The 57,671-nt window shown below is 68.2% G+C and carries 45 protein-coding genes and 1 pseudogene (2 of these 46 running past the window's edge); 24 read left to right on the top strand and 22 right to left on the bottom strand.

Going from position 1 to position 57,671, the window contains the following annotated elements; translation table 11 throughout:
- From KY572_RS14355 to KY572_RS14345, 3 genes are all read right to left on the bottom strand, one after another.
- Nucleotides 1–338, bottom strand: the 5' end (the start) of a protein-coding gene (locus KY572_RS14355; RefSeq protein ID WP_224243169.1) for a hypothetical protein. Its footprint begins 2,686 nt before the window's first position; only the first 338 of its 3,024 coding nucleotides appear in the window; it begins with the start codon at nucleotides 336–338; its stop codon lies beyond the left edge, outside the window.
- A 208-nt stretch (nucleotides 339–546) separates the two neighbouring features.
- On the bottom strand, nucleotides 547–1,710 hold the full coding sequence (locus tag KY572_RS14350) for a BMP family lipoprotein (protein WP_224243168.1): 1,164 nt from the start codon (nucleotides 1,708–1,710) through the stop codon (nucleotides 547–549).
- Nucleotides 1,711–1,753: 43 nt separating this feature from the next.
- The gene (locus tag KY572_RS14345; protein ID WP_224243167.1) at nucleotides 1,754–2,638 is read right to left on the bottom strand and encodes a Dyp-type peroxidase; all 885 of its coding nucleotides are present in this window, start codon (nucleotides 2,636–2,638) and stop codon (nucleotides 1,754–1,756) included.
- 81 nt (nucleotides 2,639–2,719) lie between these two features.
- On the opposite strand from KY572_RS14345, the gene KY572_RS14340 reads away from it, so the two are divergent.
- Nucleotides 2,720–3,670: a hypothetical protein gene (locus KY572_RS14340; protein WP_224243166.1), complete on the top strand. Its 951-nt coding sequence runs from the start codon at nucleotides 2,720–2,722 to the stop codon at nucleotides 3,668–3,670.
- 308 nt (nucleotides 3,671–3,978) lie between these two features.
- Here KY572_RS14340 and KY572_RS14335 read toward each other — a convergent pair whose 3' ends face one another.
- Both KY572_RS14335 and KY572_RS14330 read right to left on the bottom strand, forming a co-directional pair.
- Entirely contained in the window at nucleotides 3,979–4,812 is an 834-nt protein-coding gene (locus tag KY572_RS14335; protein WP_224243165.1) for a serine/threonine-protein kinase, read from the bottom strand.
- Nucleotides 4,813–4,988: 176 nt separating this feature from the next.
- Nucleotides 4,989–5,354 carry a hypothetical protein gene (locus KY572_RS14330; RefSeq protein WP_224243164.1) on the bottom strand — a complete coding sequence of 122 codons (366 nt, stop codon included), beginning with the start codon at nucleotides 5,352–5,354 and terminating at the stop codon, nucleotides 4,989–4,991.
- Nucleotides 5,355–5,418: 64 nt separating this feature from the next.
- On the opposite strand from KY572_RS14330, the gene KY572_RS14325 reads away from it, so the two are divergent.
- Nucleotides 5,419–9,849, top strand: coding sequence for a zinc-ribbon domain-containing protein (locus tag KY572_RS14325; RefSeq protein WP_224243163.1), 4,431 nt, complete (start codon nucleotides 5,419–5,421; stop codon nucleotides 9,847–9,849).
- 883 nt (nucleotides 9,850–10,732) lie between these two features.
- Here KY572_RS14325 and KY572_RS14320 read toward each other — a convergent pair.
- From KY572_RS14320 to KY572_RS14310, 3 genes are read right to left on the bottom strand one after another with little or no spacing between them, the layout of a single operon-like run.
- Nucleotides 10,733–10,915, bottom strand: a complete 183-nt coding sequence (locus tag KY572_RS14320; RefSeq protein ID WP_224243162.1) for a hypothetical protein — start codon at nucleotides 10,913–10,915, stop codon at nucleotides 10,733–10,735.
- A complete protein-coding gene (locus KY572_RS14315) occupies nucleotides 10,916–11,212 on the bottom strand; it encodes a toxin-antitoxin system YwqK family antitoxin (RefSeq protein WP_224243161.1) in 297 nt (98 codons plus the stop codon).
- Nucleotides 11,209–11,544, bottom strand: coding sequence for a hypothetical protein (locus KY572_RS14310; protein ID WP_224243160.1), 336 nt, complete (start codon nucleotides 11,542–11,544; stop codon nucleotides 11,209–11,211). Before KY572_RS14310 ends, KY572_RS14315 begins: the two co-directional genes overlap by 4 nt.
- A 287-nt stretch (nucleotides 11,545–11,831) precedes the next feature.
- On the opposite strand from KY572_RS14310, the gene KY572_RS14305 reads away from it, so the two are divergent.
- Nucleotides 11,832–12,671, top strand: coding sequence for a hypothetical protein (locus KY572_RS14305; protein WP_224243159.1), 840 nt, complete (start codon nucleotides 11,832–11,834; stop codon nucleotides 12,669–12,671).
- 17 nt (nucleotides 12,672–12,688) lie between these two features.
- Complete coding sequence (locus KY572_RS14300; protein ID WP_224243158.1) at nucleotides 12,689–13,168, top strand: lipocalin-like domain-containing protein; 480 nt, start codon at nucleotides 12,689–12,691, stop codon at nucleotides 13,166–13,168.
- Here KY572_RS14300 and KY572_RS14295 read toward each other — a convergent pair.
- Together KY572_RS14295 and KY572_RS14290 are read right to left on the bottom strand one after the other, a co-directional pair.
- On the bottom strand, nucleotides 13,165–13,458 hold the full coding sequence (locus tag KY572_RS14295) for a hypothetical protein (RefSeq protein ID WP_224243157.1): 294 nt from the start codon (nucleotides 13,456–13,458) through the stop codon (nucleotides 13,165–13,167). The two genes, KY572_RS14300 and KY572_RS14295, sit on opposite strands and share 4 nt — an antisense overlap.
- A 78-nt stretch (nucleotides 13,459–13,536) precedes the next feature.
- Entirely contained in the window at nucleotides 13,537–13,818 is a 282-nt protein-coding gene (locus KY572_RS14290; protein WP_224243156.1) for a hypothetical protein, read from the bottom strand.
- A gap of 193 nt (nucleotides 13,819–14,011) precedes the next feature.
- Between KY572_RS14290 and KY572_RS14285 the strand changes: the two genes are divergently transcribed.
- Nucleotides 14,012–17,278: a serine/threonine-protein kinase gene (locus KY572_RS14285; RefSeq protein ID WP_224243155.1), complete on the top strand. Its 3,267-nt coding sequence runs from the start codon at nucleotides 14,012–14,014 to the stop codon at nucleotides 17,276–17,278.
- A gap of 13 nt (nucleotides 17,279–17,291) precedes the next feature.
- On the opposite strand, the gene KY572_RS47775 is transcribed toward KY572_RS14285, so the two are convergent.
- Nucleotides 17,292–18,446 carry an ADYC domain-containing protein gene (locus KY572_RS47775; RefSeq protein ID WP_224243154.1) on the bottom strand — a complete coding sequence of 385 codons (1,155 nt, stop codon included), beginning with the start codon at nucleotides 18,444–18,446 and terminating at the stop codon, nucleotides 17,292–17,294.
- A 360-nt stretch (nucleotides 18,447–18,806) separates the two neighbouring features.
- Between KY572_RS47775 and KY572_RS14275 the strand changes: the two genes are divergently transcribed.
- On the top strand, nucleotides 18,807–20,006 hold the full coding sequence (locus KY572_RS14275; protein WP_224243153.1) for a trypsin-like serine peptidase: 1,200 nt from the start codon (nucleotides 18,807–18,809) through the stop codon (nucleotides 20,004–20,006).
- On the opposite strand, the gene KY572_RS14270 is transcribed toward KY572_RS14275, so the two are convergent.
- A complete protein-coding gene (locus KY572_RS14270; protein WP_224243152.1) occupies nucleotides 20,000–21,382 on the bottom strand; it encodes a sigma 54-interacting transcriptional regulator in 1,383 nt (460 codons plus the stop codon). The two genes, KY572_RS14275 and KY572_RS14270, sit on opposite strands and share 7 nt — an antisense overlap.
- A gap of 58 nt (nucleotides 21,383–21,440) precedes the next feature.
- Nucleotides 21,441–22,073, bottom strand: a complete 633-nt coding sequence (locus KY572_RS14265; RefSeq protein ID WP_224243151.1) for a class I SAM-dependent methyltransferase — start codon at nucleotides 22,071–22,073, stop codon at nucleotides 21,441–21,443.
- Nucleotides 22,074–22,223: 150 nt separating this feature from the next.
- On the opposite strand from KY572_RS14265, the gene KY572_RS14260 reads away from it, so the two are divergent.
- Nucleotides 22,224–24,335, top strand: coding sequence for a M13 family metallopeptidase (locus KY572_RS14260; RefSeq protein ID WP_224243150.1), 2,112 nt, complete (start codon nucleotides 22,224–22,226; stop codon nucleotides 24,333–24,335).
- 169 nt (nucleotides 24,336–24,504) lie between these two features.
- Here KY572_RS14260 and KY572_RS14255 read toward each other — a convergent pair whose 3' ends face one another.
- The gene (locus KY572_RS14255) at nucleotides 24,505–25,809 is read right to left on the bottom strand and encodes a deoxyribonuclease II family protein (RefSeq protein WP_224243149.1); all 1,305 of its coding nucleotides are present in this window, start codon (nucleotides 25,807–25,809) and stop codon (nucleotides 24,505–24,507) included.
- Nucleotides 25,810–26,192: 383 nt separating this feature from the next.
- Here KY572_RS14255 and KY572_RS14250 point away from each other — a divergent pair, with 383 nt between their 5' ends.
- Nucleotides 26,193–28,049 (top strand): eCIS core domain-containing protein, encoded by a 1,857-nt coding sequence (locus KY572_RS14250; protein WP_224243148.1) that lies wholly within the window; start codon nucleotides 26,193–26,195, stop codon nucleotides 28,047–28,049.
- A 613-nt stretch (nucleotides 28,050–28,662) separates the two neighbouring features.
- Here KY572_RS14250 and KY572_RS47175 read toward each other — a convergent pair.
- Together KY572_RS47175 and KY572_RS47170 are read right to left on the bottom strand one after the other, a co-directional pair.
- Nucleotides 28,663–28,791 (bottom strand): hypothetical protein, encoded by a 129-nt coding sequence (locus KY572_RS47175; RefSeq protein ID WP_263451715.1) that lies wholly within the window; start codon nucleotides 28,789–28,791, stop codon nucleotides 28,663–28,665.
- A 55-nt stretch (nucleotides 28,792–28,846) separates the two neighbouring features.
- Nucleotides 28,847–28,933 (bottom strand): annotated as a pseudogene (locus KY572_RS47170) (TetR family transcriptional regulator); the annotation flags it as partial.
- Between the two features lie 171 nt (nucleotides 28,934–29,104).
- Between KY572_RS47170 and KY572_RS14240 the strand changes: the two are divergent.
- The 5 genes from KY572_RS14240 (at nucleotide 29,105) to KY572_RS47165 (ending at nucleotide 34,158) form a co-directional block, all read left to right on the top strand.
- On the top strand, nucleotides 29,105–29,860 hold the full coding sequence (locus KY572_RS14240; RefSeq protein WP_224243147.1) for a hypothetical protein: 756 nt from the start codon (nucleotides 29,105–29,107) through the stop codon (nucleotides 29,858–29,860).
- Between the two features lie 73 nt (nucleotides 29,861–29,933).
- The gene (locus KY572_RS14235) at nucleotides 29,934–31,181 is read left to right on the top strand and encodes an MFS transporter (protein WP_224243146.1); all 1,248 of its coding nucleotides are present in this window, start codon (nucleotides 29,934–29,936) and stop codon (nucleotides 31,179–31,181) included.
- A gap of 154 nt (nucleotides 31,182–31,335) precedes the next feature.
- Nucleotides 31,336–31,731 carry a YciI family protein gene (locus KY572_RS14230; RefSeq protein WP_224243145.1) on the top strand — a complete coding sequence of 132 codons (396 nt, stop codon included), beginning with the start codon at nucleotides 31,336–31,338 and terminating at the stop codon, nucleotides 31,729–31,731.
- The gene (locus KY572_RS14225; RefSeq protein ID WP_224243144.1) at nucleotides 31,731–32,990 is read left to right on the top strand and encodes an RNA polymerase sigma factor; all 1,260 of its coding nucleotides are present in this window, start codon (nucleotides 31,731–31,733) and stop codon (nucleotides 32,988–32,990) included. Before KY572_RS14230 ends, KY572_RS14225 begins: the two co-directional genes overlap by 1 nt.
- Before the next feature lie 52 nt (nucleotides 32,991–33,042).
- Entirely contained in the window at nucleotides 33,043–34,158 is a 1,116-nt protein-coding gene (locus tag KY572_RS47165) for a GTP pyrophosphokinase (protein WP_263451658.1), read from the top strand.
- A gap of 74 nt (nucleotides 34,159–34,232) precedes the next feature.
- Here the strand turns inward: KY572_RS47165 and cglD are convergent, their stop codons facing one another.
- Complete coding sequence (gene cglD / locus KY572_RS14215; RefSeq protein ID WP_224243143.1) at nucleotides 34,233–36,932, bottom strand: adventurous gliding motility lipoprotein CglD; 2,700 nt, start codon at nucleotides 36,930–36,932, stop codon at nucleotides 34,233–34,235.
- Between the two features lie 365 nt (nucleotides 36,933–37,297).
- Here cglD and KY572_RS14210 point away from each other — a divergent pair, with 365 nt between their 5' ends.
- Together KY572_RS14210 and KY572_RS14205 are read left to right on the top strand one after the other, a co-directional pair.
- Nucleotides 37,298–38,422, top strand: coding sequence for an alpha/beta hydrolase (locus KY572_RS14210; protein WP_224243142.1), 1,125 nt, complete (start codon nucleotides 37,298–37,300; stop codon nucleotides 38,420–38,422).
- Nucleotides 38,423–38,526: 104 nt separating this feature from the next.
- Nucleotides 38,527–40,746 (top strand): M4 family metallopeptidase, encoded by a 2,220-nt coding sequence (locus KY572_RS14205; protein ID WP_224243141.1) that lies wholly within the window; start codon nucleotides 38,527–38,529, stop codon nucleotides 40,744–40,746.
- Between the two features lie 85 nt (nucleotides 40,747–40,831).
- On the opposite strand, the gene KY572_RS14200 is transcribed toward KY572_RS14205, so the two are convergent.
- The gene (locus KY572_RS14200) at nucleotides 40,832–43,216 is read right to left on the bottom strand and encodes a DUF5011 domain-containing protein (protein ID WP_224243140.1); all 2,385 of its coding nucleotides are present in this window, start codon (nucleotides 43,214–43,216) and stop codon (nucleotides 40,832–40,834) included.
- Between the two features lie 69 nt (nucleotides 43,217–43,285).
- Nucleotides 43,286–43,921, bottom strand: a complete 636-nt coding sequence (locus KY572_RS14195) for a double zinc ribbon domain-containing protein (protein ID WP_224243139.1) — start codon at nucleotides 43,919–43,921, stop codon at nucleotides 43,286–43,288.
- Between the two features lie 134 nt (nucleotides 43,922–44,055).
- Between KY572_RS14195 and KY572_RS14190 the strand changes: the two genes are divergently transcribed.
- Nucleotides 44,056–44,946, top strand: a complete 891-nt coding sequence (locus tag KY572_RS14190; RefSeq protein ID WP_224243138.1) for a hypothetical protein — start codon at nucleotides 44,056–44,058, stop codon at nucleotides 44,944–44,946.
- A gap of 10 nt (nucleotides 44,947–44,956) precedes the next feature.
- Here the strand turns inward: KY572_RS14190 and KY572_RS14185 are convergent, their stop codons facing one another.
- Nucleotides 44,957–46,642 (bottom strand): CotH kinase family protein, encoded by a 1,686-nt coding sequence (locus KY572_RS14185; RefSeq protein WP_224243137.1) that lies wholly within the window; start codon nucleotides 46,640–46,642, stop codon nucleotides 44,957–44,959.
- Between the two features lie 209 nt (nucleotides 46,643–46,851).
- On the opposite strand from KY572_RS14185, the gene KY572_RS14180 reads away from it, so the two are divergent.
- From KY572_RS14180 to KY572_RS14150, 7 genes are all read left to right on the top strand, one after another.
- Nucleotides 46,852–47,388: a QcrA and Rieske domain-containing protein gene (locus KY572_RS14180; RefSeq protein WP_224243136.1), complete on the top strand. Its 537-nt coding sequence runs from the start codon at nucleotides 46,852–46,854 to the stop codon at nucleotides 47,386–47,388.
- 8 nt (nucleotides 47,389–47,396) lie between these two features.
- Complete coding sequence (locus KY572_RS14175; protein ID WP_224243135.1) at nucleotides 47,397–49,112, top strand: cytochrome b N-terminal domain-containing protein; 1,716 nt, start codon at nucleotides 47,397–47,399, stop codon at nucleotides 49,110–49,112.
- A 58-nt stretch (nucleotides 49,113–49,170) separates the two neighbouring features.
- The gene (locus KY572_RS14170; protein WP_224243134.1) at nucleotides 49,171–49,509 is read left to right on the top strand and encodes a c-type cytochrome; all 339 of its coding nucleotides are present in this window, start codon (nucleotides 49,171–49,173) and stop codon (nucleotides 49,507–49,509) included.
- Between the two features lie 66 nt (nucleotides 49,510–49,575).
- On the top strand, nucleotides 49,576–49,854 hold the full coding sequence (locus KY572_RS14165) for a hypothetical protein (RefSeq protein ID WP_224243133.1): 279 nt from the start codon (nucleotides 49,576–49,578) through the stop codon (nucleotides 49,852–49,854).
- 112 nt (nucleotides 49,855–49,966) lie between these two features.
- Nucleotides 49,967–51,559 carry an adenylate/guanylate cyclase domain-containing protein gene (locus tag KY572_RS14160; protein ID WP_224243132.1) on the top strand — a complete coding sequence of 531 codons (1,593 nt, stop codon included), beginning with the start codon at nucleotides 49,967–49,969 and terminating at the stop codon, nucleotides 51,557–51,559.
- Between the two features lie 214 nt (nucleotides 51,560–51,773).
- Nucleotides 51,774–53,762: a protein kinase domain-containing protein gene (locus KY572_RS14155; RefSeq protein ID WP_224243131.1), complete on the top strand. Its 1,989-nt coding sequence runs from the start codon at nucleotides 51,774–51,776 to the stop codon at nucleotides 53,760–53,762.
- Between the two features lie 14 nt (nucleotides 53,763–53,776).
- Nucleotides 53,777–55,369: an adenylate/guanylate cyclase domain-containing protein gene (locus KY572_RS14150; protein ID WP_224243130.1), complete on the top strand. Its 1,593-nt coding sequence runs from the start codon at nucleotides 53,777–53,779 to the stop codon at nucleotides 55,367–55,369.
- A 12-nt stretch (nucleotides 55,370–55,381) separates the two neighbouring features.
- Here KY572_RS14150 and KY572_RS14145 read toward each other — a convergent pair whose 3' ends face one another.
- Nucleotides 55,382–56,062 (bottom strand): Crp/Fnr family transcriptional regulator, encoded by a 681-nt coding sequence (locus KY572_RS14145; RefSeq protein WP_224243129.1) that lies wholly within the window; start codon nucleotides 56,060–56,062, stop codon nucleotides 55,382–55,384.
- A gap of 221 nt (nucleotides 56,063–56,283) precedes the next feature.
- Between KY572_RS14145 and KY572_RS14140 the strand changes: the two genes are divergently transcribed.
- Complete coding sequence (locus KY572_RS14140) at nucleotides 56,284–57,657, top strand: cyclic nucleotide-binding domain-containing protein (protein WP_224243128.1); 1,374 nt, start codon at nucleotides 56,284–56,286, stop codon at nucleotides 57,655–57,657.
- Nucleotides 57,658–57,663: 6 nt separating this feature from the next.
- On the opposite strand, the gene KY572_RS14135 is transcribed toward KY572_RS14140, so the two are convergent.
- A protein-coding gene (locus KY572_RS14135) for a PAS domain-containing sensor histidine kinase (protein WP_224243127.1) crosses the window boundary here: on the bottom strand, nucleotides 57,664–57,671 show its 3' portion. It continues 1,516 nt past the right edge of the window; only the last 8 of its 1,524 coding nucleotides appear in the window; its start codon lies beyond the right edge, outside the window — the gene reads right to left on this strand; its stop codon occupies nucleotides 57,664–57,666.

The following is a 57,671-nucleotide window of genomic DNA, read 5'->3' as shown; positions in this document are numbered from 1 at the left end:
TCCAGCAACGCTCCATCCGAGGCCCGGACGCGCACGCCCACGATGTCTGGCGAGGAGCCCGTGGCGGTGGAGCTCACCTCCCAGACGACGAGATAGACGCCCTGGCCCTGGGCGACCGCGGGGCGCTGCTGCGTCTCGCCGGACGCCGGAGAGGGGTTGACCTGGATGGAGGAGGAGACCTCCGAGAGCGACTGGATGACCCGCTCTACCTCGGAGGGCAGCGCGCCCTCGGGGCCTCGCGCCTGCGCGGGTTCAACGGAGGAGGGCGAGCCGCAGCCCGCGGACAGCGTCAGGAGAGCACTCAGTGTCAGGAATGGAAGTCGAAGTCTGCAGGTCATGGGGGTACCTCCCGTCAAACCGAGGAGCTGGCTGCCGCTGAAGCGTGCGGGCCAGCTCCGCGCCTGAGCACGAGGTGTGCCAGTGGTCCCCCCTGGCTCATCCAGCCTTCGCGGACGGCTCTCGGGCCCCCTCCCGGCAAGAAGTTGCCGGGGGCGTTTGCCGGCCGGCAAAAACCTGCCGAGGGCTCTCCGCGTCGGCCGCCTGGAGCTAGCGCGGGTCCTTGGGGATCTGGATCTCCCCCGCGATGATCCGAGCCTTCAGCGCCTCCACCTTGCGCAGCGCCTCCTCCTTGCCGGGGAAGTCCAGCCGGACCGGGGCCAGGGCAATGCCGCCCTCCTTCAGCCCCTGGACATGGAGCCCTGCCTGGAAGCGGCCCTGGAGGTGGTCGCGCACGCCCTCGTAGATCGTCAGGTCCACACGCTTCAGCACGGTGGTCAGCATCGCCTTCGGTGCCAGGTGGAACTGATCCGAGTCCACCCCGATGACGAACACCTCCCGTCCCTCGTCCCGCGCCTCCTTGACGGCCTGGATGGCCCCGAGCCCGTCCACGCCGGCCGCGGCGAAGATGACGTCCGTGCTCTTGGCCAGCAGATCCTGTCCCACCTGCTTGCCGAGCGCGAAGTTGGTGAAGCTGCCGGTGTAGTTGGAGATGACGGTGGCCTTCGGGTTGGTCGCGGCCACTCCCGCCCGGAAGCCCGCCTCGTACTGCTTGACGAGTGGAATCTCCATGCCGCCCACGAAGCCGATCCGTCCTCCCTTCGTCGCCAGGCCCGCCAGCGCTCCGGCCAGGTAGCAGCCCTCCTCGGCGCGATAGATGACCGAGCGCACGTTGGGCAGCGTGTACGGCTCGTTCCGCGCGTTGATCAGCGGGCTGTCCACGAAGAGGAACCGCTTGCCGGGGTGGCGCTGCGCCACCGTCTCCACCGCGTTCTCCAGCATGAAGCCCACGGCGACGATGAGCGACACGTTCTGCTCCACCATCAGCTGCAGGTTGGGCTCGTAGTCCTCCGCCACCCGGCTCTGCACGATGGACGGAGTGATGCCCAGCGGGGTGATGGGCGGCTGGTGCCGCGCCAGCTCCGGCCCGAGCGAGGACTGCAACTCCTCCGGCGACGCATCCTTATAAGCGTTCTGCTCGTACTTCAGGCCCGCGCCCCAGAGCTCCAGCCCGCGCAGCGCCGAGTCGTTGAAGGATTGGTCGCCGCGGCCCCCCAGCCCCAGCACGAGCCCGATCCGGGGCTTCTCCGCGGGGGTGGCCGATGCCGTCGCCGCCGGAGCCGGCTTCGGCGCGGCGGGTGGCTCCTCCTTCTGGCTCTTGCAAGCCGGCAGCATGGAGAGCACGAGCGCGAGGGACAGGTGTCTGGCGGTCATTCGCTCTCTCTAGCACTCCTGGGTCGGATGCCCACCGGGCACGTCAGCCAACGCCGAGCAGCGCGAGGTCCAGGCGACCGTTCTCCACCGGTGGGCACCAGTAGTAGCCGCCGGTGACGGGCCGCGAGAACGTGAAGAGCCCATCCACGATGCCGTCCTCGGAGCCCACCATCCGGCGCATCATGATCTCGAAACGATCGAGGGACTCGACCTGGGCGATGAACTCGAGCCCCTCCTGCGTGGCCGTCGCCCAGGGCATGGAGCGGCGGACCATGAAGGCGGGGGGCTCGAAGCTCTCCTGCGCCGTCCGCTTCACGTGCGCGGACTCTGGCGCCTCTTCGATCTCGTCGTTCGAGTCGGCGCGCCGGCCGATCAGCATCTCGCGCCGCTCCTCGCTGAAGCGGCGGAAGCGCGCGAGGTCATGCACCCACCGCTGGACGACGACGAAGCTCGAGCCACGCAGGTGCTCGCCCTTGGACACGATCGCCGACTGGACCGCGAGCTCGCCCTGGGGGTTCTCGGTCCCGTCCTCGAAGCGCGTCAGGTCGCGGCCCTCCCGGTAGGTGAAGGTGTCGTTCGAGTCGACGAGGAGGAAGGCATCGGCGACGAGCTCGCGGATGTGCTGGGTCAGATCGAACACGGCGCCGCGATCGGGACCGCGCAGCAGGAAGCAGAGCGCCTCCTGTGTCGACGGGACGCTGCAGGCCGGACCGGACATGGCTGGAAACGTCCGCAGCCCGGGAATCGACTTCCCGAGCGCCAGCACCACCGGCTCGCCAATGCCGATGACGCCGCAATCCATGGAGATGCCATCGCGGAGACGGCGCAGTGCCCCGAGCACGTCCGTCTCGGGTGCGATACGGAAGGTGAGGGTACGGCCTACCTGGGGACGGTCGGCAAGGACTGAAGGTTGTGCGTTCTCGAGCATGGGTGCGCGATTATCGTAGATGAAGACCGCAGTGGAGGGGAGCGCTCCATCTCCGGATCGCTCCATGCGCCGAGGGCTGCCATGAAGTGCAAGGTCTGCAACATGCCGTTGAACCACAAGGGGCAGTGCCTCAACGAGAGCTGCTCCGAGTGCCCGAAGTGCGCGAAGCACCAGCTCCCGTTCAAGGTCGGCAGCAGGTGCGCGAAGTGCATCGAGGAGGATCGCAAGGCGAACGAAGAGAATGAGCGCCAGGAGGCCTCCTTCCATGCGAACGCACTCCTGAACTTCGTGACGCATGGCTCGACCTGGCTGAATGGTCAGGCGATCCGCCTCGACATGCCCGGCAACACGGGCGACGCGGGCGACGGCCGGCTCAAGGTCCTCCAGCGCGAGTACCCCTGGACGAAGCTGGAGGGGGAGGATCGCTTCAGGAAGGTGCGCTTCTCCTACGCGCAGCAGCACAAGACGGCGCGCTTCGATCTCGACGCCAACGGCGCCAAGAAGTGCTTCTTCCTGCCATGGCGCTCGGACTGCTTCTTCTCCATGAAGCTGGATCTCCAGTCGGATCTCTTCATCACCGCCGCCATGAACGGGTGCTGCGTGATGATCGCCGGCCCACGGGCGACTCCCACGGTGTTCCACGTGAACTTCAAGGAGGTCATCCCCGACGTGAACTCCTCGGACCTCCGGACGATCAAGCAGCAGCAGAACCCGGAGTACACCCGGCAGTACACCGCCGCGCGCGAGCTGCTCCAGCAGCGCGGGCTGCTCGGCAAGGACGTCACCGTCTTCGATCCGGCGTTCTACATGTCCCTCAACGCCAGCAACCGGGGCGTGGTCTGGGGCCTGCGCGACAGCTCGAACAACTGGACCTTCTACTACCAGATGGACGTGGTGACGGAGCTGCAGGAGGCCTGGAAGTTCCCCCTCATCGGCATCGAGTGGGGCAAGAAGGGGGACTGGACGGGCTCGAGACCCAAGAAGCAGGTCTCGCTCTCCAACGAGCTCTGGCCCGAGCGGAAGGACCCCTGAGCCGGCGGGGGTGGTGGGGCCGGGTGGCTGACTGGAGCCGTAGACGACCGGCGCGGTCCGCACGGCGAAGATGTCCAATGAAGACGTGAGACTCGCGGCGCTTCTATTCGGCGGGCGCCGCGGCCTGCCGCTTCGCCTCCGCCGCGCGGCGTCGCGGATGGGGCTGTGCGACAGGGTGAAGTACACCTCCTCGGCGAAGCCGCGGCGGTTGGGCAGGAAGAGCTGGTTCTCATACCAGGTGGCCTCTCCGGCCAGTACTGCCGCCGCCGCCGCCGCCACGACGAGCCGAACTCGCCTGCTTCCCGTGCTCACGACAGGCGCAGGCACAGCAGGCGCAGAACCCACGTGCGCAGCACCGGCTCGATGCGCCCCTTTCTCCGCAGCGCGGCAGGAAGCATCACGGAGTCCACGTGCCACAGCCCGTGCTCGTCCCTCCGGGGTGCGCTCAGCTCCGGGTACTCGCCGGTGACGAGCCGGCACGCCGTCACGCCCAGCGCGAAGAGGTCATCGGCCGCTCGAGCGCGGTACTGCACCGAGCGGGCACGGTTGAACTCCACGCACCACGCCTCCGGGGAGCGGTAGGCGGGAGTGCCTGGGTGCACGGTAGGTGGCGTGAGCGTGGTGGCACCCGGGTAGTGGCACGTTCCGAAGTCCGTGAGCAGCGCTCGGCCATCCGCGTAGCGCACCAGGATGTTGTCACCCTTGATGTCCCGGTGGACGGCACCGTGGGCGTGAAGCTCATGGAGGGCTCGGGCGAGCTGAGCCAGCATCCGCCGCACTTGCGGAGATGCACGCGGATACAACGCCTGCTCGTAGAGAGGCGCTCCGTCCACCCAATCCATGGCGAGGAACGGATGGAGCGCGCCGCCCGGCACCTGCCACGCTCCGGAGTCCCACAGGCGCGGAATGCTCGGGTGGCGCAGGCGTGACAGCAGCTCCGCCTCGCGCGTGAAGCGGGGATCTTCCGGGAACAGGGCCAGCTTGAGTGCCACGGCGGGTGCCTGCTCCTGGCCCACCTGGACCGCGCGATAGACGGCACCGTGGACGCCGCGACCGGCCCAGGCCACCACGCGCCAGAGCCCCACCACCGTGCCTGCGGGAAGCAGGGCTGGGTGCAGCTCGAAGTCAGGCGCGCGCTCCATGCTGGGGCCTCGTGAGAGGAAGCCGGCTGCGCTCCCGGGGACCCGCGCAGCCTACTCCATGAGTAGGCTCCTCAAAAAGAACGTGGGCCTCGCCGTCCGCATCCGGTGACGGCGCTGCCCGTGTCCCTCTTCCAGTCCTCGCGGCTCAGGCCGCGGACCATGCTCCACCGCCGCCTCTACCCCTGCATCGCCTTCAGCGCCTGGAGCAGCTGGTCCACCTTCTCCATGGGAACGCCCGTGAAGTCGAGCACCGCCGAGCCCTTGTCGTTGCGCGCCAGGACCTTCACGCGCGTGCCCTTGCCCTTGGGGAACTGGACCGCGACCGCCTGCCGGTACTGCTCGGCCCGCGCCTCTGCCTCCGGCGGCAGGAGCTTGCTGGAGGTCGGCTTGCGCTTGAGCTTCAGCGCCTGGCGCATCTGCTCCACGCGGCACTCCTTGAAGGGCCTCGTCGTCACCCGCCCCTTCTCATCCGGCACGTCGATGAGCGCCTCGCCCGGCTGCTCGTGGTTGAGCTGCAGGCCCGCCGCCTGCTTGTACGTCAACCCGCCCTCCATAGGCTACTTCTGCAGTGTCTTGCTATCGTGGGTTCCTCAGTGGGGAGAGCACATGTCAGACGCCGTCCAGAATAAAGCAGTGAATAACGCGCAGTCCCCTGCCGCCCCTCAGGAATCGGCGTCTGCGGCAGCCGTGCTGGACCTTCCATGGCGGGAGGTACTCGGCTCTCTTCCCGCGCGGATCATCAGCACGCTAGAGCAAGCGGGAGTACACACCGTCCGCGACGTGCTGGCATGGGAGCAGGGCAAAACCGAACCTGTCCGCAACTTCGGGAGGACCTCGCGACAAACACTCCGCACCGCGCTCGAGAGTCTCAGGCTGAACGAAATGGAGGGCGAAGCGGCCCATCAGAGGTACGAGCGACACATCAGTCTCGAGCAGCAGTTAGCGGCCAGGGATATCTCGCTGGAGACAGCATGGACGGAGGCTCTGCCAAAGCTTTCCACCCGAATCCGAGGAGCGCTCAAGAACGCAGGAGTAACGACGCTCGGCCAAGTGCTCAACTGGGCCAAGAATGAGAGTCTGAACGGGAAGCTCGCCAACTTCGGCCGCCAGTCGCGGCACGAACTTCTCTCCGCCCTTGAGCGGCTCGCGAGTGAAGGCATGCCCGACATGCTGAGCAAACTCGCGGGGCTGCTCGAGAATCCGGATGCGCTGCTGGAACGGGGATTGGGCACCCTGACGCCGAACCAGCGTCGCGCCACCGTTGCCCACTTCCTCGAAGGCAGGACACTTGAGGACGTGGGAGCCGAGATGGATGTGACTCGCGAGCGCGTCCGCCAGATTGTCACCAAGGGGATGGAAAGCCTGCGCGAGCAGTGGGGGAGCGCCTTCCGCCGGGCCCTTGCCCCCGTGATGGAGGAACTCACGCGGACGGGCGGCCTAGTCCATGCTGATGCATTCGCGTCCTATCCTCATCTCACGCTTCCACGGGCCAGACTCATGGTCTCCGTCGCGGGAGTGGAGAACGTGGAACTCCGGGCAGACGAGTTCCTGGCCCGGGAGACCCTGCCCAAATTCAAGACGCTGCAACGCCTCTTGCACGCGCGGATGCGTACGCGCGCACACAGCGGCGTGAGCACGGCGGAACTGGCCGGATGGATAACCGAGTGCGCTTCGCTGCACGTTTCCGCGGATGTGGCCGCGAAGCTGGCCAACAAACTACTCCCCCTCGAACAACTGCCGGACGGTCATTTCCGGCTGACGAACACTCCCTTCCACGAACGCCTGAGCGAGTTCCTTGCCCTGGCAAAGCGTCCTCTGCACGTGCGGGAGATTGCCCCACGCTTCGCAGCGGAGCTAAGGATTGAAATGACTGCGGACGAAATCGAAGGAGATTGGACGGAAGCGGAGAGTCTCCCGCGAGCCTTCGCGGCGCTGTATCGCTCGCCCGACATCCTGATCTGGGACAAGGGCACTTTCGCACATCGAAGTCTCCTGACGCTGTCCGACAGTGCATGGGAGCACCTCGTGGTATGGTGCACAGAGCGGGCGAAAAACCAGACCGAGCAGTTGTCCACGGTGACACTCCTTGCCGAGATGCGGCAGGCGGGCCTGGAAACCGGGAACCTCAACCCCTATGCGTTGCGTACGCTCCTCGGTCGCACTCCCGGGTTTAAAGGCCTGCGGAAGAACTGGATCGCCTGGGCCGACTCATTCCGGCAGGAGACGCTCTCTCTGGCGCACCGATACCCGGAGATCGCTCGTGAGTGGCACCCGACACACAACGGGAAGCATACCCCCGCAGACGTATACGCCACGGCAATGAGGAAGTACTGGTGGCTTTGCCCGAACGACAGCACTCACGAGTACCAAGCCTTTATCGGCAACCGCACCTTGCAGGGCGTAGGCTGCCCCAGGTGCAATCGCGGCTGGACTGTGGATAACATCCGCCACTTCGTGGCATCGCTCACCGAGCACCTCGACACGTTCTCACCCGCCGAGCTCTACCTCCTCTTCCAGCAAAACGGCTTGTTGCGAGTGCAGGGAAGCGCCAAGGCTTTCGCGAAGGCTCTCACGACGGGGCGCTTCCCACGCGCTGAGTTGGAAAAGTTCATCCGAGGAGAGGCGTCGCTCGCCGACGGATTCCTCAATGGCTCGGTAGAAGCCCTCGACAAGACGCATACTGCAAACGCGTCAGGCACGGAGGATTCCGAGCCAACCGTGGAGGAACTGGGAGAGGTACGGCCGGAGGACATCCCAGGCGAGGTGGAGTTCCCGCTCGTCCACACCAAGGCCGTGCTGAGCTCGCTTGAGAGCAAGCTGCTCTCGAGTGCGGACGAAGAGGCGGTGCAGTTCCTCGTCGCTTCCGGACTCGCCAAGCTGTGGAAGCACGCATTCGTGGATGAAGCGGCCGCCCTCCGGGAAGCGGAGGAGTACACGGGCGGAAGCATCTACGCCACCGAGGTGCGGGAGCACTTTCTTCGTGAGTATCGGGAGGCGCGGAGCCTCAAGATCCCCGATGGCTATGCGTTCACGGTCAACGGAGTGTCCACGCCGCCGAACCTCATGCAGCGCTTCGTCGCAACCCGTGTTCGGGACAAGCGCCGGGTCGGCAACTGGTCGGGAACGGGCGCTGGGAAAACGCTCTCGGCCATCCTCGCCAGCCGCGTTGTTGGCGCACGATTCACCGTCATCTGCTGCCCCAATGCGGTGGTCGCGGGCTGGGAGAACGCGATCCGGCAGAGCTTTCCCGACAGCCTCATAGCCACCGGCGGATTCACGCCCAACTGGAAGTCTCTGGCGGGCGATGAGACGGGAATGACGGGGAATGCGGGGCGCCCACGCTACCTGATACTGAACTACGAGAAGCTGCAGCAGCCTGCGTCAGACAAGCACGTGGCTGCACTGGTCGAACGGGAAGAGATCGACTTCGTCATCATCGACGAGGTCCACTTTGCCAAGCAACGCAACTCCGAGGAGATGTCACTGCGCAAGCAGCGGCTGGCACGGCTACTCGCTCAAGCCTCGGCGCGGAATACCGGACTTCACGTCCTCGGCATGTCGGCAACGCCCGTCATCAACAACCTGCAGGAGGGACGCAGCCTTGTAGAGCTCATCACGGGGCTGGAACATGACGACCTCAGGATCCAGCCCACAGTCTCGAACTGCATGGCGCTGCACCAGCGGCTCGTCACACTAGGGACGCGCTGGCTGCCGGCGTATGACTTGGAGTGCATAGAGGAGGTCGTGAGTGTGGACTGCGCTCCACTGCTGGACGAACTGCGCGCACTGGAACAGACGAAAGGACCGCTCGCTCTGGAACAACTGCTTACGCGTGCACGTCTCGGGGTGATTCTCCAACACGTGAGCCGCGGGACGCTCATCTACACCCACCTAATCGACGGCATCGGCGAGACGCTGCGTGTCGCGTTGGAGAAGGCCCACCTGCGGGTGGGCTTCTACACGGGGGAGGATAAGAGCGGGCTTGAGCAGTTCCTACGGGGAGAGGTGGACGTGCTAATCGGCACCGCCGCTATCGGCACGGGAGTGGATGGGCTTCAGGCGGTGTGCAGCCGGCTGATCATCAACGTGTTGCCGTGGACCCACGCCGAGTACGAGCAGCTCAAGGGCCGCTTGTATCGCCAAGGGCAGCGCGACCGGAAGGTGACCATCGTGCTACCTCTCACCTATGCCGACCTCCCAGGTGGCCGCTGGTCCTGGTGCGAATCGAAGATGGAGCGGCTCCGCTTCAAGAAGTCGATTGCCGATGCAGCGGTGGACGGCGTCGTGCCCGAGGGGCATCTGCGCACCCCGGAGCAGGCCTACCGGGATGTGATGAGCTGGCTTCAGCGGCTTGAGCAGGGAGAGACGGTGGAGGTGGCACGGATGCAGTTGATGGTTCCTCTCCCCCTAGGCGGACCTGTGGACGTTGCCCGGCGAGCCTCTTATGGGGACTTCTCTCAGATGAACAACCGCTGGAATGCCACGCACAGCGCTACGACGCATGCGCGGCTCGCCGAGAATCCGGAGGAGTGGGCGCAGTATCACACGCTCTACCGCGCTGCCCGAGCCGACTGGATGGTGGTGCCCTATCAGGAAATGATCCGCTTCCTCTTGGAGCGGCAGGGGCGCGTCATCGGTGACTTTGGCTGTGGGGAGGCGGAATTGGCGCGGGCACTCCAGGGGCGCCATACCGTGCACAGCTTCGATCACGTGGCTGCGAACCCCGGCGTCGTAGCGGCCGACCTAGCCCATGTTCCGCTTGCCGATGGCGTACTCGACGTGGCGGTCTTCTCGCTATCCCTCATGGGGGCGAACTTTACTGAGTATCTACGAGAGGCCCACCGGGCGCTCCGCGTTGATGGCCAACTCCACATCTGGGAGGCAACCTCGCGCTTTAGAGATCTCCAAGAATTCCAGCGCGGCATTGGGCGGTTAGGGTTCGAGGCAGTGCACGCGGAGAGCCGCTGGAAGTTCACATACATCCGTGCGTCCAAGTCTGCGCGTGCGCCGGACCCGGACTTCCAGATGAGCTTCTAGCCCTGCCTGAACGTACATGTTCACTTTCGAGCCGGAGCCCGAGCAGGTGTAGGGCAACGCTGGGGCGCTCTGTACCTCAACAACCATCCACGGGGGCGGCAAGCTCTCGCCGGGGAGCCAGCGCCCTCCTGCAACCTCTTGCCGTCATGGGCCCCGCGCGCAGCCCACAGCGACCGGGGGGCCTCCGGCACGTCATGTACAGGCGCAGTGCTGGCCCCCACGCTCCAGCGGCGACGAGTTCCTCGGCTTGACGGGAGGTACTTCCAGGAATCGTAGACTCCGACCTCCACTTCTCGCACTGAGTGCTCCCTTGAAGCGCTCCGCAGACTGCGACGCACCGCCCCCGTTGAAGCTCAGAAGGGCGCGGCTCCCAGGGCGCGTTGCCCTCCGGGATTGAGCAGGTCATCCCATTAGCCCACATAGGGACAGATGTCTCTGCTCCCATCTCGGCCAATCCCTCGCCTGTGTTTAGCGAGGCGCAGCAGCGCCCCGCAGTCGCCTAGGGTCCGGGTGTCTATTCCGTTGTGTGATAGGGAAGTTCATCCTCCACAATCCCCTTGCCAGGCATGCTTGGAGTTGGTCGCCCCACTGATTCTCGCTGTAGGGCTCGTGCTGGAGGGGAGCACCGCCTGTGCGCTGCATCCGGTATCGGCACAGCTGATGCGATACCCCTTGAGAAGGATAGAGGCGGGAATCGAACCCGCACCGATGCAAAACCTCTACCAGAATCACGGAAAGCGCTGGACGTCTTTGCTTGCGCCCGCTGTAGTGCTAGGCGCAGCATGCTGGCGTATCCGCACCCACGGGGTGCGAAGGCCGTGCGCACTGAGCCCCCCTTACCACCGGCACGGACGCACGATCCAGGGTGGTGCCTCGGCTTCGGCTACCGCTGCTTCGGGCCGGGATCCGAGGGCACTGGCGAGTCCCCCTGCTTGGGCGGCGTCTCGACGAGCTCTCCATTCTCGTAGGTGCGCTGGACCACCCGGCGATCGCCATCGTATTCCTCGTAGTCCCCGTGTCTCTCACCGTTCTTGATGGTGGTGATGATCACGTAGTGTTCCGACACCTAGCGCTTCCAGACTCCCGTGAAGGGACGCCCGTCCTTCCAATAGGTGGTCTTCTCCTTCCGCACCTCGGGCGAGCGATGCCGCCGCTCCTCGACGCCATCGGGCGTCCAGAAGTAGGACAGGAGGCGCAGCTCGCCATCCACGTACTCGCCGCTTGAGAAGAGCGTGCCATCGCGATGGAAGTGCTCGAACCGGCCCTGTTCCCGGCCGTCCTTGAACAGGGTGCGCTTCTCCAGCTTGCCACTGGCGAAGTACCGGAACTCCTCGCCGTGCTGCTTGCCGGCCTTGCAGCTCACGGGCTTGTAGAGCGTACCCGCGCGATACGTGTCGAAGTCGACGTAGTTCTCGACAGGCTCCAGGGTGTGACACTGTCACGCATCGTGAGGGCACAGAGCCCCGCTCTCTTGTAGTCGAACAAGTTGATCTGCTGGGTGTGGCTCCCCACGGAGACCTCGAACCGAACCGACTTCTCGTACGCATCGTGGTAGTCGAGCATGGACCGATGCCCCGCTTCGAGGCAGCGCTTCAGGTCCTCGCCGCTCAGGACGCTGCAGCTTGCCTCCGCTCGCTCCAGAGGGACCAGCGCCAACAGGAAGGGCAGCAGCGCCAGAGGCAATCGCAGGCTCATGGTGGAGGTCTCCGTAACGCCCGGAGCATATCCGGTCAGCAGCCCGGAGGTCCCCGTCAGAGATGTATCCATGGCTCGCTGACACGTCAGCGCCGTGTCAGCTCCGCGAATTGACACCTGAAGAGCTGTGACTTCGCGTCGATGCCTCGGGGAGCGTGCGCGACTCGAGAGTGGAACCACCCTTGCATCCAGGCATGCGGAGCGGGTCGCGCCGGCTTGTTTCAAGCCTGAGGGCTTCGCCAGGGCTACCAGCGCTTGCCATTCACTGACTGGAAGGGATGAACTCCATGGAGAACCTGTTCGAACTCATTGGCGAGTCTGCTCCTTATGTCGAGGTGTATGACGTTGCCGTGGACAATGGCGTTGTCTACAGCCAGTTCAGGCCGGAGCAGCAGCGCTACGCCGAGACGACGTTGATGAGCTGCTCCGAGGGGCTGCGGACCCTGGCTGTCCACGGCGTCATGACCTGCGCCGCGGCCAATCCGATCAAGTCCAGGCATTACTACCTTGCCACCCAGGCGGATCTCCAGGTGTTCCCGGTCCACGCCACCACGGCAAACTCCTTCCGTTGCATGGGACGCGTCGATCGGATCGCTCGAGCCAAGAACTTCCCCTTCTATACGACGACCGTGACGTGCTTCACGGAGAAGGGCGAGCGCTACGCGGCTCTCGAGTTGACGTGCGTGGGCCTCAACGAAGAGGAGTTCGTGAAGCTCAAGGGGACCGATGCGGCACCCACGATGGCCCGGGTGCCCGGTCAGCCCAGCCCGTACGTGAACCCCGTGCGGCCGATGCAGCTGGAGTGGATACGGCCCGGCGAGGAACTGCGAGCCACCCTGGAGGGGTTCCGCCGCGAGGACTTCGCCGGCCACTTCGACATGCGGGCGATGTGTCCTGTGTCGATCCTGGGGGGAAACGCCTGCTCTCTGCTGCGCCACTTCCCTGGGTTCGACGCCTATCAAATCACCCGGTGCGTCCTCACCTGCAAGCAGGCGTCGCTTCCCGGGGAGAAGCTACACCTCGGCTGTGTACGGGAACGGGACGACCATTTCACGGTCACAGCCCACAATGGCCAGGGCAAGCTCCTGTCCACGTTTCAAATCGACGCGCGAGCGCATCGGCGCTGAGCCCCGAGGGAGACACCATGACGCTCAAGGAGAGACTTGTCGGCACCTGGCAGCTCATCGCGGTGGAGGGCCGCTTGCCGGATGGAAGCAGGAACCACCCCTACGGGCACGATCCCCTCGGCATGCTGATCTACGACCGTGACGGGAACATGGCGGTGCAGCTCATGGGCCGGGACCGCCCCTCCTTCAAGTCCGCGGACTTGAAGGGGGGCACGGCGCAGGAGGCGAAAGAAGCGCTGGACGGGGCCGCCGTGTACTTCGGGACCTACGACACCGACGAGCAGACGGACACCGTCTGTCACCACATCAAGGGCAGCGTCTTCCCGAACTGGATCGGTACCGTGCAGAGAAGGAAGGCCACCGTGGAAGGCACCCGGCTGGTCTTGAGCACGGGCCCCCTGCTGATGGGGGGAAACGAAGCCGAGGTCGTCCTGGAATGGCGACGGGTGTCATTCCTCTCCGTGTCGGCACCGCCCCCCACGGTGGGGACTGACTAGAGCTTGCTCCAGCAGACGCTGACCGCAGTCCGGCCGCAGTACCTGTCGGCGTACTCGCGGCAGTTGCCGTAGGGCACGTCGCCGTAGCCGGCGAAGTAGTGCGTGGTCTGCGAGGAGGTGCACCGGAACGTACAGTAACGGCCGCCGTTCTCCCAACCCTCGCAGAGGGCCTGGCTCGTCGTGCCGAGCTCCTGCTCCGTGCTGATCTCCGTCTCCTCGGGGATGGGGCCGCCGCAGGCGGAGAGGAGGGCACCAAACGCCACGCTCATCATCAGGGTCTTCAGCTTCATGGGAATGCCTTTCAAAGGGTGTGGTCGAGCAATCGGGATGGCGGGCGGCGCCTCACGGCCTTGACCGCCCGGAAGGTGCTAGCGGCTCCAGCAGACGGAGACCGCGTTGCCCTTGCAGAAGTCGTTCGCGTACGCCGTGCACCCGCCATAGGACACGTTGCTGGTGGCGTAGATCCACCGGCCGTCGGCGCTGCACTTCCAGGTACACCGACGCCCGCCGTTCTCCCAGCCCTCACAGACGCCCTGCTCCGCGACGCCGAGCTCGTCCCCCGAGCTCACGCCCTCCTCGGGCAGCGGGCCGCCACAGGCGGAGAGGAGGGCACCGAACGCCAGGCTCATCATCAGGGTCTTCAGCTTCACGAATGGAAACTCCGGGAGAAGTGCCGGGCGGGACGCACGGCCTGGAATCACTCTTTATCAGATTTATTAAACTTGTCAGCTTAAACAGTTTTTACTGGTAGTGCGGCATTTCCTGGATGCAATGCGTCGAGAGTCCGGAGGGCGAGGGCGCCGTCGAATCCCTCTCGCGGGTCAGGCCGACTAGCGTGGCGCCATGCCGGACCCTGCGGACAAAGCGCCAGTCCTCGAGCCCACCCTCGTTCCGGAGCTCCCCGCGTCCACGGAGGCGGCGCAGCCGACACTGGCCGGGGAGCAGTCCTCCGAGGGCGTGTCGGCCCCCGCCCCCACGGAGGGGCCGGGCGAGCAGTTCCCCGTCTCCCAGTGGAGCCGCTATGAGTTCATCTCGCTGCTGGGCCGGGGCGGCATGGGCGAGGTGTACAAGGCCCGCGATCGGCTCCTGGGGCGCACCGTCGCGCTGAAGTTCATCCGCGGCGCGGACCCCGACCTGGTCATGCGCTTCCTCCAGGAAGCGCGCGCCCAGGCCCGCATCGATCACCCCCACGTCTGCAAGGTCTACGAGGCGGGTGAGGTCAACGGGAAGGCCTATATCGCCATGCAGGTGGTGGGCGGCGAGCGGCTCGACCGGGCCGCCGCGAGCATGTCCCTGCCCGAGAAGCTGCAGGTGATGAAGGACGCGGCCCTGGCCATGCACGAGGCCCACAGGCTGGGCGTCATCCACCGCGACCTCAAGCCCTCCAACATCCTGGTCGAGCGCGGCGAGGACGGGCGCTGCTTCCCCGTCATCATGGACTTCGGCCTGGCGTACGAGGTCAGCCATGGCCACGGCCTCACCGTGACGGGCGCGCTGATGGGCACGCCGTCGTACATGGCGCCCGAGCAGGCCCGCGGTGAGCTGCGGAGCATCGATCGCCGCTCGGATGTCTACAGCCTCGGCGCGACGCTCTACGAGCTGCTGGCCGGCGAGGCCCCCTTCACCGATACCACCCTCGTGGACACCCTGAACAAGGTGCTCCATGAGGAGCCGCCGCCCCTGCGCTCGCGGGTGCCACAGCTCGAGAGCGATCTGGAGATCATCGTCCTCAAGTGCCTGAACAAGGAGCCCAGCCAGCGCTATCCGTCCGCGCGCGCGCTGGCCGAGGATCTGGCCCGCTTCATCGACGGCGAGCCCATCCTCGGGCGGCGGCCGAGCCTGATGTACCGGCTGCGGCGGCGAGCGCGGAAGCACCGCGCGCTGGTGGGTGTCTCAGCGGCGTCGCTGGCGACCATCCTGGTCCTCTCCGCCTTCGGTGTGCGCTCGTGGCTGGAGGCCCGGCGCACCCAGCAGCAGTCCGAGGAGCGCGCTCGGCTGGCGGAGCAGCTCGGGCAGCAGGTGAAGGAGATCGAGTGGTTCCTGCGCACCACCTACGCGCTGCCGCTGCACGACACCAGCCAGGAGCAGCAGCTGGTCCGCGAGCGCATGGCGGGAATCTCCGCCCGACAGCACGAGCTGGACGCGCACGGCCAGGGGCTCGTCCACCATGCCCTGGGGCGCGGCTACCTGGCGATGCACGAGTTCGAGAACGCGCACCAGGAGCTGACTCGCGCGCGCGAGCGGGGGATCGACTCGCCCGAGCTGCACTACGCGCTGGGGCGGGTGCTCGGAGAGCTGTTCCACCAGGCCATGGAGGAGACGCGCCGCGGCGGTGACGCGGCCTGGGTGGCCGAGCAGCAGCGCGCGCTCGAGAAGCAGTACCTGGAGCCCGCGCTCCAGTCGCTGGAGCGGAGCCGGGGGATCGATCTGGAGTCCCCGCGCTACCTCGAGGGGCTCATCGCCCTCTACCGCCGGGAGTACGACGTGGCGGAGCAGGCCGCGGCGGAGGCCATCGCCCGGGCGCCCTGGGTGTACGAGGCCCGGAAGCTCGCGGGGGACGTGGCCTATGCCCGCGCCATGGAGCGGCTGGAGCGTGGCGAGTACGACGCGGCGCGCGAGCGGCTGCTGGAAGCGGACCGCCTGTACGCGCAGGCGGTGGAGTCCGGCCGCAGCGACGCGTGGAACTACGAGGCCCTCTCCCAGGTATGGCTGCAGCAGGCGGAGATCGACAAGCGGCAGGGCCGCTCACGCAAGGAGTCGGTCGAGCGCGCCCTGGAGGCGGCGGACAAGGGCATCCAGGCGGCGGCGCTGCGCTCCTCCAGCCACACCCAGAAGGCCTATGTGCTGATGCACTGGTACCGGGTGATGAACTTCGAGCGAGGCGGGCAGGAGCCCAAGCCCATCCTCTCCCAGTGGCTCGCCACCGCCTCGCGCGCCGTGGAGCTGGATGCGCGCAACGCCCACGCCTACGACACGCTGGGCTACGCCTGGTTCATGCGCGGGCTCCAGGAGGCATGGGAGCGCCAGGATCCGAGCCGCTCCTGGGACGAGGCCACCGCCATGCTCACCCGGGCGCTGGAGCTCGAGCCCGACTATCTCTGGGGGCTGAACGATCTGGGGCTCGTCCAACGCTGGAGGGGAAACTACCAGCGGGAGCACGGCCAGGATCCCACCCAGGCCTACGCGGAGGCGGAGCGCCACTTCCGCCGCGCGGCGGCCAGCGACCCGAAGTACCTCTTCGCCCACTCGAACCTGGTGGACCTGTACAACGCGATGGCGTCGTACCGCCTCTCGCGTGGGCTCGATCCCGAGGCGGAGGTCCAGAAGGCGCTCGAGGCCGGCCAGCAGGCCTTCGCCATCGACAAGAACCTCTACTCGGCGCTCAACCACGTGGCCAGCGCGGAGCTGACGCGCGCCCGGTACCTCGTGGACACCCAGGCAGATCCGCGCCCGGCGATCGCGCGGGCCTTCCAGCACCTCGACCAGTCCCTGAGCATCAACGCCAAGGCCGGGCGGACGTCCTTCTACCGGGCCCTGGGCCACCTGCTGCTGGCGCTCCATGCGCTGAAGGAGGAGCGTGACCCGGCCACCGCGCTCGAGGCGGGGCGGCAGGCGCTGGCGGAGTCCCTCCGCAACGATCCGCGCTGCGCCGACTGCCGGATCCTCCATGCGCGGCTGAGCCTGACGGAGGCGGACCAGGCGAAGCGGCAGGGGCGCCCCGTCCTGCCGCACCTCCGGCAGGCGCTCGCCGAGGCGCAGCAGGCCGTGAAGATGTACCCCTATTACGAGTCCCACCTGGAGCTGGCCCGGGCCTGGTGGAAGCTGGCTCGGGCGCTGCCGCCGCGAGAGGCCGTGAACGCCGTCACCGAGGGCCTGGGGCAGACCCAGCTGGCGCTCCAGCTCGACCCGAACCTGGCCCACGCCCACGCCCTTCGCGGAGCCCTGCTGCTGGAGCGGGCGCGGACGGAGCGCCAGACCGAGGCCCGCCGCGACGCCGCCCGTGAGAGCAAGGCCGCGCTCGCGAGGGCCTTCGAGCTCAATCCCCTGCTGCGGTGGCAGTACGAGGACACCGCGCGGGAGGCGGAGGCGATGGGCTCGCCTCCGGGATGACTCCCGCGGGCGCTCAGGGCTGCGGCTGGGCGGTGGCGAGCTTGGCGTCGGGCGTCCACTCCAGCGGCGAGCCGCAGGGCTTCAGGCCGTGGTAGTTGCCGATGGGGATGTCCTGCTTGTGCCGCCGGTGCTCCTCGGTGAGGCACAGCGCGCCGCCAGGGCTCCAGAGCGCCTCGATGTTCCGCTCGTCGATCGGATCCTGGGAGTGGCCAAACCCGTACTGGTCCCGCTTGAGGATCGGGGTGCCGGTGGCGGTGTAGCTCTTGAGATCGTTGAAGCGGACGAAGTACGCCGCGCGCTTGGCCTGGAGACAGGCGCCGTAGACATAGCTGCGCCTCTCGTCGGACTGGGCCGTCTGGGGCTCCCACGGCTTGTAGCCCCAGTTGAGGCACGTGACGATGGCGCCGGAGCCGCACCCCATCGTCGTCACCAGGCCGTCGGTGGTGACGGCCGCGTTCATGCCATTGATAGTCCGGCCCGGGAGGAAGGAGACGACGTCCGGGCTCTGGTCCTGCCGCAGGCAGTGCTGCGCCCAGATGCCGGGCTTGCCCGCGAAGACCGAGCGGTATTGGACCTTGTAGCCGTGGATGGACTCGGGTGATACGCCCTCGGGCTTCACGCTCAGCTCGTAGCGAGTCCCCGCCGTGCCGGCGATGAGCTGGAGCGTCACCCGGCTCAGGTCGGCCCCCATCGCGGTGCGCTGGGAACCCTGGAGGCTGTACGTGATGGAGAGCGCGCTGCCCGCCCCGTTGATGCTGAGCACCTTCGCGCTCTGGCCGTCGACCGTGGCGCCGAGGGTGTACTGCTCGAACCGCATGTTCCCGCTCGCGGCGCTCCGCCCCTTGAGCACCGGCCCGTTCGGGGTATTGACGAAGGCCTCCGGACAGAAGCCCAGCCGCCCGCTCCCCTCATCCTTGAAGCAGTAGTTGCCGCCCTCCACCACATAGATGCCCAGGCCGTTGCCATCCGGATCGCACTGCCCCGTGGGGCACTCCGTCGCATCCAGATTCGCCGTGGCCATGCTGAGGCCGCAGTTGCTGATGCCGCAGTCATTGATGGGCAGCACGCTCGAGGTGGTGGCCGGGTCCTTCTTGGGGAACAGCCAATGGCAGCCGCTCACGCCGCTGGCCATCAAGACCACCGCCACGAGCTTCGTGATTGTCGTCACCGTGATGTCTCCTGGAAACCGAGAGGTCGCCTGGATTTGAGCCAGATTCGTGCCACGGTTGCCATCAACAGCGGCTCACAGGCCCTGCCCCTTCGACCTCCATGGATGCGGCACGGTGCCGCGGTGGTACGGGTGGCACAGGTGGCACAGGTGGCGCTGTGCCACCCGCCCTCCCCGGCTGTGCCACCTCCCCTCGCCCGGCCGCGCATCCCCACGAAATCCCGGCGGAGAGCGGCTGGCCTGGCGCTTGCTCATGTCCGGCGTGTCTCGGGAATGAACCCGAGGACGACGGCAGCGAGGGACTTTGCCCGGAGCACCGAGGCGATCCTCCGCTGCGAGCAGGAGAGCCCCATGAAGTTCATGACGATCAAGCGTTTCGGCGTGGCATGCATCGCTTCGCTCGCCCTCGGCGCGTGCGGCACCGAGGAGCTCGACTCCAGCACGAGCGAGCCCGTCACCTCCACCCAGGAGCAGACGCTCGAGGTGCCCGCCGACTGGATCGGCCACCAGCTGGGCCTGAGCGCGCCCCGCCTCCGCCCGGTGGAGAAGGTGACCCGCTTCGCCCAGCTCCAGCCGGGGGAGCTGCCGGCCATCCGGAAGATCGAGCCCCAGCTCGGGCTGGAGAAACCGGGCGGGCAGATCCGCACGATGGGCCCGGACGGGACGATCTACGAGGTGGTCGTGCCGGAGGCGGACCTGGCGCGGGTGGGATTCGAGCTGCGGCAGCGCAACCTCACCGGCAGCAGCTTTCCCTCGGAGGCGCCGCGCAGCGAGAGCGGGTGGTCCAACGGCATCGACAGCCGGGCGCGGTCGGTCAACACGGCCTCGGACTGGCCTCGGGACACCATCGGCGTGGTGTCTCCCAATGGCTCGAGCTGGTGCACGGGCACCCTGTTCGAGGATCGGCTGGTGCTGACCGCGTTCCACTGCCTGTGGGACGGCTACGGCAACTGGGTGGGCGGCGCGCAGTTCCGCGCGGGCCAGGACGGCACCACGCAGCCCTACGCCGCCGTCGACCACACGTGGAAGTACTGGGACCAGGGCTTCGTGGACAACGAGTGCCACAAGTGGAAGGTGACGGGCTACCGCCAGGTCTGCGAGAAGTATGACTGGGCGGTGCTGGTGCTCGGCACCACGCCGCGCAGCTCGACCGGCGTGGCGCCCGGCTACATGGGCGTCTATTACAACTCCTCGGACAGCGGGGTGAGCTCGTACACGAAGTACCACTACGGCTACCCGGGCTGCGGCTCCGGCGGGGCTCCGGCGGGCTGCGTGAACAACTCCATGTGGGGGCAGAGCTTCGCCTGCACCACGGGCTCGTTCTTCAACTCGGTGAACGGGTGGAACCGGAACTTCTACCACGGCTGTGACATGTCCGGCGGGCACAGCGGCGGGCCGCTCTACTCGTGGAGCCCGGGCTCCAACGGCCCCTACCTGCTGGCCACCAACATCGCCGAGTCGTGCACGGGCTCGGACTGCACCGGCACCACGCCGAACATCGCGTTCCGCATCGATCAGTGGCTGGGCGACCTGATGATGTACTGGCGCTCCATCTACTGATCGTCCTCGCCGCCCGTGGGCGCCACGATGGCGTGGCGCTCCAGCAGGCGCCGCAGCTGGGTGCGGTGCATGCCGAGCGCGCGAGCGGTGGCCGCCACGTTGCCGCCGTGCTGTCGCAGCGCCTCCTCGATGCGAGCCCGCTCGGCGGCATCGAGGGGGCTGGCTCGAGAGGGTGCCTCCGGGACCACCGGGGGCACCTTCTCGTTTGTCACCTGGAGCGGCGTGGAGGGCCCGAACGCCGTGCCCGCGCTGGGGCTCAGGTGGCGCGCCTCGATGCGCTGGGCGCCCTGCATGAGCGCCGCCTGGGCGGCGGTGCGGATCTCCACGAACAGCTCCCGGACGTTGCCCGGCCAGGGCCGCAGCAGACAGGCCTCGAGCAGCGAGACATGCAGCCCGGGCCCGGAGGCGACCTGCTGGACGGCCTGCTGGAGGAGCAGGGGGAGCTCCTCGGGGCGCTGGCGCAGCGGCGGCAGCATCACCTCCGGACGGCCGATGCGGAAGTACAGGTCCTCACGCAGCTTTCCCTCGGCCACCAGCCCGCGCAGGTTCTTGTTGCTGGCCGAGCACACCCGGATGTCCACCTTCCGGGACCTGGCGCTGCCCAGGGGGAGCACCTCGCGCGTCTCCAGGACGCGCAGCAGCTTGGCCTGCACGGCCAGCTCCAGCTCCACCACCTCGTCGAGGAACAGCGTGCCGCCATGGGCCGCCTGGAGATACCCCTCCGCGTCATCCGCCCCGGAGAAGGCGCCCTTCCTGGAGCCGAACAGGAGCCGCTCGGCGACGCCCTGGGGAATGGCCGCGCAGTTGACCGCGATGAAGGGCCCTTCGCGCTGGGGGCCGTGCTGGTGGAACGTGCGCGCCACGCCCTCCTTGCCCGCGCCGCTCTCGCCATGGATGTGCAGCGAGAACCCGAGCTGCGCCGCGCGCGTCACCTCGTCCAGGAGCCCCTGGAGCGCCGGGCCGCGCACGAAGCCGTCCACGAGCACGACACCTCGCTTCTTCACCGGACCCACGTCCGCGGAGGGCACGAAGAGCGAGTCCCCCATGCGGATGACGCGCTGGGCCTCGCGCGGCGTCTGGGGAGTCAGCCGCTCTCCATCCACGAAGGTGCCGTTCTGGCTCCCCAGGTCGGTGACCTGCCAGCGCCGCCCGTCGAAGTGGATGCGCGCGTGACGGCGCGACATCCGCGGGTCCTGCGCCTCGCCGAGCTCGGCATGGCCTCGCCCCAGCTCCAGCTCACGGCCTTGCAGCGGCAGCGTCGCCACCCTGACGCTGCCCGCGGACATGAGCTGCAGCAGGCCCGGGATGCGCTCCTCCTCCGAGCCCTTGCCGGACGTCAGTCCGCTGGGCTGCAGGGTCGACGGATCCTTTTCCATGCCCGGCCATCATACCGTGACGCGGGACGGGCACCGGCCCGAACGCAGGCGCCTCCCGTCACTGACTGAACGAAGGCTGCAGGAAGAGCAGGTAGTGGTCCGGCAGGCCGTCGTACTCGGAGACGACGGCGTAGCCCGCGGACTGGGCCGCGGCGACGAGCGGCGGACGCATGGCGCGGACGTGCGTCACCGCGAGGCGGCCATTCGGAGCGAGCGCGGAGCGCAGCTTCGTGAGGTAGGCCACCCGGTCCGCGAGGAAGTGGTCCACCTCGGAGAGGATGATGAGATCGTACGTGCCCTCCTCGAGGCCAGGGTCGTCCGGCGGCACCTTCCGCACCACGACGTTCTTCCGATCGGACACACGCGCGCGGAGCCTCGAGAGGACCTCGTCGTTGATGTCGGTGGCGACTACCTGCCCTGTCGGGCCGACCGCGTCCGAGAGTCGGACCGTGAAGTAGCCGAGCCCGGCTCCGACATCGGCGATGCGCTGTCCCGGAGCGATCTTCAGCTCGGCGACGAACTTCGCCGGCTGACGGGAGCGGTCATAGGTGGGGTTCACTCCCTCGACGCCGCCCACCCCATGCAGCTCGACGGGCGGCTGTGTCGTGGGGGCCTTCCCGCTCTCGGAGCGACAGGCGACGGTGGTGACCAGCAGGGCACAGAGCCACAGCCGAGCGAGACGAACGGTCACTCCAAGAGTACGAGCGCGGGTCATCTCCCAAGGGTACACGACCCCTCGACGCCCTGAGAGACTTCACTCATCGAACGACTCAGGAGCGCTGGAGCGGAATCGGGTCTATGGTGCGGCGCCCTTTCTCAACCCCTCAGGTGGGAGACCGCTGTGACCCAGAAGAAACCGCAAGTGCTGCTGCTGTCCCTTGCCCTCTCCACGCCCCTGGCCGCGTGCTCGAAGCAGGACAAGGCCGCCCCGACCGCGGAGGCCGGGCTCGAGAAGCCCGCCGCCTCGAGCCCCGCGCTGAAGCTCGACGAGAGCCAGCTGCCCGGCGTCAACCGCTTCCAGGTCAGCGACCTGGACCCCTCCAAGGACGCGTGCACCGACTTCGCCGGCTACGTGAACGGCAAGTGGCTCGCGGCGAACAAGATCCCCGGGGACCGCACCTCGTGGGGCGCGTTCGAGATGCTCGACGAGCGCTCCATCGCCGTGCAGAAGCAGCTGGCCCAGCAGGCCGCGGCCATGACGGGCGCCACCGGCGTGGAGAAGATCGTCAGCGACCTCTACGCCACGGGCATGGATGAGGCCCGCATCAACGCCCAGGGCCTGGAGCCGCTGAAGGCCCAGCTGGACGCCATCTCCCAGCTCGGAAACAAGGAGCAGATCGCCGAATACGTGCGCACCCAGACGGCCAAGGGCGAGGGCATCCTGTTCGGCTTCGGCTCCCAGGCGGACTTCAAGGACTCCAACTTCGAGCTCGGCTACGTGATGCAGGGCGGCCTGGGCCTGCCGGATCGCGCCTACTACTTCGACGCGGACAAGAAGGACAAGCTGGCCGCCTACGAGAAGCACGTCGCCCGGGTGCTGGAGCTGTCGGGCATCCCGGCGGCGGGCGCCGCCCAGCAGGCGCGGGACGTGGTCGCCTTCGAGACGCGCCTGGCGCGGGTCTCCAAGTCCCGGGAGGAGCTGTCGCGCGACGTCTCGCTGTTCTACAACCCGGTCAGCCCGGCCGACGCGGACAAGCTGACGCCGAACTTCTCGTGGACGCGCTTCTTCGAGGCGCACGGCATGGTCCAGCCGAAGATGTTCTCGCTGGCCATCCCGGCCTTCCACCAGGAGATCAGCAAGATGCTGGCGGAGGTTCCGGCCGCGCAGTGGCAGAGCTACCTGCGCTTCCACGCCGTGGACTCGGCCTCGCCGTACCTGTCGGACCCATTCGTGCAGGAGAACTTCCTCTTCTATGGCAAGACGCTGCGGGGCCAGCAGGAGCTGAAGGAGCGCAGCAAGCGCGTGCTCGACACCATCGAGAGCGAGACGGGCGAGGCGCTGGGCCAGATGTACGTCAAGGTCGCGTTCCCGCCCGAGTCGAAGGCGCGCATGGAGACGCTGGTCAAGAACCTCCGCGAGGCCTTGAAGGCTCGCATCGAGAAGCTGACCTGGATGGGCCCGGAGACGAAGCAGCGGGCGCTGGAGAAGTGGGCCAGCTTCACGCCGAAGATCGGCTACCCGGACAAGTGGCGCGACTGGAGCGGGCTGAAGACGAGCCGTGACAGCTACCTGGGCAACGTGAAGGCGGCCCAGGAGTTCAACCACAAGTGGAGCGTGGGCAAGATTGGCAAGCCGGTCGATCGCACCGAGTGGGGCATGCCTCCGCAGATGGTGAATGCCTACTACAACCCCCTGCAGAACGAGATCGTCTTCCCGGCGGCGATCCTGCAACCGCCGTTCTTCGATCCGAACGCCGACGACGCCATGAACTACGGCGGCATCGGCTCGGTGATCGGCCACGAGATGACGCACGGCTATGACGACCAGGGCGCGCGCTTCGGGGCGAGCGGCAACTTCGAGCAGTGGTGGACGGAGGCGGACAGCAAGGCGTTCAAGGCGCTGACGGGCAAGCTGGTGGCCCAGTTCAACGCCTACGAAGTCACCCCGGGCGCCAAGGTCAACGGCAACCTCACGCTGGGCGAGAACATCGCGGACCTGGGCGGGCTGGCCACGGCCTACGACGCGCTGAAGCGGGCCACGGAGGGCCAGCCGGACCCGAAGGTGGACGGGCTGACGCGCGACCAGCGCTTCTTCCTCAACTGGGCCACGGTGTGGCGCCGCAGCTTCACGCCCGAGGAGCTGAAGGTGCGCCTGGCCACGGATCCGCACGCGCCGGCGCCCTTCCGCGCCATCGGCGCGCCGTCGAACATGCCGGCCTTCGCGGCGGCGTTCTCGTGCAAGCCGGGCCAGTCCATGGTGCGCCAGGGCGACCAGCAGGTCGTCATCTGGTAGGCGCCTTCGCGATGGAAAACCGGGGAGCGGCCGCTATGTCTCCCCGGCTCCATCGTTCCCGTCTACGGAAGCTCACCGTCCCCATGATGCGGAACATCGCCTGGCAGAGCGATGGCTCCGCCGGCCCGGTCAGGGTGCTTCATGGGTCGCGTCGCGCACCCGGAGAAGCTCACTTCTGGGGAGCGCCCTGCGCGGGGGCGGTAGCACCCTTGAGCAGCGCGCTGACACTCTCGAAGAGGGCCTTGTCGCGCACCACATAGAACAGGCCACCCCGCCCGTTCTGGCTGCTGCCGCACTTGTCGGAGAGCGCTCCCTGCTGGTTCATGTCGCCAAAGATGGCCAGCGGCTGGGCCGCGTCGAGCGAGACGCCGATCTTGGCGTGATTGTAGTTCGCCCCCATGCCACCGGTGAGTCCCAGCTCCACCTTCTCCCAGGTGCCCGTGGTGGCGATCTCGACAGGCCCGGGCGTGCCCAGCCCGGGCTGCCAGCACTCGGGCGCCCCGCCCGTGGTGGAAGGAATCTGCGGACTCGCCCACCAGGTGGCGACGCGCAGCGGGACGCCGCCGAGCGTGGCGGAGACGAGCTGCCAGGGCGGCACCTGCAGCTTGGAGGGCTTGGAAATCAAGCGGACGCCGCTGGACAGCACGTCGTTGGTGAGCGCGTTGCTGTTGGACTTCTTGCCCAGGGCCTTCACCAGCGCCTGGATGTCCGCCGGGCCGCCGTTGCGCACGAGCTGCGGGTTGCTGGGGTCGGTGACCACGCTGGCGTTCGCCAGGGCCTTCAGGAGCACCTCGAGGTCATCCTTGTCGAGCGTGAGGGCGAAGAAGTGCTGGCTGACCTCGACGTCGTCGTCCTTGATGCAGCCCAGGGTGTTTCCGTCCGTCTTCCGAGGCTGGGAGCTGTTGCCGGAGGCGGGCCAGGACGGAGTGCTGACCTGCAGCACGAAGCCCTGCCCCTGGGCGTTCCAGGCCACCATGCCCTTGGAGTGGCCCCAGGGTGAGCTGCACGAGTTCCCGCTGCAGCCCTTGATCGCCGGATCCCCATAGAACTGGTCATTCCAGAGCACGTAGAAATAGGAAGAGCCCTGGTAGACCTGGGCGAAGGTGGCGCCCAGCGGATCCGTCGTGTCGTCGCCGATGCAGTCGTTCCCCATGCGGAGGGTACCGTCACCGCTCGAGGTGAAGACGTACTGCTGGCTGAACAGCTTGTAGTCCTGCACCTGGCCGCCAAAGATGCACTGACGCTGAGCGGTGCTCGGGCACTGGGGGAAGTTGGCGGAGTTGAACTTGAACGCCACCCACCAGGGCACGGGCTTCCCGGTGTTCAGGAGCGGCGCCGGGGCCGACGCGGCCTTCTTCGCGCCCTGAGCGGATGCGGGGCCGGCGAGTGCCAGCGAGAAGATCATCAGGGCAACGGCGGCCCAGCCCACCCAACCAGATGCGACGGCTGCCAACGAAGACTCCGAGCTTCTCATGGTCCCCCTCCCAGGCATTCCCCTTCGGAATACCGATGACCACGAGCATACCCCGTGCGAGCCACCGCCGAGAGCTTCGAGAGGGCATGGCACGGCTCCTCCTGTCGGGAGCGCTCTGTGCGAACTGGTCTGCTTGTCATACCAGTTCGCCACCGGTCCGCTCACAGGGTGCCTCGCTGTCCCGCGGCTCGGCATCCAGGCGTGGCGGCTCCGAACAAATCTCGGTGTCGGTTGAGCGGGTACACCCCGGCTCCGCCAGGCCGAGCACGGGTGGGCCGCGCTCCTGTCCCTGCGCTAGAATTGCCTCGCGCAGCACGAGCCCGGCAGCAGAGGAGAGAACCATGGCTGGAGCCCGACAATCCGCTCCCCGTTCCGCGCGGTCGGTGAGCAAGTCCCGTGGGCAGGCCGAGCCTGCTTCGGCCTCCCTGCACTCGCCCACGGAGGCCACCGCTTCGGCGGAGCTGCTCGCGGACATCCGGGCCCAGGCCGAGCAAGTGGCGCGCTTCGGCCACCGCTTCGATGGAGTCCAACGCACGACGGCCGACAGGCCGCGGGAGCCCGGGCAGAAGCTGCCCCCCACGGTGCAGGCCCGGATGGAGGCCGCCTTCGGTACGAGCTTCTCGTCCGTGCGCATCCACCAGGGCCGCGAGGCCGAGACGGCCGGTGCCCTGGCCTATACCTGCGGCACGGACATCCACTTCGCTCCCGGCCTGTATCAGCCCCATAGCCAGCACGGTCAGCGGCTCCTGGGCCACGAGCTGGCCCACATCGTCCAGCAATCCCAGGGACGGGTGCGCGCGACAGGCGAGGTCGAGGGACTTCCGCTCAACGAGGACTCCAGCCTGGAGCGCGAGGCGGATGTGCTGGGGGGCCGGGCCGCTCGCGGAGAGCCCGCCCTCATGGAGGGGGCTCCGCCGGCCCACGTGGCGTCCGCGCCAGCGGCCCAGCGCGCGGTGATCCAGCGCGTCGGCGGACTGAAGATCGGCTTCAAGAAGGCTGAGGGGCTCAACCAGGAAGGCGAGCAGGCCGTCGAGGTGCTGCAGCGGTTGATCGACAACTACAAGGCGCATCTCCGCGCGCGCAAGCAGGCGGCCAAGAGAAACTATGACGACGCGGTCGCGCGCCTGCCGAGGGGAGCCACCGTCCCGGACCGTGTGCGCCAGGACTACGTCCGCGTCCTCCGCGAGGCGGAGCTCACCGAGGAGACCTTGAGAAGAGAGCTCCCCGGGTATGGGTTCACCTTCAACGGAGATGAGCTCCAGTACCAGACCGTCCCCATCGCCACGTTGCTACACGGCGATGCGCTCTACGAACTGAAGGACGCGGACGATGAAGAAGCTCTCGTGAACCCGGTCTACAGGAAACATACCCTTCGCGGCCCGAGTGACACCGAGTACATCAAGACCGACCAGGGCTATCTGCGGCGCGAGGTCAGCCGAGGCATCCTGCCCAGGGAAGCCTATGAGCTCGACAGGGGGTACAAAGACATCAAGCCCTTGATTCACGATCCGCGGGAGCGGCTCCAGGAGCACCGCGGCTACTTCTACAACGAGAGCTCCCACGAGCATGAGCCGCGGCGGGAGAGGAACCGGGAGGGGAATCATGTCGAGACCGATCTCGAATGGCTCAACAGAAGGCTGGGGACCCAACTGGACACCATCCCCGAAGAGCTGCTGCCCTTCCTGCAAGAGCGCAAGGGCGCCACCAAGCTCTTCTCCGCCACCTCGACGACGAAACAGGTCACCTCGAACCACGGTGCTGACTTCGCGAAGTTCGGCACGGTGACCATCGATCTGGCCAAGGTGCCTCGGGAGCACATCCTGCATCAGTACAACGATCCGCGCCCGGATCTCGAGAAGTGGGGACTGCAGGACTTCCAGGCCCGTTCACGGCTCCCCTATCACCGTCAGAACTTCCACTTCGAAGCCAGGGTCGCCTCGGAGACGAGCCTCCGAAACCGGGAAGTACATCTGGCCCAGTACCCAAGCTCGGCGGTGACCGACAAGCGCAACCTGGACCGCTCCTATATCGAGCATCGCCGCAGGCTGCGGGAGCGGGAGGAGAGGGAGCGAGCGCGGAGGGAGAGAGAGCGGGAGAGGAGGGAGCTGGAGAAAGCGCGAGATGAGGAGAGGGCTCGGCGGAGAGTGCGAGAGAAGGAGGCGGAGAGAGAGCGAGAGCGGCAGAGAGAGGCAAGTGACCAGGGACAGAGCTCGACCGAGCGCAAGCGCAAGCATCACTAAGCCCCCGGACATAGATGTTGTACACCTCCGGTATGGAGCCTCTGGAGGTGGACGAGGAGGAGCGTGCGCGGCTGAGGGAACTGAGCCGCGCGCCGACAGCCGGCGGGTGGGTACGTGGAGTACTGCGCGAGGAGCGAGATATCTTTAGAGTGTGGCCTCGCATGCGCTCTCGATCGAAGACCTCCTCCCCTGCCCTCCTCGTGCTGTGCTGGGGGCTGCTGGCCGCCTGTAGCGGCACCTCGACCGAGCAGGACCCGGACGCGGGAGTCGACGCAGGAATGGATGCAGGCAGGACGACCCTGCTCAGTCCCGCGCCATCCGGCGTGGGCTTCTGCTGTCCCGGGGAGCCCGCGCGTTGCAGCTGCTTCAAGAACGGTGGCTGGGTTCCCGTGGATGCTCCCTCTCGCTGCCCGACCACTTGCGATCTGGCGCCTCCCACAATCGTGCAGACCGATCCTCATGGGTGTGAGTACCAGACCGGAACGCACTACTGCTTTCCTCCGTATCCTCCGGAGGACGGGGGTCCCTGACCCCTTCCTGCTATACGCCGCGACCGTGGCGAGGGCGACGCCGATCCATTTGATGGATGCGAGTCAGGGCATCGAGCATACGGTCACTGCGCCTTGTACGGGACGGCGACATCGAGCACCCAGGTGGTGCCGAAGCGATCCTCGAGCATCCCGTAGCGCGGGGACCACGTCTGTGAGGGGCTTGAGTCCGAGGGCGGGCAACACGACGCCATCCACCATCGAGACGAGGAACGCCAGGTCGAACGGTTTACGCTGGACCAGGCTGCGGAACGCGGCCATCGCCGGGATGACCTGCGCGAGCGTGTCGATGTCCGCGGACGCAGGGATCTCGCCTCGACGGGCGGCACGTTCCATCAGCGCGCGATGGGCCTGGGCCCAAGGCTCGCTGGTCCTCGACGATCCGTCGCTGCTCGAGAGGCTCCCCACCGACCTGCCGAGCGCGCACGAGGCCCGAGAGAGACGAGGCCCGGTTGCGGTCCGGCGATCCCACGGACGCAGTCGTACCGTTCGCATAGGTTCGGGGCCATGCCACAGCACGTCCTCACCTGGCAGCGCTTCGTTCGGGACGATGACGAGAAGGGCGAGGCGGTCGTCGAGCTTGCGACCCGCGACAACCTCATCTTCGAGCGACGTGGACGCCGGGGTGACGAGCCGCGCGAGTCACGCAAGGAGCTCGCATCGGCGGCCGCGGCGGCACGGGGCATCGAGAAGCGCATCGCGACACTCCTCGCGAAGGGCTTCCTCGAGGACGGAACGGCGGCGCACCCCGAGCCGGCCGTCGACACGCGCCAGGCCGAGCGCGACGAGCTCGAGGCGGCGATGCACCAGCGCATCGCGCGATTCAACGAGGCACTGCCCGCCTTCGTCGCCGCATGGCAGCGCGAGGGGTTCGATCCCCTCCTCGACTTCATCGCCGAGGCCGCCCGGACCCGAGGTGCGAACCGGAAGCTGCCGACCGAGCTCGCGGAGCGGTGCCTGACGCTCGCGGCGGACATCTTCCACGTCCGGTTCACGCGCCTCGAGCAGGGCCCAGAAGGAGAGCACGCCCGCTCGCGCTCCATCCCCATCAAACCCATGCGCCTCGCGGCGTTCTACGTGAGCCCCTCGCGTGTGGCGGGGATCGCTCGAGCGAAGGCGCTCGGACTCCTGGGCGCGCATGATGGAGTGCCCCCGGAGCACAAGGAGGGCGGGTGGGACTTCTACGGCGTGGATGAGGAGGTCGCGCGGCAGATCGCTCGCCTCGTCGGCGCTCCAGCGAGAGCGCCTGGAGAGAGCAGCTGACCGCCCGAGAAGGCTCCGCGTTCGTGGACGCCTGGGGTACGGTGGGTCCTCACTCTCCTGAGCGTGAACATCCATGACCTCCGCTGCAAGCGCGGCCCCCTCGGGTTCGAGCGCGCTCCAAGTCCCGGGCTATCGGACCTTCCTGCTCACGTTCATGTTGGCGATGATGGCCGACAACATCGAGCACGTGATCAGCTACTGGGTCGCGTTCCAGAAGTTCCACTCGGCGGCGCTGGGTGGCTTCGCGGTGGTGTCCCACTGGCTGCCGTTCCTGGTGTTCTCGGTGCCGGTGGGCGCGCTCAATGACCGGTTCGACTCCAGGCGCCTCATCCAGGCCGGGATGGTGCTCTTCATCATCGCCTCGGTGGGCTGGGGGTACTTCTTCGTCACGGACTCGCTACAGGTGTGGCACGCGATGGTCCTGCTGACGATTCACGGCTGCGCCGGCGTCCTGTGGAGCACCTCCAGCCAGATGTTGCTCTACGACATCGTGGGGCCCGGCTCCCTGGCGAGCGCGGTCCGCCTGAACGCCACGGCCCGGTATCTCGGAATCCTGGTGGGTCCCGGCGTGGGCAGCATCATCATGCGGACGCTCGGGCCCACCTGGGGCATCTTCGTCAACACGGTGTTCTATCTGCCCCTGCTGCTCTGGCTGGTGCGCGCGCCCTATGGCCGGCACTTCCGCGGGGTGACGCCAGGCCCCAAGCGCCCTGTCCGAGGCCTGGCCGACATCATCCAGACGCTGCGTGACGTACGCGAGCTGCCCGTGGTCGCGGGCATGGTGATGCTCGCGGGGGCGGCGTCCTTCTTCATCGGCAACAGCTACCACGCGCAGATGCCGGGCTTCGCCCATGACCTGGGCCATGGAGACCCGGGCCTGACCTACACGCTCCTGCTGGGAGCGGACGCGGCCGGCGCCCTGCTCGCGGGCATCCTGCTCGAGACGAACAGGGGCTGGCTGCGGACGACGCCCGCTTCCGCGCTGAGGCTGGCCTTGCTGTGGGGCGGCGCGCTCTTCACGTTCTCGCTGATGCGCGCGTACCCGGTGGCCATCCTCGTGCTCTTCCTGGCCGGCTTCGTCGAGCTCTCCTTCAGCAGCATGACGCAGGCGCTCGTGCAGCTGAACGCGCCGGACACCATCCGTGGCCGCGTGCTGGGGCTCTTCAGCATGTCGGCCTCCGGCCTGCGGGCCTTCAGCGGAGTGACCGTCGGGCTCCTGGGGAGCATCACCAACATCCACATGTCGCTCGCGGTGTCCGCACTGGCCTTCATGATGGTAGCCGGCCTGCTGCTGCTCCGTCGGCGCAAGCAGGCCGCATAGCCAGCCCCTCAATCCCCAATCCTTTCAAGGACTTGCGGCGCCCGAGAAAAAATATCGAAAGAGAGGCGCCACCGATGTCGAGAACCGATTTTCGGCTCCGACTCCCCGGTGAACGCGCGCTCCATGGAGGGGCGCTCATAAAAAGGAGTCGACCATGAAGTACATGCTGATGATGAACACCCCGGGTGGAGGTCCCTACCAGGTCGCCCGGTGGCCGGAGCAGGACCTCAAGGCGCATATCGCCTTCATGAAGAACTTCGCGCAGAAGCTCGGCCAGTCGGGAGAGCTGGTGGCGGCCGAGGGGTTGGCCGGCCCCGACCAGGCGAAGCGCGTGCGCGCCGGCAAGGACGGCAAGCCCATCACCGACGGCGTGTTCCCCGAGTCGAAGGAGTTCCTCGCCGGGTTCTGGATCGTGGATGTCGACAGCCCCGAGCGCGCCTATGAGATCGCCGCGCAGGCCTCCGCCGCGCCTGGCCCTGGTGGCGTGCCCCTCAACCTGGAGATCGAGGTGCGGCAGGTGATGAGCGCGCCCCCTGTCGACGTGCCCTGATGCTCCCGTCCCTGGACCCTCGCACCCAGCACCTGTTGCGCGAGCTCGCGCCGCGGGTGCTGGGCGTCGTCATGCGGCGGTTCCGCGACTTCCCGGCCGCGGAGGACGCGGTCCAGGAGGCCCTCATCGCGGCGGCGGCGCAGTGGGTGCGGGATGGCGTTCCCGAGAACCCGCGCGCCTGGCTGATCCACGTCGCCTCGCGCCGCATCACCGATCATGTCCGCGCGGAGGCTGCCCGCCGCCACCGCGAGGAGCTCGTGGTCAGCCTGGTGCCACCGGAGGACCAGATCGCCCTCGCCGCGGACGAGGCGGGCTTCGCGGAGCGGGACGACACCCTGGACCTGCTCTTCATGTGCTGCCACCCGGTGCTCTCGCCCTCGTCGGCGATCGCGCTCACGCTGCGCGCCGTGGGAGGCCTGACGACCTTCGAGATCGCCAAGGCGTTCCTGGTGCCGGAGGCGACCATGGCGCAGCGGATCAGCCGGGCGAAGCAGAGCATCAAGGCCTCGGGGGTGCCCTTCCAGGCGCCCACGGCCGAGGAGCGCGCCGAGCGCCTCGGGTCCGTGATGCACGTGCTGTATCTGATCTTCAGCGAGGGATACACGGCCACGTCGGGCCCGGAGCTCCAGCGCAGCGACCTCTCGGGCGAGGCCCTCCGGCTCACGCGCATGCTCCATCGCCTCGTGCCAGACGACTGCGAGGTGGCGGGGCTCCTCGCGCTCATGCTCCTGACCGACGCGCGACGGGTGGCGCGGACCGGCCCCTCCGGAGAGCTCATTCCGCTCGATCAGCAGGACCGCTCCTTGTGGGACCGGAGCGAGATCGACGAGGGCGTGGCGCTGCTCACCGCGACGCTGCCGAAGGGCAATGTCGGCCCATATCAACTGCAGGCGGCGATCGCGGCGGTGCACGACGAGGCGGCGAGCACCGAGGAGACGGACTGGCCGCAGATCCTCGGGCTGTACAGCCTCCTGCAGCGCATGTCCGACAACCCGATGGTGACGCTCAACCACGCGATCGCCACGGCCATGGTTCAAGGCCCGGCCGCGGGGCTCGAGCTCCTGGACGCGCTCGATAAAGACCCGCGCATGGACGGGCACCATCGCCTCGACGCGGTCCGCGCGCATCTGCTGGAGCGGGCGGGCGACCGCGAGGGCGCCATCGAGCACTACCAACGCGCGGCGGCTCGCACGACGAGCGTGTCCGAGCGGAACTACCTCCTGACGCACGCGGCCCGGCTGCGCGAGACGCCGAAGTGAGGCCCCGGGCCTGGTTCCATGACGCCTGCGCTCATGGCAAGAAGGGGGGAGCATGCTCAAGCAGGACCTGCTGGACGCCTATGTGAGCCGTCACCCGACCTTCGAGGCCATGGGCCGGGCGCTGCACACCCATCTCCAGGGAGTGCTCGAGCGGGGCGGCGTGAACGTCCATGGCGTCAGCCACCGGGTGAAGGCGCCCGCCAGCCTGGCCCGGAAGCTGGCCCGGCCCGACAAGATCTACCAGCGCCTGGATGACCTCACCGACCTGGTGGGGCTGCGGATCATCACCTTCTTCGAGGACTCCATCGAGCAAGTGGCCCGGCTCATCGAGGAGCACTTCCGCGTCGACATCGACCGCTCGGTGGACAAGCGGCTGCGCCAGGATCCGAACAGCTTCGGCTACCGCTCGCTGCACTACATCTGCCATCCGCCCAAGGAGCTGGTCGAGCAGCACCCCGAGTGGGACTGGCCCTTCGAGATCCAGATCCGCACCATCCTCCAGCACGCCTGGGCCGAGATCGAGCATGACCTCGGCTACAAGTCGCCGGAGTCCGTCCCGCTGCCCATCCGGCGTCGGTTCTCGCGCCTGGCGGGGCTGCTGGAGATCGCCGACAGCGAGTTCGTCGAGCTGAGGCGCTTCATGGAGGACTACGCCCGCAACGTGCGCCAGCCGGTGCAGCTGGAGCGAGACACGCTGGAGCTGGACACGGTGTCCCTGCAGTCGCTGGCGGAGTCAGGCCCGGTGGCGGAGCTGGACCTGGTGCTGGCGAACCGGCTGGGCCGGCCGGTGGGCTCCGCGCACTTCTTCCCGGAGTACGTGATTCGGATGCTGCGCGCGGTGCAGCTGGACCGGCCGGCACGCATCCTCCAGCGGCTGGAGACGTTCAGCCCGCGGCTGCTCACCTTCGCCGAGCGCTACTTCCGCTTCACCACCGAGGCCTGGGGCTTCAGCGGCGAGCACCTCGACAGCGTGCAGCGGGGCTACAGCCTGGTGCTCCTGTCCCACTGGCAGGCGCTCTTCGAGGCGGAGCTGGAGCTGCACCGGGTAGAGCGGATGAAGGGCTTCTACCAGCAGCTCGACTACCCGGATGACGAGGCGGAGGCGCGCCGCATCGCCCGGCTCTTCGTCAAGTGCTTCGCCGACTGGCGAGGCCACTCCCCCACGTAGCGAGGGGGAGCAGCCTCCGCCGGGCTCCGGCACGCGGGTGGCGCCCCGGGAGTGGCCCCGGAGCGCCAGGGCCGCTAGCCGATGATGACCTCACACGAGCAGGTGGTCATGTCGCACTGCGTGCCGCCGCCGCAGGTATCACCGCAGCGCGGCTTGCAGACACACTGGTTGCCCGCCTCATTGCAGCCCAGCGTCGGGCCGGTGCAGTGGTCGGGCTCGGTGGGGCTGTAGTTCGGGTCGTCCTCGCACGGCACGCCGCCGTTGGGATCGCTCACCGAGTTGATCCAGTACTGGTACGACACCGCGGCCTGGGACGTCTGGCTCGCCGGGCGGCACGCGCCGAAGAGCGAGATGGTGCGGGCGCGGCCGTCGAAGTCGAAGCCGTTGACGGTGCTGCGCGGGATGTTGTCCTTCGTGCAGGCCGCCGCGTCACGCACGTTGTCCACGGCCACCTTGATCGAGGCGCCAATCGGCGGCTTGAGCGTCTTGTAGCCCGCGTTGCCGATGGCGTTGGAGATGATCGCGTTCATCGACGCAGTGATGGAGTTCTGGTCGAGGATGGAGCCGAGCACGCCACCCGAGGCGTTGACCACCGTCACGTGACGCTGCGTCCCGTTGGCCGGCTGCGGGTTGAACTCGCGCGTGTTGTTGGTCAAGGTACACGGCGACGTGGTGCAGCCGCAGGCGCTCCCGGCCGGGCACACGATGCCGTGCACGGTGATGAGCTTCTGCGTGCTGTTGGTCGGAGGCGTCGTGGACCCGACGCGGCCGAAGAAGTTGACGAAGTTCTGGACGTTCTCGCAGCCAGTCCCTTCCCTGTCGACGTTGCCCGCGCAGTTCTGCGAACCGGAGGTCTCACCGCTGGTCTGGTCATCCGCATCCGCGAGGATGACAACCACGAGGCTGGCGTCAGTGCGTGCCTTGTCGGGCACCTCGACACCCGCTGGGGCCCCCTGAGTGAAGTCCTTGATGGCCTTGCGGGCCGCGCCCAGCACACCCTCCGTGCCGCTGCCGTCGATCCCGATGTAGCACCCGCCATTCACGCCCTGAGAGGTACCCCCAGGGCAGGTGGGAGCCGGATTGTTGGGCACCACGCTGCAGACACCGCTGCTACACGTGCTGCCCGGCGTGAGCCATGCCTTCACCTTGTTCAGGTTGCTGGTGAAATGCCGCAGGGCACCCGAGTTGTTGCCAGCCGTGTAGTGGTAGGTGGAGGTGACCATCGCCATGCGCCAGTCCAACGACGAGGCGCTGAGCGCCGCCACGGCGGCATCGGCGGCGATACCCAGCGCGGCCTGAGAGCTCTCCATCGAGCCGCTGTCATCCACCACGAAGAGGAAGTCCACCTTCGACGTGGCGAGCTGGAAGCGCTCGCACTGGACGGCCGTGGGCTCACCGAACTGGGCCAGCGCGGAGCCATCCGACAGATCCTTGGCGGAGAAGACCGCCACGGGGTTGGTGGTCGTCAGCTGCGTCAGCGCGATGAGCACCACCACGCTCTGGGCCGAGCGGTGGACGAAGAGCGACTGCAGGCGGAAGTTGCCCGTGACGCCCGCCGTGCCGTTCAGGCGACCCGTGCTGCCGGGCAGCAGTGCCCCCACGAGGTCATTGGTGCGAGTCTTCAGGTCCACGCCCGTGCCGGCCTGGTCATAGAAGGCCTGCAAGGCATCGTTGTCATCCCAGGTCCGGAACCGCTGGGCGGTGCGGTTGCTGAGCGCGCCCCTGCCCGCGATGGCAGGCCGCAGCTCCGCCTCGTCACTGAGCGCATCGGTGGCAGCCGCGGGCGCCGGACGGCGGAAGGCAAGGAAGGCAACCTTGTTGGTGCTGTCGTAGCCGACCAGGCCCCGCGCCTCGCTGCCCACCATGATCGGGGTCACGTCCGCGTCGGCGAAGGTCGGCGGCAGCGCGATCTTGATGTCCGCGCCGCTCTCCGACTTGAACGAGACGGGGCGCAGGTTGTTCGCGGTGCACACCTGACCCACCGGGCCCGACGCATCACCGCTGTCCTCGGGATTCAGCTCGCCGCTGTCGACAGTGCCATTCTGGTTGGTGTCCTCGGCGCCGTCACTCACGCCGTCCCCATCGGAGTCCGCGTTGTCCGCGTCCGTGGTCGTGTTCGGATTGGCGTCCGGCTTGAAGCCAGTGCAGGTGGACGGATCGGGGTTGACGGTGACGCCCAGCTCGATGCCGTCCAGGAGGCCATCGCCATCCGTGTCCGACTTGCGCGGGTCGGTCTCTCCGCTGTCCTTGGTGCCGTTGGCGTTCTGGTCCTCGCCCTTGAAGCCGCCCGCAGTGGGCCCGTCGATGAGGCCGTCGCAGTCCGTGTCCTTCAGCAGCGGGTGCGTCTCGTCACTGTCCGCCTTGCCGTTCGTGTTCTTGTCCTCCACGCCGTCCAGCAGGCCGTCGCCATCCGTGTCCTTGAGGTTCGGGTCCGTCTTCAGCACGGCGCTCGCGTCCTTCGGCAGCTCGCAGCTCGTGCCGGAGACCGGAGTGTCGACGCCGACCTCGAGCCCATCCGGCAGGCCATCCTGATCCGTGTCCTTCAAGCCAGGGTGGGTCTTGCCGTTGGGCCGGTCCGTCTCGAACTCGACCTTGTCACTCAGACCGTCGCAGTCCGTGTCCTTGGTGTAGTTGTTCGGATCATTGGGATCCGTGGGCAGCGGCGTCGGTCCCGAATCAGGGGGATCGTCGGGCTCGGAATCACCAGGGCACGCGATCGCGGTCACCAGGACCGATGCGAGCAGTGCGGCGTGAAGCAGTCGTTGCATCTTCATATTGGGGGGGTCCTCCACTGCAGAGGTGCTCGCGCTCGGAGCCAGCCCTCCGACGCGCAGAGGGCTCGAACATACGCTCCAGAGATCTTGCTGCAATGTGCACCTTGGGGTGTTTCATTGACGTCAAGGTTTTACGGTTGGATCCAATCGATCCTTCCATCACGAGCGAGAAATTCCGCGCGTCGCGTTGCCTCACCCGAGCAGCCGGGCGAGCCCTGCGCGCGTGGTGTCTGCTGGTGAGCACTGAGAGTGGAGCGCTGATCACTCTCGCCGTTCGAGGCTCGTCGACGGCCACTCGCTGTCTGTTTCGAGCCGCTCGGGCCACTGCGCCCCGATGTGTCCAGAGAGCATTGCAGGATGGACGCATGAACGGCACTTCCTCTCGAGTGGCATTCAGGAGCGCGTTTCTCCTGGGCCTCGTCGTCGGTCCCATCACCCTCCTCCTGCTCGTGGCGGCGATCGACCTCGGAGCTTCGGTGTCGGGCTGGGGCTACGTCGTGGGCGCGTGCTTCACCTCGGCCGGGCTGCTCTCGATGCCCTGGCGCCGGCGGCGAGGACTGACGCGCGTGGGCCTGAGCCTCCTGCTCCTCGTCGCGAGCGCCCGGCTGCTCTTCGCCAGCGGCCATGGCATGGACACCCTCCACTTGCCGGGCGAGGGCCAGCGGCTCGTCAACCGCCTCGTCTCGGAGCGGGATGGAACGCTGGTCGCGGCGCACCTGCTCGTCCTCAGTGGCCAGCTTCCCCGCTCGGACTCGCGCGACTTCCTCCCCGCGCTCCAAGACGGCTTCGATCGGGTGGACGCGGCGGAGGGCGCCTTCGCCACTCCCGCCGTCGCGACGTGGCTCGGGCTCCAGTCGTCCGAGTCCTTCGACGCCATCGTCATTCCACCGGAGGACGACAAGGCCACCGACGTCGCCTTCGTGGCGCTCCATGGCTACGCGGGCAACTTCGCCGTGTACTGCTGGCAGTTCGCGCGCGCCGCCCGCGCCATCTCCGCTGTCACCGTCTGCCCCTCCGTGGGGCCCAAGGGCGATTGGTGGTCACGGCAAGGTGAGGAGACCCTGGAGCGCACCCTCGAGTGGCTCGCTGAGCGAGGCATCCGCAGGGTGTACCTCGCGGGCCTCTCCAACGGCGGCGTGGGCGCGAGCGTGCTCGCGAAGCGAGTGTCCCACCCGGAGCTCGAGCTCCGAGGACTCGTGCTCGTCTCCGGCACCTCTCCGCGAGCATCGCCGCCACGCATCCCCATGCTCCTCGTCCAGGGCCGGCGGGACTCGATGATGCCCGCGCACCTGATGCGGGCCTACGCGCGGCAGGCGGGCTCGCTCGCCACCTACTTCGAGGTCAACAGCGGACACTTCGCATTCCTCGATCGCTACAAGGAATCCGAGCAGGCCATCGCCTCGTGGCTCCTCGAGAGAGAGCGAGTGGCACGAGCCCCCAGAGCCGCCGTCACGGGCTCACCCAAAACCACTACCCCTCGTTCTCTCTAGGTTTCGCTGCCACGCCAACGAAATCTGGAATTACAGGTTTATCGATTGCCCGGGGTTTTACAGGCATGCAAAGAACACCCTCCCTTCTTCACGGAGAGTGAGCAGTGAGCAATCGGCTCTTGAAGACGTTCGGCGCGGCCTGGCTCGGAGCGAGCCTGGTGGCCTGTGGTGCCCTGCAGGAGGAGACACCGGCTCCAGCGCTCCCGGCCAAGGACGCGGACATCCAGGCCGCGCTGGCCCAGCTCGATCAGGCCCGTGTGGTGGCCAACACGAGCGAGGGCGTGCCCTTCTCCATCCAGGGCCGGCTCGGCCAGGCGCAACGGTTCTCCGCGCAGGGTGCTCGCGAGAACGGGGACGCGGTCCGGGGAGCGCTGAACAGCATCGCTCCCGCCTTCCGGCTCGACGGCAATGACCTGGTGCTCCGGAAGTCCTCCGTGGATGCCCAGGGCCACCGGCACCTGCGCTTCCAGCAGACGCTCAACGGCCTCAAGGTGGTGGGCGCCGAGCTCGTCCTGCACGTGGATCCGGAGGGCCTCATCTACGCGGCCAACGGCTCGGCCCACGGTGCCGAGGACGTGCCGGCCCAGGCGAAGCTGGCTCCCGAGGCCGCGCTGAAGGCCGCCGAGGCCGGCGCGAAGGCACTCCGCGCCACCGCCGAGGGTGCTCCGAGCCTGGTCTACCTGCGCCCCGACGGCAGCGGCGAGCTGCGGCTGGCCTGGCAGGTGCGCGTGAAGGGCGAGCGCGACGGCATGCCGTCCGATGACTTCCTCTACGTGGACGCGCAGCGCGGCGGCGTCCTCGCGCTGCATCCGCAGATCCACTCGGCGCGCAACCGCAAGGTGTACTCGGCCAACAACGGCAGCTCCACGCCGGGCACGCTCAAGCGCTCCGAGGGCCAAGCGCCGGTGGGCGACGCCCACGTGGACATGAACTACGACATGCTGGGCGTCACCTACGACTGCTACAGCACGCTGTTCGGCCGCGACTCGTACGACAACGCGGGCGCGACGCTGATCAGCACCGTGCACTACGGCACCAACTACGTGAACGCCTACTGGGACGGCACGCAGATGGTGTACGGCGACGGCGACGGCGTGGACTCCATCGAGCTGGGCAAGGACCTGGACGTGACGGTCCACGAGCTGAGCCACGCGGTGACGGACTCCGAGTCGGACCTCATCTACTCGGGTGAGTCCGGCGGCCTCAACGAGAGCTACTCGGACATCTTCGCCGGCGTGTGCGAGAGCTGGTCGCGCGGCTGGGCGGTGGACGCGGACATCTTCAAGGTCGGCGAGGACATCTGGACGCCGGGCACGGCCGGGGACGCGCTGCGCTACATGGACGATCCGGCCAAGGACGGCGTCTCGCTGGACTTCTACGGGGACTACGCCGGCCAGGACGTGCACTACAGCTCGGGCATCAGCAACCTGGTGTTCGCGCTGCTCTCCAAGGGCGGCACGCACCCGCGCGGCAAGACGAGCGTCAGCGTGGCGGCCATCGGCCCGGAGAAGGCCGGCCGCATCTTCTACAAGGCCAACACGGACTACTTCACCGCGAGCACCACCTTCGAGCAGGCCAAGGCGTACACGGTGCAGGCCGCGCAGGCGCTGGGCTACGACGCGGCGACGGTGCAGGCGGTGACGGACGCGTGGCTGGCGGTGGGCGTGCCTCCTCCGCCTCCCGTGACGACGCCGCTGAGCAACGGCGCGCCGGTGAGCAACCTCTCGGGCAGCTCCGGCAGCAAGAAGTACTACACGCTCGAGGTGCCCGCCGGGCAGTCCAGCCTCGCGTTCACCACCAGCGGTGGCTCGGGTGACGCGGACCTGTACGTGCGCTTCGGCGCGGTGCCGACCGCCAGCGCCTACGACTGCCGTCCGTACTCGAGCGGCAACGCGGAGACGTGCTCCTTCAGCAACCCGGCGGCGGGCACCTGGTACGTGATGCTGCACGGCTACAGCTCGTACTCGGGCCTGACGCTCACGGGCACCTACGGCGGTGGGGGCGGCGGCACGGGCACGCCGACGACCGACACGGCCAGCGGCTCGGTGAGCAAGAACACGCAGAAGAACCACGGGCCGTACAGCGTGGTGGCCGGCACCCAGTTCAAGGTGGTGATGACGGGCACCCGGAACCCGGACCTGTACGTGCGCTTCGGCTCGGCGCCTACCACCACGGCCTTCGACTGCCGCCCGAACCTGTCGGGCGCCTCCGAGACGTGCACCCTGACCGTGCCCTCGGGCCAGAGCTCCGCGTACATCATGGTCCGCGGCGCGGGCTCCGGCACCGCTACCTACAGCCTGACCATCAACTACACGCGGCCGTAACCGCGAGGTTCGTCAGGCCTGGAAGAAAGACGGGCGGCTCTCTCGCGAGGGCCGCCCGTCGTGCTTCAGGGAGGAGACTCCCGGCTCACCAGGGGCAGTTGACGACGTCCACCGTGCGCGTGAGCGACGGGGCGCTGTTGCCGGACGAGTCCTGCACGGAGTAGGTCACCGTGTACGTCCCGGCGGCCCACGCGTTCACCCAGCCCGAGCGCGACACCGACTGCGTGAGGTCGCCGTAGCACAGGTCCGAGGCGGTGGCGCCCGGATCCACGAAGTTGCCGCTGCCGCACTTGTGCGTCACCCGCGACGGACCGTTGAGCGTCAGCGTCGGGGCGCGCGTGTCGGACACATTCACCGTGCGGATGGCGCTGGAGATGTTCCACTGCTCATCCCAGGCCATGTACTGCACCGAGTAGGTGCCCACGACGGACGTGTTGGGGCCCGGGCCGTAGTCGTCCGGATCCTCGCTGCCCGGCACGCCGTCCCCGTCGTCATCCCCGGAGTTGAACTTGTGCACCTGCAGGGGGGCGCCACAGCCGTTGGTGGCCGTCGCGCTCGGGTCCACCCAGGTGTCCACGCCGCACTCCAGCTGCATGGTGCTGTTGCCGTTGAGCACGACGCTCGGCGCCCCGCTCGACGCCTGCACCGTCACCGTGCGCGTCAGCCCCTGCGCGGTGTTGCCCGCCAGGTCCGTCACCTTGTAGCTCACCTCGTACGTGCCCGGCAGGCTCGGCGCGCCGCCCACCACCTGCACGCGGCTCGAGACGTCGCCTCCGCAGGCGTCAGCGGCCACCACGCCATCGGTGAGCGAGCCGCCGCAGCCGACGACCAGCTCGCTGGGGCCCACGAGCGCCAGCGTCGGCGCCTGCGTGTCCACCACCTTCACCGGCACGGTGCACGTTCCCCGGTTGCCCGAGGCGTCCGTGCCCTGGAACGTCACCGTGCTGTCCCCCAGCGGGCGGGAGGACGGTCCGCCGGCCAGCGTGGACTGCCCCTCGCAGTTGTCCACCATCGTGGCCGCCGGGATGAGCACCCTCGCCTGGAGATTGTCGGTGCACTCGGCCACGATCGGGGCCGGGCAGGTGAGCGTCGGCGCCAGCGCATCCACCACCGTCACCGTGGCAGTGCACGAGGACGAGAGCCCATGCGCGTCCGCGCACGTGAGCGTCACCTGCTGCGCGCCCCGCCCATACGGGCCGCCCGGCGTCTGCACGCAGGTGATGGCATCTCCATCCGGATCGCTCGAGCCGTTGTTCACCGAGGCCGTGGCGCCGCACGTCGCGTCCGCGTTCGCCGTCACGTTGCGGCAGCGCGCCACCGGCGGAAGGTTGGGAGGCGCCACCCAGATGGCCTCGACCGTGGGAGCCGTCTGCGTGGTGCCCGTCGGGTCCACGAAGCTGGCGGTGATGAGGTCCGTCCCCGTCTCGCCATTCGCCGGGTACGTGAAGGAGGCCTCACCCGCGGCATTCGAGACCGCCGTGCCGCTGTGGCCCTCGTTCGGGCCCGCGCCCACCTGGAAGGTGACGGTGGCGCCCGCGATGGGCTGGAGGTCCCCATCGCGCACGGTCGCCGTCACGGTGTGCGAGCTCACGCTTCCCACCACATAGGTGACGGTGGCCGGAGCCAGGGAGATGATCCCCGGCAGCTGGGCCGACGCGCCGCCGAGGATGATGTTGCGCTGCATGCCGTCGGCGGCCAGCACCTGGAGCCCGCCCAGGTCTCCCGAGAAGCTGCTGTGGCACGGGCCGGCCTGGATGTCCCAGTTCGTCAGCCCTGGGAACGCGGCCTGGCCCGCCGGAGTCAGCTCCAGCGTGAAGACGTCGCAGCCCGCGCTCTCGGACTCGACGATGCCGGGGATGAGCGCCTGGAGCCACCCATACGCGTCCGGCCCGGAGCCGTGGGAGAGCAGCCCGCCTCCGGAGTTCACGAAGTCGGCGATCTCCAGCGCGTGCTCGGTGAGCACCGCCGCCTCCGCCGGGTCCAGATCATTCACCGCCCCGGTCCCCACCATGACGAGGATGGCGGGCTGCACCGTTCCGGCCTTCAGGTCCTTGAAGAACTGCTCGATCTCGTAGGGCCCGTCATAGAAGTACGGGTTGAGGTCCGCGGCGGTGGCGGCGTAGACGTAGGCCGTTCCCGCGTTGCAGCAGAACTCCTCCTTCTCGGTCGCGGAGCCCAGCACGGCCACGCTCCCATCGTTGGGCCGCTTCACCTCGGTCTTCAGGCTCTCCAGCGCCCTGCGGATGTAGAACCACCCTTCGAGCAGCTCTCCGCTGCTCGTCCGCGAGCCGTGATCGGTGAGGTCATCGCCTCCGAGAATGACGGGCCCGCCGCCGGCGCTCAGCAGCTTCGCCTGCGCGGGAGGTGGAGTCGCGACCGGCTCCGCCGTGGGACCACAGCTCCACACCACTGCCAGCAACAGCGCCTGCACCAGCCCGACAGCAGGCGCAGGGATTCGACGAACATTCATGACTGCCCCCTCTCCAAGAGAGGGAGCGCATGTTACAGTTTAATTAGAAAATTCAGAAGCAACTAAAACTCAGGCGTTCCGGGGAGTACCGCAGTCCGGACAGAACTTCGCCCTGGCGACCATCTCGGCGCCGCATTTGCCACAGTTGGCCTTGGCAGACAGGGGCTTGCCGCACTCGGCGCAGAACTTCCCGCCTTCGACGCGCGCGTTGCAGTGGGGGCAGGCCACCATCCGCTGGGCCTTCATGTCCAGGCCCTCCACCTGGTCCACCTTGCGAGCCTTGTCCCAGGCCTGCTCCACGGAGACCTTGGCCTGGATGTGGGCGGCCTCCTCGGCGAGGTTGGGCGCGCAGTCCTCGCACAGCCCGCGAGACTCGTTCCAGCACGACTGCGGGCACACCCACTTGCCGCAGCGGGTGCAGTTCTTGAAGTGGCGCTTGGCCTCCTCCACCGCATTGCCGTACGCGTCGTCCCACGCCTTGCCGCGCAGCGCGTCCTTCACGTGGTCACCCGCGTAGGCGGCGCGCGACAGCGCTCCACCGAAGAAGGAGCCCGCGGCCTTCAGGAAGCTGGAGGCCAGCCCGAGCGCGCTCCCCTCGAAGGCGGACATGTGCCCGTTGTTGCACTTGTCGCAGTAGAACTCGAACTGGAACCCCTGATCATTGGACCGGTCCGTGTAGTTGCGGGTGAACTGGATCATTGCCATGGGGGAACATCTCCTCCGGTGAGTCGCTGCCTTTTCACGCTACCACGGCAACTCCGCCTCTCATCTTCCGATAACCCGAGGGTTCCCTCGCTCCGCGAGCAGGGATCCGTCTGGTCATTTCCCCCGGAGTCACCATGAGACTTGCTGTGCGTGCGGCGCTGGCCGCCTCGCTTGCCGTCACCGTTCTGGCCGCTCCCCAGGCCCAGGCCACCAACTACACGCTGTGGATCCACGGAAAGAACGGCGGCGGGACGCAGGCCGGCAACTACGCCGACTTCTCCAACTGGGGCCCGAGCAGCACCGCGGCGGGCGTGAACAAGAAGGCCGTCAACTGGGACGGGCGGCAGAAGATCGGCGGCCAGAACTACCGCATCCGGGACGCGCTGGACTGCTTCTGCACCGGCGACAACTGGTGCTACATCGCCGTGCACAGCGCGGGGGACCTACAGATTGGCTACGCGCTGGCGCTCTACGGCGGCACCGCGCGCTACAAGAAGAACGCCACCCCCAACTCCAGCGGCGTGTGCGGCAACACGGACGGCACCACGCAGACGGGCTGGAACATCCGCTGGGTGGACGTGGCCTCGGGCGCGGGCGGCGGCAGCGAATTGGCGGACAAGGGCGAGTGGGCCACCAGTGACGCCATCGTGGGGGACCTGGTCACCACCACGGCGCGCGCCATGTACAACCACAACACCACGCGCTCGGTGTGGTTCTACATGTTCGCGGGCTCCAAGGGCACGTTCTACTCGGGCCTGCTGCCCGGCCAGGATGACGACGCGGTGTCGTACCACTCCACGGGCGGCGTCGCGGGCAGCGCGGGCGGGGCGTACTGCAACCCGTCCGACTGGCTCTGCAACGACTTGACGACGGGCACCGCCGCCTGCGAGGGCAACCACGCCAAGTGGAGCTACCACACGGTGTCGCTGCGCGATGACGGCGAGGCCTACTCCCACGGCGCCGCCGGCAACTGGCAGGGCATCGTCAGCAAGGTGCGCGAGGACGTCGTCACCTACGCCCGGTAGGCCCGGCCGCTCAAGGCAGCCGGCGCTCGAGCAGGTCCCAGCGCTGGTCCACCCACCGGCGGATGTACTCCACCTCCTCGGCGTAGGTGGTGAAGTCGGTGCGGTCGGCCCAGCGCTCGAAGGTGCGGTACTGCTGCCCCCAGCGGGCCTCGTCGCGGCGGGCGGAGGCGTCGAACTCGCGCACGTACCCGTCGATGAGCTCGAGGACCTCCGCCTTGGACAGCGGGCCCTGCAGCAGCTGGCGGTAGCGCTCGCGCATGGGTCCGGAGATGAGCGGATCCTGCAGCATGCGAGCGAAGAGCAGGTTGTCGCTCGCGAAGTCCGGCAGGGCACCGGACGGGTGCCGCCGGGTGTCCCAGCCCTGGCCGAAGCTGGCGTCGAGGTCCCACGGGATGAAGCGGGTGGGGCGGCTCGGCTCGCGGGCCTGGAAGTGGTAGGCGTTCTTCGCGCTCGAGTCCGTGCCGTGGATGAGCGTATTGAAGATCCACCAGTCCTCGTAGTCCTGGACGTCCATGAGCTGGCCGCGCTGCTCGCGGAACGTGAGGCTCGTGGAGTCCGCCACGAAGGCCGTGAGCGCATCCAGCCCGTCGAAGGCATGCGGCCAGCCCTCGGGAGGCTTGCCCTCGCTCTTCTCGAAGCCCTGGTGCAGCGTCGTCTTCGGCAGGCCCTCCGAGTCGACCCGCGCGAAGTTCGCGTCGGCGTCCACCGCCTTGAAGAGGTCTCCCTTCTTGGACAGGCCGTGGCGCTCCATCAGGTCGTCATCGACGTGGTCGGCGGCGGTGAAGACGCCCCAGTAGCTCCCGTTGCGGTAGACCACCGCGCTGAACGTCTCGAGCTGGATGTGGTCCGGCGACATGCGGTTCCACAAGTCGAAGGCGAGCCGTGGCCGGATGTACGAGTTGTCGTTGAACGGGGTGATGAGCACCACCCGACGCCGCTTCACGAAGCGGCCCCCTGCCTGGGTGGGCTCGTCGAAGAGCTCATCCTCCGCGAACTTGAAGGTGAAGCTGCGCTTGGGGAACACGCTGGAGGTGGCACCCCGGTACTTCGCCTCCATCGTGTAGCGGTGCCCGCGGTAGACGAGCTGCGCCGGGCGATAGCCGCCCGCGGTGAGCTGCCCCTCGAAGAAGAGGTGGAAGACGGGCAGCCCGTACTCCTCGGGGTACTTGGCCGGGTCCACGACGGGCACGTTGCCCGGGGCCTGCCAGTTGTCCACCACGCCTACCTCGAGCGTCCCCGTCTCTCCCGTGGAGCGCTCGGTGAGCGTCAAGGTCCAGAGGGCCGCCTGGTCCTTGCCCGGCGTCCAGCGGAAGGTGCCCGTCGCCTCGTCCATGCTGGCCCCGGCGGGCAGCGGAGACACCGCGAAGCGCAAGTCCGGCCCCGCGAGCCCCTTCGCGCAGCGCAGCGTGACGGTCAGCGTCTCGCCTTCGAGCAGCCAGCGGCGCGCCCCGCCCTCCGGCTCACAGCGGGTGGCGCGTGGCCCCTCGGGAGTGCCCGCATCCGGCAGGGGCGTGCCACCGTCCCCCGGAGAAGCGGGCGGCTCGGGCAGCGGAGGAATCAGGATGGGAGGCAGCGGAATGGAGGGCTTCTCGCCACTGCCTTCCGCTCCACCCGATGACGAGGGACTGCACCGCAGCGCCAACACACAGGAGGCCATCAACAGGGCCCCGCCCCAGAACCTCACCCGACCCGCCATGCCCCCACCCCAAGCCGCAAGACAACCCTGGAGAAGGAGTAGTCACTCCGAGTGGCGATGGCAGCTGGCCCGGGAGATCCGGTGTCGCCGCAAATAGATGCCCCAGGGAGACCCGTGAACCGGAGCGACACCCGGAGGCTGGGGCAACCTGCCCCACGGTTCCAATCAATGGTTCATCCCTGAACACCCCTCTATACTGGCCGGCGGCCATGTCCGAGCCCTCCACTACTCCCCCGACCCGCCGAAGCTTCCTGAGTGCCCTGACCGTGCTGCTGGGAGGCGCCATCACGGCGCTCGCCTCCATCCCCGTGCTGGGCAGCCTCTTCTCTCCCCTGCGCGCCGCGCCCGCCACCGGCGCCGCCGACGCGCCCATCCCCGTGGGCACCGTCTCCGAGTTCCCCGTGGGCGTGCCCCGCCGCGTGGAGCTGATCCGCTCCGTCACGGATGCCTGGAGCCGCTCGGACGCCACCACCGTGGGCGCCGCCTGGGTGACGCGCAACGCGGATGACACCTTCACCGCGTTCTCCACCATCTGCCCGCACCTGGGCTGCGGCGTGAACCTGGACAAGCAGCGCAACATCTTCGCCTGCCCCTGCCACACCTCCGCCTTCGGACTGGACGGGAAGTTCCAGACGGGCCCCGCGCCGCGCGGCCTGGATCCGCTGCAGGTGGAGGTGCGCGGCAAGGAGGTGCTCATCCACTACAAGCGCTTCAAGCAGGGCACCCCCGAGCGCGAGACGGTGTGAGGCCCTCCATGCTCAAACGCTTCGACGCCTGGCTGGACTCCCGTACCGGCCACCGCGCCCTGCTGCACGCCGCGCTGTACGAGAACGTGCCGGGCGGCGCCCGCTGGCGCTACGTGTTCGGCTCGGCCGTCACCGTCCTCATCCTGATGCAGGCGGCCACCGGCATCGCGCTGGAGCTGTACTACAGCCCGTCCACCACGGACGCCTGGGCCTCGGTCAACTACATCGAGACGCAGGTGATGCTGGGCTCGCTGCTGCGCGGCATCCACCACTGGGGCGCCTCCGCCATCGTCGTCGTGGTGGCGCTGCACCTGCTGCAGACGCTGTGGGCCGGCGCCTTCCGAGCCCCCCGTGAGCTCAACTGGCTGGCGGGCTTCATCCTGCTGCAGATCATCCTGGGCCTGGCGCTCACCGGCTACCTGCTGCCGTGGGACCAGAAGGGCTACTGGGCCACGCAGGTGGCCACCTCCATCGCCGGCACGGTGCCGCTCATCGGCCCCAAGCTGCAGACGTTCCTCCAGGGTGGCACCTCCTACGGCAACCTCACCCTCACCCGCTTCCACACGCTGCACGTGCTGCTGCTGCCCGCGGCGCTCTTCTCCGTCATCGCCGTGCACGTGGCGCTCTTCCGCAAGCACGGCGTCACCCCGCCGGACCTGCCGGCCGCGGAGCTGGAGCGCAAGGCCGAGCCCTTCTATCCCCGGCAGCTGCTCTACGACACCGCCGTCTCCGCGGTGGGCGTGGGCGTCATCTTCTACCTGGCCTGGCGCCTGGGCGCGCCGCTCGAGGCCCCGGCCGATCCGTCCTCGCAGTACCTGGCCCGCCCGGAGTGGTACTTCCTGCCGCTCTTCCAGCTCCTCAAGTACTTCGAGGGCGGCGCCGAGCTGGTGGGCACCATCATCCTGCCCGGCGTGGCCATGGGCTTCCTGGCCGGCCTGCCCTTCATCCACGCCGTCTTCTCGCGCCGCATCCCCAACCTCCACCGGGTGCTCGCCGGGGCCCTCACCGTGGGCCTGATGGGCGTGGGCGCGCTGGGCGCGCTGGCCGTGAGCGCGGACAGGAGCGATCCCGCCGTCGCCGCCCTGGCCGCCAAGGCCCACGAGGAGGCCATGGAGGCGCGGCGCCTGGCCTCGATGGGCGGCGTCCCCGCCTCCGGCCCGCTGAACCTGTACCGGAACGACCCCCTCGTCTGGGGCCACCGCGTCGTCGTCTCGCAGTGCCAGAAGTGCCACAACCCCTGCGACACCCAGCCCTACAAGGGCAGCCCGTGCCTGGAGGGCTACGCCTCGCGCGCGTGGATCTCCCGCTTCCTGCGCAACCCGCGCGCCCCGCACTTCTTCGGCAACACCAAGATTGACGACATGGAGGCCTACACCGGCCCCCAGGAGTCCGCGGATGCCCTCACCGAGTTCATCTACTCGCAGGGCGGGCGGCCAGACGTGACGGTGGCGCTCGCCAAGAAGGGCGAGGAGCTCTTCGAGTCCGAGGGCTGCGCCAGCTGCCACACCCTCGACGGCGTGGGCAGCGGCCTGGGGCCCGACCTGAAGGGCTGGGGCTCGCGCGAGTGGAGCTACGCCTTCATCCGCACCCCGGATGCCACCCGCTTCTTCGGCGAGCTCAACGAAATGGAAGCCTTTGACCACCTCCGCCTACCCGAGGAAGAGCTGCAGGCGGTGACGGCCTGGCTGCACGCCCAGGGCTCGCAGCCCTTGAAGTTTCCCTAGCCGGGGGCGTCCCACCGGCGACTCATTTCACCCGTAGAACGCTGTGGAGGCAGTAACCATGAAGACGCGGTTTGCCCTCGTGTTGGCCCTGTCGCTCTCCGCCACCGTGTACGCCGAGGACACCTCGGCCGACATCTGGAAGGCCAAGTGCAAGAGCTGCCACGGTGAGGACGGCAAGGCGAAGACCAAGATGGGGGAGAAGGAGAAGATCCCCGACATGAGCAACCCCGACTGGAAGAAGCGTCACTCGGACGAGAAGATCCGCGACGCCATCACCAACGGCTCCAAGGACAACGCCAAGATGAAGCCGTTCAAGGACAAGCTCACCCCGGAGCAGATCGACGGTCTGGTGAAGTACATCCGCGACCTTCCGGAGACCGCCGCGCCTGCCAAGTAGCCTCGGGCTGAATATACCTGGGGACGGGCCGTCGACCCCCTACGAAGCCCGCACGGAGCCGTCCCCATGAAGACCTTTACCGTCGCCCTGCTCTTCATCCTGTCCCTGGTCACCCTGTTCACCGCGGCTCGCGCGGACGCCCTCAGCCAGCCGAGCATCCAGCCGCGCATGGCCCGGCCCCAGGTGCTGCCCGAGGGTGACGAGGACAAGAAGGACGGCAAGGACGACGAGGAGGACGAGGAGGAGTACCGGGCCCTCAGCCAGCACGCCGCCCTGGAGCTGGTGGATCCGGGTGGCCAGGACGCGGTGCTCCTCCTTCGCATCGCCGCGCTGCGCGGCCCCTGAGCACTCCCACAGGCCTGTTGCACCCTGAGCCTCCGGGCGGGGGGCGCCAACTGGCAGTGAAGCGGAGACAGGAACCAGCGGACGGGCCACTGGCTGCTACGATGGCGGGCGCATGTGGCTGATCGTAAACCCAGGACTGCTCGACGAGCAGCAGCACCCGGTGCCCGAGGGGCACACGACCATCGGTCGGACCGAGGAGAACACGATCCGGGTGCTCCACATGAGCCTGTCGCGCAAGCACGCGCGGCTGGAGCGGGACGGAGACCGCGTCGTCCTCGTCGACCTGGGCAGCAAGAACGGGACGATGGTCAACGGCACGCGCGTGGACCGCTTCTCGCTGCGCGACGGGGACTCCTTCCAGTGCGGAGACGTGACGTTCAGGCTGGTGTCCGCGCCGGACGCCTTCGAGCCCACGCACGTCCAGGGGCTGAAGACGCGCTTCTCGCCGCTCTCCATGGAGGAGTTGCTGGAGCTGGACCGGGCGCCCGGGAGCGCCTCGGCGCTGAGGGTGAAGTCCGGCCGCGAGGCGGACGTCCGCTCCTCCGAGAAGCTGCGGGTGCTGCTCAAGGTGAGCCAGATGCTCTCCTCGCCGGGCCCCATCGACGGGCTGCTGGAGCGCGTGCTGCGCCTGGTGTTCCAGATCCTCGAGGTGGACCGGGTGGCCATCCTCCTGGTGGACCCCGCGACGGGGACTCTGCGGCCGCGGGTGGCCCGGCTGTCCACGGGCGAGCTGCCCTCCGGCTCCTTCTACAGCCAGCACGTGGTGGAGTACGTGCGGCACCACAGCGTGGCGGCGCTCTTCGGGGACGCTCGCGAGGACCCCCGGCTGGATGGGGCCAACTCCGTCATGCTGCAGTCCATCCGCTCGGCCATGTGCGTGCCGCTCAAGCCCCAGGATGAGGTGCTGGGCGTGCTGTACGTGGACAACCTGGCCCAGGCCAACCGCTTCACCGAGGAGGACCTGGAGTTCCTCACCGCCTTCGGCAACCAGGCCGCCATCGCGCTGGAGAACTCCATGCTGTCGCAGCGGCTGGCCGAGGAGGCCGTGCTGCGCAACGCCTACCTGCGCTTCTTCCCGCCCGCCGTCATCAAGAAGCTGCAGAGCGAGCGCCGGGCCCAGCTGGGCATCGTCGAGACGGAGGTGACGGTCCTCTTCTCGGACATCAGCGGCTTCACCTCGCTGTCCTCCACGCTCCACCCGCGCCAGGTGGTGGACCTGCTCAACGAGTACTTCCCGGCGATGGTGGACATCGTCTTCCGGTACGAGGGCACGTTGGAGAAGTACATCGGCGACGCGCTGATGGCCGTCTGGGGCGCGCCCTTCTCCCAGCCCGAGGACGCGGACCGGGCGCTGCGCGCGGCGGTGGAGATGCAGCGCGCCCTGGCGGACCTCAACGCCCGCTGGCGGGCGGAGGGCAAGCCCGAGCTCAAGATTCACGTGGGGCTCAACACGGGCCGCGTGGCCGCGGGCAACATCGGCTCCGAGCAGTACCTGCAGTACGCCACCATCGGGGATGCCACCAACGTGGCCAGCCGCATCTGCGACGCCACGCCGCCCGGAGAGATTCGCATGGCGGAGGCGACGTTCCTGCGCACCCAGGAGCGCGCCTGGCCCCTGACGAAGCTGCCGCCCGTGCAGGTGAAGGGCAAGCAGGAGCCGCTCACCCTCTACCGGGTGGACTGGCGCGACGGCCCTACCCGCTGAAGGAGGCCCCCTCCAATCCCATCCACCCCCAGCACAGGGCCCCGGGAGCCAGGCAGTCATTACCGTGACCTGGTAATTTCCCTGGAGGTCCGCCCACAGGCTGTTCTACAAACAACAGCAAACACGATAGGCTTCAGACTCATTGAAAATGACGGGCAGCGGCGCCCCAGGTCCACCTGGGGAAGGCCATGGCCTCGGTTAACGGGTAGGGAGCATGTCCGAACGCCCCATCGGCGGCAGGTACATCCTGGAGCGGAGGATCGCGGGTGGTGGCATGGGCACCATCTGGCGAGCGCTCGATGAGCAGCTCCAGCGTCACGTGGCGCTCAAGCTGCTGGCGTCCCACCGGCTGTCTTCGCCGGGGGCGCGGCAGCTGTTCGCGCAAGAGGCCAAGGCGGTGGCCCGGGTCCACAACCCTCACGTGGTGCAGATCCACGACTACGGCATCGACGGCGAGATGCCCTACATCGTGATGGAGCTGCTCGAGGGCGAGGACCTGGAGGCGCTCCTCGAGCGGCGCCAGCGCTTCACTCCGGCCACGGTGGCACCGCTGCTCCACCAGGTGACGCGCGCGCTGACCGCGGCGCACGCCGCCGGAGTGATCCACCGGGACCTCAAGCCGGCCAACCTCTTCCTGGCCCGCATCGACGGCGAGGAGCTGGTGAAGGTGCTCGACTTCGGCCTGGCCCTGCTGAACGTGGGCTCCGACAGCGGCTCGGAGAACAAGGAGCTGGCGGGCACTCCCCGCTACATGAGCCCCGAGCAGATGCAGGGCCAGCGCGCCCTGGGCCCCAGCAGCGACCTCTGGTCCCTGGCCGTCGTGCTCTACCGGCTGCTCACCGGCCAGTTCCCCTTCTCCGCGGACGCGCTCGATGCGCTGCGCGCCGGCGCCTCCCTCACCGCCACGCCTCCCTCCAGCATCGTGCCCGAGCTGGGCGCGGAGGCGGACGCGTTCTTCGCCCGCGCGCTGATGGCGGACCCCTCCCAGCGCTTCTCCTCCGCCCGGGAGATGGCCGCCGCCTTCTCCTCGCTGCTGCTGGGGGGCAAGCCCACCCGGGCCGCGAAGATCCTCGTCGTGGACGACGAGCCGGACATGGCGCTGGTGATGAAGCAGCGCTTCCGCAAGCAGATCCAGGACTCGCTCTACGACTTCATCTTCGCCGCCAACGGCGAGGAGGCGCTGGAGCTGCTGCGCCAGCACCCGGAGACCGACGTCGTCCTCTCGGACCTCAACATGCCGAAGATGGACGGGCTCACCTTCCTGGGCCGCGTCGGCGAGGTGCACCCGCTCGTCAAGGTCATCATCGTGTCGGCCTACAGCGACATGAGCAACATCCGGATGGCGATGAACCGCGGGGCGTTCGACTTCCTGGTCAAGCCGCTCAACTTCCAGGACCTGAAGACCACGCTGGAGAAGACGCTCAAGCACGTGAGCGAGATGCGCCGCATGCTGCGCTCCACCGAGGAGAACGACCTGCTGCGCATGTTCGTGCACGGCGGCGTCGTGGAGCGCGTCCTGTCCGCCGTCCGCGCGCCGCTGGGCATGGCCGGAGAGCGGGTGGAGGCGACGGTGGCCTTCATCGACATGAAGGACTTCGCCCCCGTCATCCGCGACGACCACCCGGAGGCCGCCATCCAGCGGCTGAACGCCAACTTCGAGGTCATCGTCCCGGAGCTGACCTCCCGAGGCGGAGTGGTGGACAAGTTCATCGGAGACGCCGTGATGGCCGTGTTCCGGGGCCAGGGGCACCTGGGCCGGGCGCTCGATGCGTGCCTGTCGGCGCGCCAGCAGCTGAGGACCCTGGCCTTCCGTGGCGGCGAGCAGTCGCCGTATGCCCATGGCGTGTGCATCGGCCTGGACTCGGGCGAGCTGCTCTCGGGCAGCATCGGCGCCCGGGCGCTGGGCCGGCTGGACTACACCGTGCTCGGAGACGTGGTGAACACCGCGGCCTGGCTGGCCTCCATCGCCGGCAAGGATCAGATCCTCATCCGCGAGGAGCTGGGCACCCGGCTCGACTCGAGCTTCGAGTGCACGGCGCTCGGAGCGCGCCAGACGCCCGGCTCGGGCCTCTCCGTCCGGATCCACGAGGTGACGGGCCGCAAGCAAGCCGTGCCCACCGCCGCGGACTCCACGGCATCCGTCGCTCCCTCCAAGGAGAGCCCGGTGCCCCTCATGGCCGCGGCGCCTGACCGGAACGCGTAGCCCGCGGAGGACCCATGTGGCTCATCATGAATCCCGGCCTCGTCTCGGAGCGGGTGCTCCCGCTGCCCGAGGGGCCGACGACCATCGGACGCACGGAGGAGAACAGCGTGTGCGTGCTCCACGCCAGCCTCTCGCGCAAGCACGCGCGGCTGGACCGTGAGGGCACCCGAGTCGTTCTCGTCGACCTGGGCAGCAAGAACGGAACGTTCGTCAACGACATCCGGGTGAACGCCCCTCACGAGCTGCGCTCGGGGGACTCCTTCCGCTGCGGGGAGGTGTCCTTCAGGCTGACGCTCCCCGCCAGCGAGCCCAGGCCCACCCACGTCCAGGAGCTGCAGACCCGCTTCTCGCCGGGCGCGATGGAGGATCTCCTCCTGACCGACTACACGCCCGGCAGCTCGGTGCTGAAGCTGCGACAGGTTCCCTCCAGCGACGGCCGCGCCGCCGAGAAGCTGCAGGTGCTCCTCAAGGTGAGCCAGATGCTCTCCTCGCTGGGCCCCATCGACGAGCTGCTGGAGCGCATCGTCCAGCTCGTCTTCCAGATCCTCGAGGTGGACCGCGCGGCCATCTTCCTGGTGGACCCCACCAACAACACGCTCCGGCCCCGGGTGGCGCGGCTGTCCTCCGGAGAGGTGCCCTCCGGCCCCTTCTACAGCCACCAGATCATCGACTACGTCCGCAGCCAGAGCGTGGCCGCCCTGTTCGCCGATGCCCTGCAGGACCCGCGGCTGGAGGGGGCCTCCTCGGTGATGATGCAGTCCATCCACGCCTCCATGTGCGTGCCGCTCAAGCCGCGCAACGAGGTGCTGGGCGTGCTGTACGTGGACAACCTCTCCCAGGCCAATCGCTTCACCCAGGAGGACCTGGAGTTCCTCACCGCCTTCGCCAACCAGGCCGCCATCGCGCTGGAGATCTCCATGCTCTCCCAGCGCCTCGCGGACGAGGCGGTGCTGCGCAACACCTACCTGCGCTTCTTCCCCGCCCCCGTCATCAAGAAGCTGGAGAGCACCCGCGGCGCGCCGCTGGAGCGCGTGGAGACGGAGGTGACGGTGCTCTTCTCGGACATCAGCGGCTTCACCTCGCTGTCCTCCACCCTGCACCCGATGCAGGTGATGGACCTGCTCAACGAGTACTTCCCGGTGATGGCGGACATCGTCTTCCGCCACGAGGGCACGTTGGAGAAGTACATCGGCGACGCGCTGATGGCCATCTGGGGCGCGCCCTTCCCCCAGCCGGACGACGCGGACCGGGCGCTGCGCGCGGCGGTGGAGATGCAGCACGCGCTGGCGGACCTCAACGCGCGCTGGCGGGCCAAGGGCAGGCCCGAGCTGCAGATTCACGTGGGGCTCAACACGGGCCGCGTGGCCGCGGGCAACATCGGCTCCGAGCGCTACCTGCAGTACGCCACCATCGGGGACGCCACCAACGTGGCCAGCCGCGTCTGCAGCGCCGCCGCCGACGGGGAGATCTGCCTGGCCGACGCCACCTTCGAGCGCACCCGGGAGCGCGCCTGGCCCATGGAGAAGCTGCCTCCCGTGCAGGTGAAGGGGAAGAAGGAGCCCCTCACCCTCTACCGGGTGGACTGGCGCGCCCGGCCCACCCGCTGAGCGCGCTGTGCCTCACTCGGCTTCCTGGCCGAGCCGCTCGGGCTTGACCAGGGTGATCTGCCCTCCCTCGTAGGAGAGCAGACCCTCGCGGACATAGAAGCGCAGCCACTTGTTGGTGCTCTCCCGGGTGAGGCCGCACAGGTTGGCCAGCTCCGTCTGGGTCAGCTTCTGGGCGATGACCACGCCCTCGGCGCCGGGGCGGCCCTGGTTCTCGGCCAGCTCGAGCAGCACCCGCACCAGGCGCGTGCGCGCATCCAGGAACGTCGTGTCATGCACCAGCTGGGTGACGCGCCGGACGAGGCGGCTCAGCGCGGACAGCAGCCGCATGGCCACCTGGGGGCGCGCCTCCAGGAACTTCCGGAAGTCCTCCCGCTGGAGGCTCAGCAGGTCCACCTCCTCCCGGGCCACCGCGTCCGTCGAGCGGGGCTCGTCATCCAGGAGCGCCAGCTCGCCAAAGACGTCCCCGCGGTCCAGCAGCGCCAGGATGACCTCCTTGCCGTCCTCGGAGCTCAGGCGGATGTTCACCTGGCCCTTGCGGAGGATGAAGAGCGCGGTGCCCACGTCCCCCTGATGGAAGATGACCTCTCCCTTGGCGTAGCGCCGGGAGCGCAGCAGGGTGGACAGGTGCTCGAGCTCCTCGGACTGCAGGTTCTCGAAGATGGAGATGTTGGACAGAAGCTGTGCGTACGACATGGCTTCACTTCCTCCGTGCGGCCCCGACTGGCGCAATCGTGGGTTGGAGAATAAGCGTCGCCCCCCGAGGAATGAACGATCCCGACGCCAGGAAATGATGGCCTCCACCGCGCCTGGAGCACTGTGCGCGGGCTCACGCTTCAGCTGTGAAGTGCCTCACAGCGGCGTTCGGCCGGCGGTTCTACGGTAGCGCCATCAACCCTCGCTCCGTGGAGACGCACATGTCCCTCCCACTCCGTCACCCGTTCGCTGCCTCGCAGGTCTCCCACTCCGAGCGCGCCTCCAGGCCAGCCGCTCGCCGGGACTCCTCCCCCGAGGAGGAGCTCGCCACCACCGCCTTGCTGCGGCGCGCCAAGGACAAGGCGACGTCGCTGCTCGCCCAGGGAGAGCTGGAGGAGGCGCTGGAGCTGTTCCAGGCGGTGGCCCGGGCGACGCCCACCGAGCCCGTGTGGCGGCAGAAGGTCGCCGAGATCCTCCAGCGGCTGGGGCTCACCTCGCAGGCCATCGCCGAGTACGAGGCGGTGGCGGAGACGTGGGCCCGGACGGGGTGGCTGCTGCGCGCCATCGCGGTGTGCAAGGTCATCCTCCAGCTGGACCCGAGGCACACCCGGACCCAGGCGCTGCTGGCGAGCCTCCACGCCCGGCGCGAGCACCCCCGAGGCCTGCCGGGGCTCCAGGAGCGGCCCACGACCACTCCGCCGGGCCTCAAGCGCGCCCGGAGCGCTCGGGAGTCCACCTCCCGCTCGGCCGGCGGCGAGCCGATGGCCCCCATCCCCTTCTTCTCCTCGCTCGGGCGCGAGGTGTTCCTGGAGGTGCTCGCGGGCGTGGAGCGGCACCTGCACGCGCAGGGCACCTTCATCGTCCGGGAGGGCACCCCGGGCAGCTCCATGTTCATCATCGTGGAGGGCGAGGTGAGCGTGGTGCGCAAGAGCCGGGACGGCCAGCCCGTCACCGTGGCGACGCTGGGCGAGGGCGAGCTCTTCGGAGAGATGGCGCTGCTGCACGAGGGGCCCCGGCTCTCCAGCGTGGTGACCACGAAGGACACGGTGCTGCTGGAGTTCTCCCGCGAGCGCATGCGGGCCATCTCCGAGCGCTACCCGCAGCTGGCGGAGGTGCTCCAGCGGCTGTACGAGGAGCGGCTGCTGGCCAACGTGCTGCGCAGCAACCCGCTCTTCGCCGGCTGGCCCGAGTCCCTGCGCAAGACGGTGGCGGCCGCGTTCACGCCCGTCTCCGTCAAGCCGGGCGAGGAGCTCGTCGCGCGCGGGGAGACCGGCCACGCCCTCTACCTGCTGCTGCGCGGCCGCTGCGCCGTCTTCCACCAGCACGTGGACGGCCACGAGACGCCCTACCCGGACCTGGCCGAGGGGGACGTGTTCGGCGAGGTCTCCCTGCTGCGCAGCAGGCTGGCCACCGCCTCGGTGCGCGCGAAGACGTCGTGCCTGCTGCTCAAGCTGGAGCGGGTGGTGCTCGACCAGCTCCTGCCGCACCACCCGATGCTCCACAAGGAGCTGCAGCGGCTGAGCGCCGAGCGCATGCTGCGCACCACCATGCTGCTCAGCGGCCACCCCATCCACCTGGGCGACACGCGCGTCTGAGCCAGCCTACGCGC

The organism is Hyalangium gracile (assembly GCF_020103725.1).
Taxonomy (GTDB): domain Bacteria; phylum Myxococcota; class Myxococcia; order Myxococcales; family Myxococcaceae; genus Hyalangium; species Hyalangium gracile.
The sequence above is the reverse complement of the archived record's forward strand: the minus strand, read 5'-3'. Positions and strand labels throughout refer to the sequence as shown.

Bases quoted from the DNA above. Each gene is read 5' to 3' on its own strand.
- KY572_RS14350 (WP_224243168.1), bottom strand. From the start codon at position 1,710: ATGACCGCCAGACACCTGTCCCTCGCGCTCGTGCTCTCCATGCTGCCG.
- KY572_RS14345 (WP_224243167.1), bottom strand. From the start codon at position 2,638: ATGCTCGAGAACGCACAACCTTCAGTCCTTGCCGACCGTCCCCAGGTA.
- KY572_RS14340 (WP_224243166.1), top strand. From the start codon at position 2,720: ATGAAGTGCAAGGTCTGCAACATGCCGTTGAACCACAAGGGGCAGTGC.
- KY572_RS14335 (WP_224243165.1), bottom strand. From the start codon at position 4,812: ATGGAGCGCGCGCCTGACTTCGAGCTGCACCCAGCCCTGCTTCCCGCA.
- KY572_RS14325 (WP_224243163.1), top strand. From the start codon at position 5,419: ATGTCAGACGCCGTCCAGAATAAAGCAGTGAATAACGCGCAGTCCCCT.
- KY572_RS14310 (WP_224243160.1), bottom strand. From the start codon at position 11,544: ATGAGCCTGCGATTGCCTCTGGCGCTGCTGCCCTTCCTGTTGGCGCTG.
- KY572_RS14305 (WP_224243159.1), top strand. From the start codon at position 11,832: ATGGAGAACCTGTTCGAACTCATTGGCGAGTCTGCTCCTTATGTCGAG.
- KY572_RS14300 (WP_224243158.1), top strand. From the start codon at position 12,689: ATGACGCTCAAGGAGAGACTTGTCGGCACCTGGCAGCTCATCGCGGTG.
- KY572_RS14295 (WP_224243157.1), bottom strand. From the start codon at position 13,458: ATGAAGCTGAAGACCCTGATGATGAGCGTGGCGTTTGGTGCCCTCCTC.
- KY572_RS14285 (WP_224243155.1), top strand. From the start codon at position 14,012: ATGCCGGACCCTGCGGACAAAGCGCCAGTCCTCGAGCCCACCCTCGTT.
- KY572_RS14275 (WP_224243153.1), top strand. From the start codon at position 18,807: ATGACGATCAAGCGTTTCGGCGTGGCATGCATCGCTTCGCTCGCCCTC.
- KY572_RS14270 (WP_224243152.1), bottom strand. From the start codon at position 21,382: ATGGAAAAGGATCCGTCGACCCTGCAGCCCAGCGGACTGACGTCCGGC.
- KY572_RS14255 (WP_224243149.1), bottom strand. From the start codon at position 25,809: ATGAGAAGCTCGGAGTCTTCGTTGGCAGCCGTCGCATCTGGTTGGGTG.
- KY572_RS47175 (WP_263451715.1), bottom strand. From the start codon at position 28,791: ATGGCGTCGTGTTGCCCGCCCTCGGACTCAAGCCCCTCACAGACGTGG.
- KY572_RS14240 (WP_224243147.1), top strand. From the start codon at position 29,105: ATGCCACAGCACGTCCTCACCTGGCAGCGCTTCGTTCGGGACGATGAC.
- KY572_RS14235 (WP_224243146.1), top strand. From the start codon at position 29,934: ATGACCTCCGCTGCAAGCGCGGCCCCCTCGGGTTCGAGCGCGCTCCAA.
- KY572_RS14230 (WP_224243145.1), top strand. From the start codon at position 31,336: ATGAAGTACATGCTGATGATGAACACCCCGGGTGGAGGTCCCTACCAG.
- KY572_RS14225 (WP_224243144.1), top strand. From the start codon at position 31,731: ATGCTCCCGTCCCTGGACCCTCGCACCCAGCACCTGTTGCGCGAGCTC.
- KY572_RS47165 (WP_263451658.1), top strand. From the start codon at position 33,043: ATGCTCAAGCAGGACCTGCTGGACGCCTATGTGAGCCGTCACCCGACC.
- cglD (WP_224243143.1), bottom strand. From the start codon at position 36,932: ATGAAGATGCAACGACTGCTTCACGCCGCACTGCTCGCATCGGTCCTG.
- KY572_RS14210 (WP_224243142.1), top strand. From the start codon at position 37,298: ATGAACGGCACTTCCTCTCGAGTGGCATTCAGGAGCGCGTTTCTCCTG.
- KY572_RS14200 (WP_224243140.1), bottom strand. From the start codon at position 43,216: ATGAATGTTCGTCGAATCCCTGCGCCTGCTGTCGGGCTGGTGCAGGCG.
- KY572_RS14195 (WP_224243139.1), bottom strand. From the start codon at position 43,921: ATGGCAATGATCCAGTTCACCCGCAACTACACGGACCGGTCCAATGAT.
- KY572_RS14190 (WP_224243138.1), top strand. From the start codon at position 44,056: ATGAGACTTGCTGTGCGTGCGGCGCTGGCCGCCTCGCTTGCCGTCACC.
- KY572_RS14185 (WP_224243137.1), bottom strand. From the start codon at position 46,642: ATGGCGGGTCGGGTGAGGTTCTGGGGCGGGGCCCTGTTGATGGCCTCC.
- KY572_RS14180 (WP_224243136.1), top strand. From the start codon at position 46,852: ATGTCCGAGCCCTCCACTACTCCCCCGACCCGCCGAAGCTTCCTGAGT.
- KY572_RS14175 (WP_224243135.1), top strand. From the start codon at position 47,397: ATGCTCAAACGCTTCGACGCCTGGCTGGACTCCCGTACCGGCCACCGC.
- KY572_RS14170 (WP_224243134.1), top strand. From the start codon at position 49,171: ATGAAGACGCGGTTTGCCCTCGTGTTGGCCCTGTCGCTCTCCGCCACC.
- KY572_RS14165 (WP_224243133.1), top strand. From the start codon at position 49,576: ATGAAGACCTTTACCGTCGCCCTGCTCTTCATCCTGTCCCTGGTCACC.
- KY572_RS14160 (WP_224243132.1), top strand. From the start codon at position 49,967: ATGTGGCTGATCGTAAACCCAGGACTGCTCGACGAGCAGCAGCACCCG.
- KY572_RS14155 (WP_224243131.1), top strand. From the start codon at position 51,774: ATGTCCGAACGCCCCATCGGCGGCAGGTACATCCTGGAGCGGAGGATC.
- KY572_RS14150 (WP_224243130.1), top strand. From the start codon at position 53,777: ATGTGGCTCATCATGAATCCCGGCCTCGTCTCGGAGCGGGTGCTCCCG.
- KY572_RS14145 (WP_224243129.1), bottom strand. From the start codon at position 56,062: ATGTCGTACGCACAGCTTCTGTCCAACATCTCCATCTTCGAGAACCTG.
- KY572_RS14140 (WP_224243128.1), top strand. From the start codon at position 56,284: ATGTCCCTCCCACTCCGTCACCCGTTCGCTGCCTCGCAGGTCTCCCAC.